The organism is Paracoccus sp. PAMC 22219 (genome assembly GCF_000787695.1).
Classification (GTDB): Bacteria; Pseudomonadota; Alphaproteobacteria; order Rhodobacterales; family Rhodobacteraceae; genus Paracoccus.
Genome location: NZ_BBPH01000084.1, coordinates 1 through 47297, shown reverse-complemented (window position 1 = coordinate 47297; position 47297 = coordinate 1). Strand labels below are relative to the sequence as shown.

Genomic DNA, 47297 nt, shown 5'->3' with positions numbered 1-47297 from the left:
CCCCGCCGTGCGGGCGGGACCGTGCGCAACGGTTGATCGCCGCGCTGATCGCCACGCGGCTGACAAAGTACAATCTGGGCGGTACCACGGACCTGCCGCCGCGTGACGGCCGCCGCCGCATTCTGGTGCCCGGACAGGTCGAGGATGACGCCTCGATCCTGAAAGGCGCGGGGGCTGAAAGGACCAACCTTGCGCTGCTGCAGCGGGTTCGGACGGACAATCCGGACGCCTGCCTGATCTACAAGCCCCACCCGGATGTCGAGGCCGGCCTGCGCCCCGGCACCATCAATGCCGCGTCACTGACGGCACTGGCCGATCATGTCGCCACTGACGCCGACCCCGTCACGCTGATCGATGCCGTGGACGAGGTCTGGACCATCACCTCGACCCTGGGGTTCGAAGCGCTGCTGCGCGGCAGGCCGGTCACGGTCCTGGGCGCGCCCTTCTATGCGGGCTGGGGGCTGACGCGCGATCTGGGGCCCCTGCCCGCCCGCCGTCAGGCGCGGCCCGATCTGGCGGCGCTGGTGCATGCCTGCCTGATCGCCTATCCGCGCTATCGCGATCCGGTGACGGGCCTGCCCTGCCCTGTCGAACTGGCACTGGAACGGCTGGCGGCGGGACAGGCGCACCCGCCCCCGGCGCTGCGGCTGCTGGCCAAGGCGCAAGGCGCGCTGGCCGGACATGCCTGGATCTGGCGCCGTTAGGCGCGGGTCCAGCGGTGGAACAGGTCGCCGCCGATGGCACGCGTTTCGACCAAGCGGAACCGCGGCGCCTCGGCCAGGCGGGTCCAGCCGGTGGGCCCCAGAAACGGCCGCGCCTCGGCCCCAAGCGCCAGACCGGCGGTATAGCCGACCAGCTGATCGACCAGCCCCGCCGACAGCAGACTGGCCGCCAGCCGCCCGCCCCCCTCGCAGAAAACCCGCGTGATACCGCGTGCGCCCAGGTCCGACAGGATCTGCGCCGGCGCACCCTCGACCCGCCACAGCGGCCCATGATCGGCGTCCTGCGGCGGCAATGGCGGCAGCGCCTGCGCCGACACGACGATGCGCACCGGCTGCTGGGGCGTGCGGATGCCGCGGACGTTCAACTGCGGCAGATCGGTGCGGGCGGTCGCGCCGCCGACCATGATCGCGTCATGCTGGGCGCGCAGCGCGTGGACATGCGCCCGCGCGGCGGGGCCGGTGATCCAGCGGCTTTCCCCGCTGGCCATCGCGATGCGACCGTCCAGGCTGCTGGCAAGCTTCAGCGTCACGAAGGGGCGGCCCGAGGTGATGCGCAGCAGGAACCCCGCCTGCAGATCAGCTGCCTGATCCGCAAGCACGCCCTCGGTCAAGGGAATGCCCGCATCGCGCAGCATCTGGTGGCCGCGACCGGCCACTCGCGGGTCGGGGTCGGTCAGCGCGGTGACGACACGGGCCACACCTGCGCTTGCCAGCCCCTCGGCACAGGGGGGCGTACGGCCGTGATGGGCGCAGGGCTCCAGCGTGACATAGGCAGTGGCGCCCGCCGCCAGCGGACCCGCCTGGTCCAGCGCCATGCGTTCGGCATGCGGCCTGCCACCGGGCTGGGTCCAGCCGCGCCCGACCACACGCCCGTCGCGCAGCAGCACGCAGCCCACCGCGGGGTTCGGCCAGACATTGCCCAGACCGCGCCGCGCCAGGCGCAGGGCATGGGCCATGTGCCGGGCGTCGTCTGTCGGATCGGGGGTCAATCGTTGGCGGCGCCGGGGCGCAGCTCGGACACGAACTTGTCGAAATCGTCCGCGTCCTGAAAGTTCTTGTAGACGCTGGCAAAGCGGACATAGCCGACATTGTCGATGCGCGACAAAGCCTCCATCACGATCTCTCCGATCGCCTTGGATGGGATGTCGGTCTCTCCAGTGCTTTCCAGCCGCCGGACGATGCCGCTGATCATCTGTTCGATCCGCTCGGGCTCGACCGGGCGCTTCTGCATGGCGATCCGGATCGAGCGGGCCATCTTGTCGCGATCGAAATCCTCGCGCTTGCCGTTGGTCTTGACCACGACCAGATCGCGCAGCTGCACGCGTTCATACGTGGTAAAGCGGCCATTGCAGGACGGGCAGAAGCGACGGCGGCGGATGGCCACGTTATCCTCGGCCGGGCGCGAGTCCTTGACCTGGGTATCGGCATTTCCGCAAAACGGGCAGCGCATTCCGTTGTCCCTGTGCTGAGGCGATCCACCGTGACTATAGGCAGCTTGGCAGGGATTGGGTAGCGTTATCCACAGCCCACAAGATAGGCCCCCCGGAACCTGTGGCCCGAATGCCGCGTTGCCGGACGTAATTTCCTGCGGGATTCAACCGATTGAGGCATCCATGACCCAGACCCTGTTCATCACCGGCGCCTCCTCCGGCATCGGTGCGGCAACCGCCCGCGCCGCAGTCGCGGCGGGCTGGAACGTCGCCCTGTTCGCCCGGTCCGCGGACAAGCTGTCCGCCCTGGCGGACGAGCTTGGCGACAAGGCGATGGTCGTCGGCGGCGACGCGACCGACATCGACTCGCTGACGGCTGCCGCGGCGCAGGTTGCCGACCATTTCGGTGGCATCGACGCGGCCTATGCCAATGCCGGGCGCGGCCTGTCCAAGCCGGGGACCGAGGCCGGCGACCTGGACGACATCCGCGGGATGATCGATCTGAACGTGATGGGCGTCGTTCTGACCGCCCGCGCGCTGCTGCCGCATCTGCGCAAGACGCGCGGCACGCTGGTCCTGACCGGGTCGGCTGCGGGACGCCAGCACATCAAGGGCTCGATCTATGGGGCGACCAAGTGGTTCGTGCACGGCTATGCCGGCAACCTGGCCGAAGAGATGCGCGAATGGGGCGGACGCTGCTGCGTCGTGGCGCCGGGCATGGTCGACACCGCCTTCTTCGATGACGGCGCGCCCGACAAGCTGCAGCCGGACGATGTCGCCGCGGCCGTCCTGCACATGATCACCGCACCCGAACGTGCCGCGATCCGCGAGGTCTATCTGATGCCTCAGGCCTGAGGCGCAAACATCGCCACGACCTGACGCCGATGCGGGGCGCGGCGATGTTCGACCAGATAGATCCCCTGCCAGCGGCCCAGCATCATCCGACCCCGATCGACCGGGATCTGCAGGGTCGTGGGCAGGACCGCAGCCTTGAGATGCGCGGGCATGTCGTCCGGCCCTTCATAGCGATGGGTGATCCAGCCCATCGACGGATCGTCGGCGGGCGGGGCCAGACGATCCAGCCAAGCCAGAAGGTCGGTTTGCACCTCGGGGTCGGCATTCTCCTGGATCAGCAGCGACGCCGACGTGTGCTGCACGATCAGCGTCAGCACCCCCTGCGCGGCACCCGTTGCGCGCAACCAATCGGCCAGATCGGCGGTGATCTCGTGGCAGGCGGGGCCATGGGTGGCGACAGTCAGGATGTGCATCATTCGGCGGCCTCCGGACCCAGCAGGGCATCATCGCGGTCATGATCAAGGTCGATCTGCTTGCTGGCCCGCGCGCCCAGGGACCGCAGCATCTCGACCTGGCGGATGACGTTGCCGGACCCGCGCGTCAGCCGGTCCATGGCCTGCCCATGCGCGCGGTTGGCTTGATCCAGCGCGCGACCGACCCCGTCCATCGCCTCGACGAAACCCGCGACCTTGTCGTACAGCTGCCCCGCCCGGCGCGCGATCTCCAACGCATTGCTTTCGCGACGCTCGACCGCCCAGATGTGATCGACGGTGCGCAGGGTCAGCATCAACGTGGTGGGCGTCGTCAGCCCCACGCGCCGTTCCATCGCAAACGCCGCCAGCGCCGGGTCGGCCCGCAGCGCGTCCGAAAACGCCCCCTCGATCGGAATGAACATCAGCACGTAATCGACCGAATTGTCGTCCATCCGCTGATAGCCCTTGCCCGACAGCGTGGCGATATGCGTGCGGATCGCGGCCACATGCCGGCGCAGGGCCGCGGCGGCAGCAACCGGGTCGTCCAGCGTCACCGAGGCCTCGTAGTCGTTCAGCGACACCTTGCTGTCGATCACCATCACCTTGCCGCGCGGCATCTTCACGACCACGTCGGGGCGCCACAGCTTGCCGTCGTCATCGCGCCAGCTGGACTGCATGTCGTAATGCGTCCCGGCCATCAGGCCGGAATCCTCCAGGATGCGTTCCAGCACCATCTCGCCCCAGGCACCCTGCTGCTGCTTGTCGCCCTTCAGCGCGCGGGTCAGGTTCACGGCCTCGCGGCTGATCTGCTCGCTGCGATTGTGCAACGACAGGATCTGTTCGCGCAGGCGGGCCGATTCCTCGTCCAGCACCTTGTTGCGGGTCTGCAGCTCGGTCTGGAACCGGCCGACCTGGTCGCGGAACGGAGTCAGCAGGGCCGACAACTGGTCGTTCTGCAGCCGCTGCAGATCGTCCTGTTGGACGCGCAGGGTCTCGGCCGACAGCAGCTTGAACTGCTGGGTCATCTCGGCCCGCAGCTCTCGCAGGGTGGCCACCTCGCGGGCGCTGGCTTCCGCGTCCTTTTCGGCACGCAGGCGGGTCTCGGCCAGACGGGTCTCCAGCTGCGCCGCCTGCTGGCGCGCAAGGTGCAGCGCGTCTGTCAGGCCGTCACGCTCCTCCGTCAGGTCGGCAAGGCGGGCATCCTGCGCCTCGGCCCGGGTCTTCGCGCGGGTCTGGTCCAGGTTCGCAGCATGCACCTGATCCTCGGCACGCGTCGCGCGGTCACGCATCTGTGCCAGCGCCCGCTGTCCGCGCCACAACAGCAGCAGCGTCAGCGCGCCGGCCAGCGCCGGCCCGATCACCGTCATGTCGGAAAGCCAGGCCCCGGCATCGTCGAACTGCATCCTGCTGTCACCCCGTCGTTTTGGGGGCAGTGTTCACAGTTTGTGCCGCAAGCGCAAGGCGCTGTCAGATATCCAGGCCCATCATGAAGGCCACCACGCCGCCGGCGTAATCGCCGCGATGCACGGTTGAACTGTCCGACCGCGCGAACCAGTCCATCAGCGACGCCCGGTCCCGGTCCGAAAACCGCATGCGCCAGTCCTGAAACCGGCGGTGGTCCAGCGCACCTTGGTCCAAGATCTCGAAATCGCGATGCCGGTCGTCGTGCACCAAAGAGGACACCACCTGCCGCAAGCCGTCTGCAGGCCCCTCCAGCCACTGGAAGAACAGGCCGTCCTCGTGGTGCAGACAGCCGGTCAGGCCAAGCGACTGGTTGCGGTGCCGCGCAGTGCGCAGGATGTCCTGCATGGCCGACCCGTCCAGACCGGCACGCGCGGTGCTGCGGTACAGGACAAAGCCAAGGCCATGCAGATCGTCCAGATCACTGGTCAAGGAACGACCGCAGCTTTCTGCTCCGCGAAGGATGCTTCAGCTTGCGCAGCGCCTTGGCCTCGATCTGGCGGATGCGCTCGCGGGTCACGCTGAACTGCTGGCCGACCTCCTCGAGGGTGTGGTCGGTGTTCATGCCGATGCCAAAGCGCATGCGCAGAACGCGCTCTTCCCGCGGGGTCAGGCTGGCCAGGACGCGGGTCGTGGTTTCCTTGAGGTTTTCCTGGATGGCGCTGTCCAGCGGCAGGACGGCGTTCTTGTCCTCGATGAAATCGCCAAGCTGGCTGTCCTCCTCGTCCCCGATCGGGGTCTCGAGGCTGATCGGCTCCTTGGCGATCTTCATCACCTTGCGGACCTTCTCCAGCGGCATCTGGAGCTTCTCGGCCAGTTCCTCCGGGGTCGGTTCGCGGCCAATCTCGTGCAGCATCTGGCGGCCGGTGCGGACCAGCTTGTTGATCGTCTCGATCATGTGGACCGGGATGCGGATCGTGCGCGCCTGATCCGCGATGGACCGGGTGATCGCCTGGCGGATCCACCAGGTCGCGTAGGTCGAGAACTTGTAGCCGCGGCGGTATTCGAACTTGTCCACGGCCTTCATCAGGCCGATGTTGCCCTCCTGGATCAGGTCCAGGAACTGCAGGCCGCGGTTCGTGTATTTCTTGGCGATCGAGATCACCAGGCGCAGGTTGGCCTCGACCATCTCCTTTTTCGCCTGGCGGGCTTCCTTTTCGCCGCGCTGGACCTGGCTGACGATCCGGCGGAATTCCTCGATGTCGACACCGACATACTGCCCGACCTCGGCCATGTCGCCGCGCAGACGCTCGACCTGGTCGCGCGACCGGTCGAACAGCGCCTGCCAGCCGCGCCCGGCCTGGGCGGACATGCGGTCGACCCAGTTCGGGTCCAGTTCCGACCCGCGATAGGCGTCGATGAACTCGCGACGGTTGATGCGGGCCGCGTCGGCCAGCTTGACCATGCCGCTGTCGATGGTGACGATCCGGCGGTTGATGCCGTACAGCTGGTCGACCAACGCCTCGATCCGGCCGCTGTTCAGGTGCAGCGAGTTCACCAACACGACGATTTCGGACCGCAGGGTCTGATAGTCGCTCTCGGCGCTGGCCGAGAAGCTGTTGTCCTCGTTCAGGGTCGCGGACATGCGCTGGTCCTGCATGTCGGCCAGCCCCTCGTAGTGATGGGCGATGGCTTCCAGCGTCTCCAGGACCTTGGGCTTGAGGCTTGCTTCCATCGCGGCCAGCGACAGGTTGGCGCCCTCGTCCTCGTCCTCGTCGTCCTCGACGCGCAGCGGGTTGCCGTCGGCGTCGAATTCCTCGCGCTTGGTGGCGGTGGTGCTGGCCTCGCCCTCGACGGTCAGTTCGACCTCCTCGGCCTCCTCGTCGTCCATGGACTGGCCGAAGGTGGTCTCAAGGTCGATGACGTCGCGCAGCAGGATCTCTTCGTCCAGCAGCTCTTCGCGCCACAGCGTGATGGCCTTGAAGGTCAGCGGGCTTTCGCACAGGCCCGCGATCATCGTGTTGCGGCCGGCCTCGATCCGCTTGGCGATGGCGATCTCGCCCTCGCGCGACAGCAGTTCGACCGATCCCATCTCGCGCAGGTACATGCGGACCGGGTCGTCGGTACGATCGAGCTTTTCGGTTTCGGTGGTCGAGACCGCCAGATCGCGCGACCCGGCGCCGGTGGTGACGATGGCCCCGCCCTCCGATTCCTCGGCGGCGTCGTCGTCCTCGATCACGTTGATGCCCATCTCGGACAGCATCGACATGACGTCCTCGATCTGCTCGCTGCTGACCTGCTCGGGGGGCAGGACGGCGTTCAGCTGGTCGTAGGTGATGTAGCCACGCTCGCGTGCCTCGGCGATCATCTTCTTGACCGCCGCCTGGCTCATGTCCAGCGTATGGGCATTGTCGTCCTTGTCGGTCTTGTCGTGGTCATCGTCCTTGGCGGCCATCCAGGGCTCCTTCTCGGCGAGATCGTGGGCGGGTGATTCGCATGTGCGGGCGAATCGTCGCAAAGTTGCTTCGTTTCTAGCGCGCTTCCCGGCCGAATCAAAGGCCGGGCGCGCTGATGATTCGCAACCCCGGAGGGATGCGATTCGGGGTCATCGCCGGGGCGGCTTGCGCCAGATCTGGCCCGACAGCCAGTCCGACAATTGCGCCGACATGGCGTCGCGATCCTCGTTCATGTCGCCCGATGTCTCCATCTCGGGGTTCTCGGCCCGGTGGCGGGCACGGGTGATCTGGCTGATGCGCCAGGTCAGGCCCTCGTCGGCCTCGCCCTGGATCTCCGATTCGGCTCGGGGCAGTTCGTGCGTCGTGGCGCGCGCGACCTCGATGCGGTCCAGAAGGTCCAGCAGCATCGTCACGGCGCCGTCGTCGTCCTTCCGTTCGATGATGGCGGGCGTCAGGCCCAGATGGGCGTCGCGGCGCAGGGTTTCAAGGCCGCGCCGTCCAGCCGGGCTGTCGGTGCGGGTCAGCAGGTCATGGAGCAGGGCCGCACGGTCGGGGTCGCGCGGCAGCACGCGTTCCAGCCGCGATTCGACCTGCGCCACCACCGACGGGCGCAGCGCGCAGATCAGCAGGGCCGCGCCTTCCAGCGTGCCCTCTCCCTGTTCCGGGACGTTCAGACCGACCGGCAGGGACGGCGCCCGCGGGGCCATCGAGGCCCCTTGGCGCCGGGCCGGGCCGCGCCCGGCCGCGCCCCCCCGCGGGGTGGTCTTGCGGGCGCGCCGCCGAACAGGTCCCACTGCTTGCGCCGGATATCCTCGGAATACAGCGCACGGGTGCGTTCGTCGGGGATGCGGGCCACGGCCTCGGCCAGCCGGCGATCCAGGGCCGCCTTGCGTTCGGGGCTGTCGAAGACCTGCCCCTGCGTCTCGCGGGCCCACAAGAGATCCAGCATGGGACGCGCCTGATCCAGCAGCGCCCCCATCGCACCTGGGCCGGACGCCTTGATCAGATCGTCTGGATCCTGCCCCGCGGGCAGGATGACAAAGCGCAGGGCCTGTCCCGGCCCGGTCAGCGGCAGCGCCAGGTCGATCAGCCGCTGCGCCGCGCGCTGGCCCGCCGGGTCGCCGTCAAGCGCGATCACAGGCTCCGGAGAGACGCGCCACATCAGGCGCAGCTGCTCCTCGGTGATGGCGGTCCCCAGGGGGGCCACCGCGCCCTCGAACCCCGCACGGGCCAAGGCGATGACGTCCATGTAGCCCTCGGCCACGACCAGCCGCTGACCCTTGGCAACGGCACTGCGCGCAGGGCCCAGATTGTAGAGGTTGCGCCCCTTGTCGAACAGCGGGGTTTCCGGGCTGTTGAGGTATTTCGCCCGCGCGTTCGGGTCCATCGCCCGCCCGCCGAAGCCGATGCAGCGGCCCTGCCCGTCGCGGATCGGAAAGACGATGCGCCCCCGGAACCGGTCATAGGCCGCGCCGCCGCCCTCGGGGCGGGCGGACATGCCGGCCTCGACGATCTGATCCTCGGCAAAGCCCTTGTCGCGCAGGGCCGCGGTCAGCGCAGTGCGGTTGTCGGGGGCAAAGCCGATCTCGAACCGGTCAAGCGCGGCGGTGTCCAGGCCGCGGCGGTCCAGGTAATCGCGCGCATCCGCCGCGGCACCGGTCTGCAATTGCAGGCGGAACCAGCGGCAGGCGGCCTCTGTCACCTCCAGCAGCTTGGTGCGCTTGTCGGTCTTTTCGCGGGCGCGGGGGTCGGGTTCGGGCATGGTCAGCCCGGCCTCTGCGGCCAGCAGCTTGACGGCCTCGATGAACTCCATCCCGTCATGGTCGCGCAGGAAGCCGATGGCATCGCCCTTGGCCTGACAGCCGAAGCAGTAATAATACCCCTTCTGGTCGTCGCAGTGGAAACTGGCGGATTTTTCCTGATGGAACGGGCATGGCGCCCACCAGTCGCCGCGCGCCTGGTTCGACTTGCGCAGATCCCACACGACCTTTTTGCCGATCACCCGGCTGATCGGGACGCGGTTGCGAATCTCGTCAAGGAAACCGGGGGGCAAGGACATGGGCGCGATTATCCGGCATGGCGCGGGGGGCAGCAAGCGGGTTCAGGCCCCCACGGCCCCGCGGGCAAGCCCCCAATAGATCTGGGCGATGCGGGCGCGGTCCAGGCGGCCCCCCTCGCGGTACCAGTTCGTCACCCCGGTCAGCATGGCGATCAGGGCCAGGGTGGTCAGCTTGGGGTCCTCGATCCGCATGGCGCGGGCGGCGACCCCGTCGCGCAGGATCGATTCCAGCGCGGCCTCGTACCGACCCCGCAGTGCTGCGATGCGGGCAAAGTTGTCGGGGGTCAGGTTGCGCAATTCCATATAGGACAGGAACACCGCGTCGCTGTGATCCAGGCTGAAGCCGATGTGGAACCGCACGAAGCGCTCCAGCCGCGCCAGCGGATCGGCGGCAGGGTCGTCGGACCAGGCGTCCAACAGGTCCTGCATGTGGCTTTCCAGCAGGTCGGCCAGCAACGCCTGTTTGTCGGACGTATAGGCGTAGAGCGCGCCTGCCTGCACGCCCACCGCGGCCGCGATCTGGCGCATCGACACGGCGGCATAGCCTTGCCGCGCGAACAGGCGGCGGGCCTTGTCGCGGATCAGGGGGCCGGTGATTTCGGCGCGGGAACCGGTGGTGCGAGCCATGGCGCCGTGTCTAGCGCGCAGCCGTGGCCGAGGGAAGGCGTTGCCGGGCGCCCAAGGCCCGCGTATCGTCGCCGCCATGAAGCACGCCCTGATCCTTGCGCTGACGCTGGCCGCCTGCACCGCCGACGGGGATTATCCCCGCCTGCTGCCGACGGAACAGGCCTTGGCCGAACCCGCCCTGCCCGCCCATGCGACCGCAGCCCGCACCGACCCCGCGCCCCTGGAGGACGCGACCGCCGCCCGTGCCGCGGCCCTGCGGGCGCGGGCCGATGCGTTGCGCGGGCCGGTCGTCGATCCCGGCCTGCAGGGACGCGCGGGCGGGTGATTGCCAGAGGCCCGCGCCACTGGTAATAAGTTTTGACCAGTTCGCGAAAGGCCATGCCATGCCCGTCATCACCTGCATCGACGATCTCAAGCGGATGCACCGCGCCCGCACGCCCAAGATGTTCTACGATTACGCGGAATCGGGCAGCTATACCGAACAGACCTTTCGCGACAACACGACCGATTTCGCGCGGCTGAAGCTGCGCCAGAAGGTGGCCGTGGACATGTCCGACCGCCGCCTGTCGCGCCAGATGGCGGGTCAGGCCGTGACCATGCCGGTGGCACTGGCCCCGGTCGGCATGACCGGCATGCAGCACGCCGACGGAGAGATCCACGCCGCCCGCGCGGCGGAAAAGTTCGGTGTGCCGTTCTGCCTGTCCACCATGTCCATCTGTTCGATCGAGGACGTGGCCGCGCACACCACCGCGCCCTTCATGTTCCAGCTGTACGTGATGAAGGACCAGGATTTCGTGGCCGCAATCATCGACCGCGCCAAGGCCGCGAATTGCAGCGCGCTGGTGCTGACGCTGGATCTGCAGATCCTGGGCCAGCGGCACAAGGACCTGAAGAACGGCCTGTCGGCGCCGCCCAAGATGACCCTGCCCACGGTGCTGGACCTGGCCACCCGCTGGCGGTGGGGCATGGGCATGCTGAAGACCAAGCGCCGCTTTTTCGGCAACATCGTGGGCCATGCCAAGGGCGTCGGCGACACCTCCAGCTTGATGAGCTGGACGGCGGAACAGTTCGACGAACGCCTTGACTGGGACAAGATCGCCAAGATCCGCGACATGTGGGGCGGCAAGCTGATCCTGAAGGGCATCCTGGACCCCGACGACGCGCGCATGGCCGCCGATTTCGGCGCCGACGCGATCATCGTCAGCAACCATGGCGGGCGCCAGCTGGACGGCGCGCTGTCGTCGATCAGGATGCTGCCCCATATCGTCAAGGCGGTGGGCGACCGGGTCGAGGTGCACATGGACAGCGGCATCCGGTCGGGCCAGGACGTGCTCAAGGCGCTGGCGCTTGGTGCGCATGGCACCTGGATCGGACGGGCCTGGCTGCACGGGCTGGGCGCGATGGGCGAGGCCGGAGTGACCCGCGCGCTGGAGATCATCCGCAAGGAGCTGGACACCAGCATGGCGCTGTGCGGCGAACGCGACCTGGACAATATCGGGCCCGAGCATCTGCTGATCCCGCGCGATTTCCTGGACGAATACCAGATCGGCCAGCCCGCCTAGAACAGGCGCGACATCCAGCGGTGGCGTCGGCCCGCAAGGCTGACGCCCCAGACCAGCAGGAACGGCAGCACGATGCCCAGGATCGCGGTAATGCCCGGATGCTCGACCCCCAGTTTCGGCAGGCCCTGCAGCACGATCACGTGCAGCACATAGATCCCCGCCGCCGCCCGCCCCAAGGGCAGCGCGGTGTCGGGCACGCGCAGCCGCATGACCAGCAGCAGGAGCGCCGGGCACAGGATCAGGTGGCCGACCGGGATCTCCAGCAGCGGCTCCTCTCCGATGCGGCGCAGCCAGTAGAGGCTTTCGCCGATTGTCAGGGCCAGCCCCGCCATAACCATCGCCCACAGCACGGCCGTCGACACACGCGGCGGATGCGCGGCCATCAGCCAGCCCATCGCCAGATAGGGATACAGATAGAACGGCCCGTTGCGGTAATGTTCGACCGGCACCTCGGCCAGGCCGGCCATCCGCGCGTATTGCAGCGCGATGCCCACCAGCCCCAGAACCACCGCCGACGCGACCACCGCCCCCGATCCCAGCAGGCGCACCGCGCCCAGGATCACGCCCGAGATCGCCAGCCCCTCCAGAAACCACAGGTGCATGAAGCCAAGCGTCAGTTCGGTCGCCGTCAGGCCGACGGGGCGGTTGGCGTAATAGGGCCACAGGAACAGCAGATAGACCACCGACCACGCCGCATACAGCACCAGCAGATGCCCCGCCCAGTCCGACAGCCGACCACGCCGCAGCACGGATGCCAGGAAATACCCGGCGATCAGGGTAAAGACCGGCACCGCGACGCGCAGGACGCTGTTGCCCGTGGCCAGCGCCACCAAGCCCGCATCGCCCCAGCCCCGGAACGTCTCTCGGGCCAGGCCCGAATGCGCGACGACCACGAAGGCGGCCAGCACCACCCGCAGATAGTCCACCGACATCAGCCGCGCCTGCGTCTTGTCCACCGCTGCCCCCCAGCCCCGCCGCGCCTTGCGCGCATGCCCTTCGGGCCATAGGGCCGGGGGGCCGGGCAAGTCAATTCACCTGCGCGCGTGCGTCGCGCGGCGTGGTATTTCTGACTTCACATCCGGGCCCGTCTGCGCTAAGGGCACCGCTTGGCGCCACGCACCCTTGGAGGGTGGCGTCTTCAATCATGGTTAAGGATTAAGAAAATGGCCAAAGAGATTCCGAATCTGGTGGCCGAGGCACGCGCGGGGTCAGGCAAGGGGGCCGCCCGCCAGACCCGCCGCGATGGCAAGGTGCCCGGTATCGTGTATGGCGACGGCAAAGAGCCCGTCTCGATCGCGTTCGACTTCAACAAGCTTCTGACCACGCTGCGCGCTGGCCGGTTCATGTCCACGCTGTGGAACCTGCAGGTCGAGGGCCAGGACGATGTCCGCGTCATCTGCCGCGGCGTTCAGCGCGACGTCGTCAAGGATCTGCCGATCCACATCGACTTCATGCGCCTGCGCCGCACGTCGAAGGTGAACCTGTTCATCCCCGTCGAGTTCATCAACGAGGACAAGTGCCCCGGTCTCAAGCGCGGCGGCACCCTGGTCACCGTGCGCCCCGAGGTCGAGCTGGTCGTGACCGCGGGTGACATCCCCGATCACCTGACCGTGGACCTGGAAGGCCGCGAGATCGGCGACACCATCCACATCAGCGACGTCAAGCTGCCCTCGGGCGCAAAGGCCACGATCGACCGCGACTTCGTCATCGCGAATCTGGCCGCCCCGTCGGCCCTGCGCGCCGAGGACGATGCTGCCGAAGACGACGCCGCCGAGGCACCTGCCGAGGCCTGATCCCGCGCGGATCGGTCGCATGACCTTGGGGGCGGTGCCGATGGCGCCGCCCCTTTCCATTCCGCCACCGCCTTGCTAGCCCACCCGTCAAGGAGACACGCATGGAACCCGTCCACATCATCGGTGCCGGCCTTGCCGGATCGGAAGCCGCCTGGCAGATCACCCGCATGGGCGTGCCCGTCGTGCTGCACGAAATGCGCCCGCAGGTCGGGACGTTCGCTCACAAGACCGGCGATTGCGCGGAAATGGTCTGCTCCAACAGCTTCCGGTCCGATGACGACGTGATGAACGCGGTGGGCCAGCTGCATTGGGAAATGCGCGCTGCCGGCGGGCTGATCATGGAGATGGCGGGCCTGCACCGCCTGCCCGCGGGCGGCGCGCTGGCCGTCGACCGCGCAGCGTTCTCAGCCGCCGTGACCGCCCGGTTGCAGGCCGAACCGCTGATCACCATCGTGCCCGGAGAGATCACCGACCTGCCCGACACCGGCAACTGGATCGTGGCCACGGGGCCGCTGACCTCGGACGCGCTGGCGGGGGCGATCCGGGGCGTCACGGGGACAGACGCGCTTGCCTTCTTTGACGCCATCGCGCCGATCGTTCATGCCGACACCATCGACATGTCGATCGCCTGGGAGCAGTCGCGCTATGACAAGGGCGAGACGCTGGCCGAGCAAAAGGCCTATATCAACTGCCCGATGACCAAGCCCGAATACGAAGCCTTCATCGACGCCCTGATGGACGCTGAAAAGGCCGAGTTCCACGAGGGAGAGACGGCGGGCTATTTCGACGGCTGCCTGCCGATCGAGGTGATGGCCGAACGCGGTCGGGAAACCCTGCGCCACGGCCCCATGAAGCCGGTGGGCCTGACGAATGCCCACAAGCCCGAGGAAAAGGCCTATGCCGTGGTCCAGCTGCGCCGCGACAACGCGTTGGGCACGCTGTACAATATCGTCGGCTTCCAGACCAAGATGAAATACGGCGCGCAGACCCAGGTGTTCCGCATGATCCCGGGGCTGCAGAACGCCGGCTTTGCGCGGCTTGGCGGCATCCACAGGAACAGCTTTCTGAACTCTCCGACGCTGCTGGATGACCGCATGCGCCTGCGGCTGCGCCCGAACCTGCGCTTTGCGGGCCAGGTCACCGGGGTCGAGGGCTATGTCGAAAGCGCCGCGATGGGACTGCTGGCGGGCCGGATGGCCGCCGCCCAGGCCTTGGGGCGCGATCTGGCGCCGCCGCCCTTCACCACCGCGATGGGCGCGCTGATCCATCACATCACCGGCGGGGCCGAGGCCAAGACCTTTCAGCCGATGAACGTGAATTTCGGCCTGTTCCCGCCGCTGCCCGACAGCCGGTCGGGCCGTCGCGGCCGCAAGGACCGCTATCCCGCCTACACGCAGCGGGCCAAGGACGATTACACCGCATGGCTGGCGGCGCAGTAACGCGGTTCGCCCCGTCGCCCACGGGGCTGCTGCATCAGGGGCATGCGTTTTCGGCGCTTACGGCGGCGGCGCAGGGCGATTTCCACCTGCGGATCGAGGATATCGACCGCGACCGCTGCCGCCCGGAATACGAAGCCGCGATCTTCGAGGACCTTGCGTGGCTGGGTCTGGAATGGCCGCAGCCGGTCATGCGCCAGTCGGACCGGATGCCGGCCTACAGGGACGCGCTGGCGCGGCTTGCGCCGCTGACCTATCCCTGCCGCTGCCGCCGGGGCGACATCCGCGCCGCCCTGTCTGCCCCGCAGGAGGGCGCCCTGCCCGCCGGGCCCGATGGGCTGATCTATCCCGGCACCTGCCGCCATCGCAGCGACGCGGATGCCGGGCCCGACGACGTGATCCGGCTGGACGCGGGCCGTGCATTCGACACGCTTGGGCTGGATTCCCTGGGGTTCACCGACCAAGGTATCGACCATGTGCTGACCCGGCAGCAGTTCCTAGACTGCATCGGCGATGTCGTCCTGTCGCGCCGGGGGATGGGCACGTCCTATCACCTGGCGGTGGTGGTGGACGACGCGGCGCAGGGCATCACGCTGGTGACGCGGGGGATGGACCTGTTCGCCTCGACCCATATCCATGTGCTGCTGCAGCGGCTTCTGGACCTGCCGACGCCGGCCTATCTGCACCACCGCCTGATCCGCGACACGGCGGGGCGGCGACTGGCGAAACGCGACGACGCCCGCGCCATCCGCCAGTATCGGGCCGAAGGCGCGACCCCCGCAGACATCCGCCGGATGGTGGGGCTTTAGACCATCGGTTCGGTCAGAACGACCTCGGCCCCATCGCGGATGCCGGTGTAAAAGCAGCTGCGCCGGTTCGTATGGCAGGCGGGCCCGGTCTGGTCGACCAGCACCAGCAGGCAGTCGCGGTCGCAATCGACCCGCATCTCGACCAGCGTCTGCACGTGGCCCGAACTTTCACCCTTGATCCAGAACGACGACCGCGACCGCGACCAATAGGTGACGCGCCCGGTCGACAGCGTGCGGGCGACGGCGTCGGCGTTCATCCAGGCCATCATCAGCACCTCGCCCGATGCGGCATCCTGCGCGATGGCGGGGATCAGGCCGGCCGCGTCATATTTCAGGCTGAGGGGGTCGAACATCGGGTTTCCTTTCGGCATGGCCGTCCCTATCTAATCCCCGACCCGCGCTGATGAAACCCCAAGGGATACGCATGGCCGAAACCGATCTGATGCAGCTTTATTCGCGACGCATCCTGGCGCTGACGACCGCCATTCCCCATCAGGGCCGTCTTGACGGCGCGCAAGCCAGCGTCCAGCGCCGGTCGCCGCAATGCGGATCGTCCGTGACGGTCCACCTGTCGATGGCCGATGGCCGCATAAGCGATTTCGCGCAGGAGGTTCGCGCCTGTGCCCTGGGGCAGGCGTCGGCCTCGGTGCTGGGACAGGCGGTGATCGGCATGGACCGGGCGGGGATCAACCAGGCGCGCGACCAGTTGCGCGCGATGCTGACCCAGGACGCCCCTGCGCCCGACGCGCCCTTTGCCGACCTGGAGGCGCTGACGCCTGCGCGCGCCTATCCCAACCGCCATCCGTCGATCCTGCTGGCGTGGGACGCCACGCTGGAGGCGTTGGACAAGGCATCGGCATGAAAAGGGCCGGCCCCCTGCGGGGCCGGCCAGGTGCGCGAGCTTTGGGGACGGATGGCGCACAGGCGGGGCGCCATCCCTGCGTCGCGGGGCAGTCGGTCAGACCTGCAGCATGGCGGGCAGCCACAGCAGGACAATGGTGGTCAGGCTGAGCGCGGCAGCCCCGATCAGGTCGATGGCAGTGTCTTTGGTCATGGCGGCAACTCCTCTCTGTTGCCTCTTTGTTCTCATGTTCTCTCGATTCGGTAAAGAACTTTTTAAGAACATTTGGCTTGGTCAGCCGACCTGGATCAGTCGAATCGCCTGATCCTGCTGCATCAGCCACATCAGCAGCCGCAGCGCCTGACCGCGCGGGGCCTCCAGCACCGGGTCGCGTTCCAGTAGCGCGCGGGCATCCTGACGCGCCACGGCCATCAGCCCGGCCTGATGTTCCAAGTCTGCGATGCGGAACCGCGGCAGGCCCGATTGCGCGGTGCCGATCACGTCGCCCGCGCCCCGCATCTCCAGGTCGACCTCGGCGATGCGGAACCCGTCCTCGGTGTCGCGCAGGGTGGTCAGGCGGCGGGCGCCGGTCTCGTTCAGGGGGCCGTGATACATCAAAAGGCAGGTCGAGGCCCCTGCCCCGCGCCCCACCCGCCCCCGCAACTGATGCAGCTGCGCCAGGCCAAAGCTTTCGGCGCGTTCGATCACCATGATCGTGGCCTGCGGCACGTCCACGCCCACCTCGATCACCGTGGTGGCGACCAGCAGCTGTGCGGTGCCATCGGCGAAATCGGCCATCGCGGCGTCGCGTTGGTCGGGGGGCATCTGTCCGTGGATCAGCCGCACCCGGTCGCCGAAAATCGCGCGCAGATGGGTGAACCGCGCCTCGGCCGCGGTCAGGTCGGTGACCTCGCTCTCCTCGACCAGGGGGCAGACCCAATAGGCGCGCGCGCCCTGCGCCATCGCGGCGCGCAGGCGTTCGGTCACCTGGTCCAGCCGCGTGTCCGCGATCATCACCGTGGTGATGGGCTGGCGTCCGGGCGGCTTTTCGTCCAGCACCGACAGGTCCAGATCGCCGTATTGCGACAGGGCCAGCGACCGCGGAATGGGCGTCGCGGTCATGATCAGCATGTCGGGCGGCACGTCGCCCTTGGCCGACAGCTCCAGCCGCTGCGCGACGCCAAAGCGATGCTGTTCGTCGATGATGGCCAGCCGCAGGTCATGGAAGGCCACGTCCTTCTGGAACACCGCATGGGTGCCGACCAGGATGTCGATCGTGCCGTCCGCCAGGTCGGTCAGGATCTGGCCGCGCAGGTCGCGCTTGTCGCGTCCGGTCAGCGCGGCCAGCCGCACCCCCGCCGCCCGCGCCAGCGGCTCCAGCGCGCGGGCGTGCTGGCGGGCCAGGATCTCGGTCGGGGCCATCAGCACGGCCTGGCCCCCGGCCTCGACCGCGACCAGGGCCGCCATCAGCGCCACCAGCGTCTTGCCCGCGCCGACATCGCCCTGCAGCAGGCGGTTCATGCGGCGGTCGCTGGCCATGTCGTCGGCGATCTCGCGCACGGCGCGGGCCTGCGCGCCCGTGGGCGGCCAAGGCAGGCTGTCCAGCACGCGTGCGCGCAGGGCGCCATCCCCCGCGCTGGCCCGCCCCTTCAGCCGCCGCTTGTCGCGGCGCACCAGCGCCAGCGTCATCTGATGGGCCAGGAATTCGTCATAGGCCAGCCGCGCCCGCGCCGGGCTGTCGGGCGACAGCGCGCCCGGCGATTGCGGCGCGTGCGCCTGGTGCAACGCATCCGCGAAGGACGGCCAGCCGCGGGTCGCGATCAGCTGCGGGTCGATCCATTCGTCAACCTCGGGCAGACGGGTCAGCGCGGCATCGATCGCCTTGGTCATGCCCTTTTGCGTCAACCCCGCCGACAGGGGATAGACGGGCTCGAAGGCGGGCGGCAGCGCCTCGTCCTCGGCCAGGATATGGTCGGGGTGGACCATCTGCGCCAACCCGTCGAACAGTTCCAGCTTGCCGCTGATGATGCGGCGTCCGCCCACGGGCAGCTGACTTTCGATCCAGTTATCGCGCGGGCGGAAGAACACTAGCGTCAGGTCGCCGTCGCCGTCTGAGCAATGGACCCGAAACGGCCGGCCGCGGACCTGGGGCGGGTGGTGGCGCGTCACGGTGACGGTGATCGTCACGATCTCGGGGGCGCGGGCGTCGGCGATGCGGGCGATCCGTCGGCGGGTGATGCCACTGGCGGGCAGCGTCAGGATCAGGTCGCGCGGCTTGTCGATGCCCATCTGTTCCAGTGCGGCGCGGCCCTTGGGGCCGATGCCGGGCAACGTGTCGATGCCCGCGAACAGCGGGAACAGCGCGGGTGGGCGACCCTTGGGCGCGGTCATCCGGCCCCCGCGATGCGCAGCCATTCGTCCTCGTCGATGACGGTCACACCCAGGACTTCGGCCTTGGTGGCCTTGGACCCGGCCCCCGGACCCGCGATCAGCAGGTCGGTCTTGGCGCTGACGGACCCCGCGACCTTGGCGCCCATCGCCTCGGCCCGCGCCTTGGCCTCGGCGCGCGTCATGCGTTCCAGCGTGCCGGTAAAGACCAGCGTCTTGCCCGAAATCTGCGTCTGCACCGCGTTGGCGGTACCCGAGGGCCGGATGTCCAGCAGGGCCGCGAGGCGGTCGATGCTGGCGCGTTCGGTCGGTTGCGCGAATGTCGTGACCAGCGAATCGACCAGCACCGCGCCGATGCCGTCGATGCCGGTCAGTTCGGCCCAGTTCGGGCTGTCGGCCAACGCCGCGCGGCGGGACTTGTCGTCGGCGGCGGCAAAGGCGGGCTCTGTCGCGGCCCCGTCGATGGCGGCGATCAGGGCGGGCCAGTCGTGGAAATGGCGCGCCAGGGTCGCGGCCGCGACCTCTCCGACATGGCGGATGCCAAGGGCAAAGATCAGCCGGGCCATGGGGATCGCGCGGCGGTCCTCGATCGCGGCGAACAGCTTGTCGGCAGAACGTTCGCCGAACCCCTCGCGGTTCTTCAGCTTGGTGAAGTTCCGGGCGTCGCACTCGGCCAGGGTGAAGATGTCGGCAGGCTCGCGGATGGGCAGCTGGTCGTCGGCAAAGAACATCTCGATCTGCTTGGCGCCCAGCCCGTCGATGTCGAAGGCGGCGCGGCTGACGAAATGCTTCAGCTTTTCGACCGCCTGCGCGGGGCAGATCAGGCCCCCGGTGCAGCGGCGTACGCTGTCGCCCGGTTCGCGGATCGCGTCGGATCCGCATTCGGGGCACTGCGCCGGAAAGACATAGGGCGCGCTGTCGGCGGGCCTGCGCGACAGGTCGACATCGGCGATCTTGGGGATCACGTCGCCCGCGCGATAGATCTTGACCCAGTCCCCCTCGCGGATGTCCCGGCCATCGCGGATCGCAGTGCCAGTGTTGTCGCGCCCGGCGATGTAATCCTCATTATGCAGGGTCGCGTTGGACACGACGACACCGCCCACGGTCACCGGCTCCAGCCGCGCGACGGGGGACAGGGCGCCGGTGCGGCCCACCTGGATCTCGATCCGGTCAAGCCGGGTCCAGGCGGTCTCGGCCGGGAACTTGTGCGCCAGCGCCCATCGCGGGGTGGTTGACCGAAAGCCAAGCCGCCCTTGGAACGCAAGGTCGTTCACCTTGTAGACGACGCCATCGATGTCATAGCCCAGGGTCGCACGCTGCTGTTCGATATCGGCCCAGGTGGCGATCATCTGCGCCGTGTCCGTGCACAGGCGTGTCAGCGGATTGCTGCGAAACCCAAGGGCAGCAAGCCGTTCCACGGCCTGCATCTGCGTCGGCGCCAACGGCTGCGACAGCTGCCCCCAGCCATAGGCAAAGAACCGCAGCGGGCGGCGGGCGGTCACGGCCGGGTCGATCTGGCGCAGGGATCCTGCGGCCGCGTTGCGCGGATTGGCAAAGACCCGGCCCGCATTGTTCAGGACCGCAAAGTCGTCATGGCCCATGTAGACCTCTCCGCGCACCTCCAGGATGGCGGGAACGTCGCCCGCCAGACGGTGGGGAATGTCGGCGATCGTGCGGGCGTTGGCGGTCACGTTCTCGCCCACCACGCCGTCGCCGCGGGTCGCGGCATGGACCAGCACCCCGTCCTCATAGCGCAACGACAGGGACAGGCCGTCGATCTTGGGTTCCGCCGTTACCTCCAGCGGCAGGTCCGCAGGCAGGGACAGAAAGCTGCGCACGCGGGCGGTGAAATCGGCGACGTCGCCTTCGGTAAAGGCGTTGCCCAACGACATCATGCGTTGGGCGTGGACGATCTTGCCGAACCCCTCGGCCGGGGCGGCGCCGACCTGGCCGGTCGGGCTGTCCGGCAGCGCCAAATCGGGAAACTCCCGTTCCAGCGCCGCCAGCTGCGCCTTGAGCGCGTCATACTCCGCGTCCGATATCCGCGGCGCATCCTCTGCATGATAGGCCTGGTTCGCGGCGGCGACCTGCGCCGCCAGATCCGCGATGCGGTCCGCGGCCTGATCGCGGTCCATTTTTCGTCCGGCTGCCCCACCGACTTGTCCTGCGCCATCGCTGCCCCCATCATCCGCATCCGGCCGGAACGAGCGACCGTCTCAGATGCGGGTATCGCCCAAGGGCAGGCAATCGTCCAGAAGCTGCGTCAGGCGCCGATCGCCAGACGTTCCGCCTGACCCGGACCCGGATCGCGCAGCACATAGCCGCGGCCCCAGACCGTCTCGATATGGCTTTCGCCACCCAAGGCCTCGGACAGCTTCTTGCGCAGCTTGCAGATGAAGACGTCGATGATCTTCAGTTCGGGTTCGTCCATGCCGCCGTACAGGTGGTTCAGGAACATCTCCTTGGTCAGGGTCGTGCCCTTGCGCAGGCTCAGCAGTTCCAGGATCTGGTACTCCTTGCCGGTCAGGTTCACCGGCTTGCCCTTCACCTCGACCGAACGGGCGTCCAGGTTCACGGTGATCTCTCCGGTCCGGATCAGCGCCTGGCTGTGCCCCTTGGAGCGGCGGATGATCGCCTGGATGCGGGCCTGCAGCTCCTCGCGGTTGAAGGGCTTGGTCATGTAGTCGTCGGCGCCGAAGCCGAAACCGCGCAGCTTGCTTTCGGTGTCGTCCGACCCTGTCAGGATCAGGATCGGCGTGTCGATGCGGGCGAGGCGCAGATGCCGCAGCACCTCCATCCCGTGCATGTCGGGCAGGTCCAGATCCAGCAGGATCAGATCGTAATCGTACAGCTTGGCAAGATCGATCCCCTCCTCGCCCATGTCGGTCAGGAACACGTTGTAGCTGGCCGCCGTCAGCATCAGTTCGATCGCCCGTGCAGTGCTTGGGTCGTCTTCTACCAGAAGGATTCGCATGGCTTGGTCTTTCCCCGATTCGCCGAAGGTCATGTCCCGACAATCTGACGAACAGGTTAATATGTGGTTACCACTTGAATGTCTTGTGCGCGACGCACCCTAGGGTTGTCTATATTTTTGCAGCGCCGTCACCTTCAGCGCGGCCTTGCCATGGCGGGCGACCGCCGTGCACCAGCCATCGAACTCCTCCTCGGACAGGCCATAGCGGCGCAGCGCGTCATCGCGGCTGATCAGCCCGTGCGATACCGCCAGCACCACCGTCTGCTTGCGGCTGGCCACCCACCTTGTGTCGGCCATCGGCAGATCCGCCACGCTGAGGATGCGGCCATCCGCCAGTGTCACGATCCGCGGGCCTGTGGTCTTTTTCACGAACATTGCAGCGTCCTTCCGTCACGTTCTGCAAGTTCTGGTCGAAACCACTTAAGGTGCGGTTAGCCTGATCGGGATTTCGGCCCCGCACGGGGTTGAGAATTCGGCCAATTTGCCTATATTTTGACGCAAATCCCTCTGCCGCCCGACAAGCACCGCCTTTGGCGGGCCGAAAGATCATCCATGACCCTGACCACCGCTCTGCGCGCCGATGCGCATGCACCCGAATTGAACAGCCTTGGTTTCGCCAAATCGCCCGCACAGACGCGCGTCGTGGTGGCGATGTCAGGGGGCGTGGACAGTTCGGTGGTTGCCGCACAGCTGAAATCCGAAGGCTATGACGTGATCGGCGTCACGCTGCAGTTGTACGATCACGGCGCGGCGCTGGCGAAAAAGGGTGCCTGCTGCGCGGGTCAGGACATCCACGACGCGCGTCGCGTGGCCGAACGCATGGGCTTTCCGCATTATGTCCTGGATTACGAAAACAAGTTCCGCGAATCGGTGATCGACGAATTCGCCGATGCTTATCTGGCCGGCGCGACCCCCGTCCCGTGCATCCGCTGCAACGAACGGGTCAAGTTCCGCGATCTGCTGGAAACCGCCCGCGATCTGGATGCCGACTGCATGGCGACAGGCCATTACATCCAGCGCAAGGACGGGTCGCATCGCGCCGAACTGCACATGGCGGCCGATCCGAACCGCGACCAAAGCTATTTCCTGTTCTCGACCACGCAGGAACAGCTGGATTTCCTGCGCTTTCCCCTGGGCCATCTGGTCAGCAAGGCGGAAACGCGGGCCCTGGCTGCCGATTACGGCCTGTCGGTGGCGGACAAGCCCGACAGCCAGGACATCTGTTTCGTCCCCAACGGCGACTATGCCGCGGTGATCGAAAAGCTGCGCCCCGGCGCCGCCGATCCCGGAGAGATCGTGGATCAGCAGGGCACCGTCCTGGGCACGCATCGCGGGGTGATCCACTATACGATCGGGCAGCGGCGCGGCCTGGGCATCGGCGGCGGCGACCCGCTCTATGTCCTGCGGCTGGAGCCGGAGACGCGGCGCGTCGTCGTCGGCCCGCGCGAGGCGCTGTCGACGCGCACCATCGCCGTGACCGAGGTCAACTGGCTGGGCGACCAGGCCTTCGAGGGCGAGATCGCCTGCCTGGTCCGCATCCGGTCCACCCGTCCGCCGCGCCCCGCGATCCTGCGCCCCCTGCCCGGCCGCCGTGCCGAGATCGAGCTGCTGGACCCCGAAGACGGCGTCAGCCCCGGCCAGGCCTGCGTCTTCTACGAGGCCGAGGGGACGCGCGTGCTGGGCGGCGGCTGGATCAGCCTGCGTCGCCGGCCAGCTGCCTGATCCGACCGATCATCGCACGCACGCCGTTCGACCGCTGCGCCGACAGATGTTCGTCCAGGCCAAGCGCGCCAGCGCGGCCTGGGCGTCCACCGCCTCCACCTGATCCACCGGCAGGCCCGCGTACAGCGCGTGCAGCACAGCGATCAGACCGCGCACGATCAGCGCGTCGCTGTCGCCTTGGAAATCGAAGCTGCGCCCCTCGATCCGCGGCAGGATCCAGACCTGGCTGGCGCAACCGTCGACCTTGGTGGCGGGCACCTGCACCGCAGGCTCCATCGGCGGCAGGGCCTTGCCCATCTCGATCAGGTGGCGATAGCGGTCTTCCCAATCGTCCAGAAAGTCGAAGGTTTCGGCGATGTCCTCGAAGGCGGGGGTGGCCATGGGTCTCTCCTGATATCAGGGGTCATGGCCTAGCGCGCCGCGGCGGTCAGGTCAAAGAGGCTTTTCGGCGCGGCCCGGATCGCCTATCACGGGGCCAAGGACCGCCAAGGGGACACGCCATGACCAGACTTACCCTGCCACTGCTGATCGGCGCCCTGATCCTGTCCGGGTGCGGGCGGCTTGGCGACAGCGGCTGGAACCCCCTTGGCTGGCGCGGCCAGACCGTCACGACCGCTGAAACGCTCGACCCCGAGGGTGGCTATCCCCAGGCCCAGGACCCCCGCCCCGCAGTGCCGCAGATCCTGGGCGCCGAATGGCAACCGCTCAGCGACGGTCGGCTGCTGGTACTGCGCGGCTTTGCACCCGTGAAGGGCTATCACTCGGCCGCCTTGGTCAGGTCGGTGCCGCGGTCCGGCGACCAGCTCCAGCCCGACCCGGACGGCGTCCTGCGCCTGCGCTTCGTGGCGTCCCCGCCACCTGCCGACAACCCCGTGGCGGCCTTGCCTGCAAACCCCGCGACGGACGCGATCACGGTGGCCCTGCCGATCAGCTTCCTGCGCCTGTCGCGCCTGTCCGCGATCCAGATCGAGGGCGGCGACCGCGTGGTCACCCTGACCCGCTGAAGGCTTGCGCAAACGTCCGCGCCGCGCTAGTCCGCAGCGGTCGGAGGCGTGGCAGAGTGGTTAAATGCACCGGTCTTGAAAACCGACGTGGGTGAAAGTCCACCGTGGGTTCGAATCCCACCGCCTCCGCCATTTCCGATCCATCGCAAGTTACAACGCTCCGACTGATCGGCACCTGCATCGATATGTCCGCCGGAAAATAGCGCTTGCCATGCCGGCCCCCCGTTGCGTTATATCCACCCGGACATATCACCGACGGAGATCGCCATGCCCGGTCCGCATCGCCTTGCCCTTGCCGCCTGCTTGGCGCTGACCACGTCGCCGTCGCTTGCGGACGATGTCACCGTCTTTGCCGCCGCCAGCCTGACCGACGCGCTGGACCGCATCGCCACCCAATGGAGCCAAGAAACGGGCCACAGCGCGGTGATGTCCTATGCCGGCTCGTCCGCTCTGGCCCGCCAGATCCAGCAGGGCGCGCCGGCGGACATCTTCATCTCGGCCAGTGCGGATTGGATGGACGCGGTCCAAGAGTCCGGCGACATCCGGCCGGATACGCGCCGCGACCTGCTGGGCAATAGCCTGGTGCTGATCGCGCATGGCGATGCGGCACCCGTGATCATCGACGACACGCTGGTCCTGGCCGCGATGCTGGGCGGGGGGCGACTGTCGATGGCGATGGTCGATTCAGTCCCGGCGGGCATCTATGGCAAGGCCGCGCTGACCCATCTGGGCCTGTGGGACGCGGTCGCGTCCTTGGTCGCGCAATCGGACAACGTGCGCAGCGCCCTGACCTTTGTCGCACGCGGAGAGGCGCCCCTGGGCATCGTCTATGCCACCGACGCCGCAGCCCAGGACGACGTGACCATCGTGGGTATCTTTCCCGCCGACAGCCACGACCCGATCATCTATCCCGCCGCCGTCACCGCGCAATCGGACAGCGATCAGGCGCAGGCCTTCCTGGACTATCTGTCGTCGGACGCGGCGCGGACGGTCTGGACCGACTTCGGCTTCACGATCCCGGAATGATCGATGCCGTCACATCCTGGCTTGGTCCGGCCGAATGGCAGGCGGTGCGCCTGTCGCTGCGGGTCGGGCTGATCGCCACGCTGGTCAGCCTGCCACTGGGCATATTGACCGCCTATGCGTTGGCGCGCTGGTCCTTTCCGGGCAAGCAGGTCCTGAACGGCATCGTCCATCTGCCGCTGATCCTGCCGCCCGTGGTCACGGGCTATCTGCTGCTGGTCACCTTTGGGCGACGCGGCAGCGTGGGGCAATGGCTGGAAACCGTGGGCATCGTCTTTTCCTTCCGCTGGACCGGGGCGGCGCTGGCCGCGGCGATCATGGCGTTCCCGCTGATGGTACGGGCCATCCGCCTGGCGATCGAGACGGTGGACCCCCGGCTGGAGGCCGCGGCGGGCACGCTTGGCGCCAGCCCACCTTGGGTGTTCGCGACCGTGACCCTGCCCCTGATCCTGCCCGGCGTGCTGGCCGGGTCGATCCTGGCCTTTGCCAAGGCCATCGGCGAATTCGGGGCGACGATCACCTTCGTCTCGAACATCCCCGGCCAGACCCAGACCGTTCCATCGGCGATCTATGCCCTGCTGCAGGCGCCCGGCGGAGAGGCGGCGGCAGGGCGTCTGGTGCTGGTGTCGATCGTCATCGCCATGTCCGCGCTGCTGCTGTCAGAGGTGCTGGCCCGGCGCGTCGCCCGCCGGGTGGCGGGGGCATGACGCTGCAGGTCCGCCTGGCGCACCGCTTTGCGGGGTTCGATCTGGACGTGGATTTCACCGCGCCACAGGGGCTGACGGTCCTGTTCGGTCCGTCGGGGTCGGGCAAGACCACGGTCGTGAATGCGGTCGCCGGTCTGCTGCGCACCGACGCGGGCCGGATCGCGGTCAATGACTGGGTACTGACCGACAGCGCTGCGCGCCGCCACCTGGCCCCCCATCGCCGCCGTCTGGGCTATATCTTCCAGGAGGGGCGGCTGTTCCCGCATCTGTCGGTGCGCCAAAACCTCCTGTACGGGCGCTGGTTCGCGCCCCGCGGCGCTGTCGCACCGGACCTTGACCGCGTGGTGCAGATGCTGGGCATCGGCCCGCTGCTGGCGCGCCGCCCCGGTGCCTGTCGGGCGGAGAGAAAAGCCGCGTCGCCATCGGCCGCGCGCTGCTGGCCGCCCCGCGCCTGATCCTGGCGGATGAGCCGCTGGCCGCCTTGGACGAGGCCCGCAAGGCCGAGATCCTGCCCTATTTCGAACGCCTGCGCGATGAGGGCGGCGTCCCGATCCTCTATGTCAGCCATTCCAGCGCAGAGGTCGCGCGCTTGGCCACAACCGTCGTGGCGCTGCGGGCGGGCCGGGTCGCGGCCATCGGACCGCCTGCGCAGGTCCTGGGCGACGCTGGCGCGGTCGGGTCGGACACGGCATCGGTCCTGACCGCCCGGGTCGCGGGCCATGACGTGGACGGGCTGACCCGGCTGGACACGGCGGCGGGGCCGGTCTTCGTGGCCCGACTGGACGCCCCGCCGGGTGCGCGCGTGCGTCTGCGCGTGGGGGCACGCGACGTGATCCTATCGCGCGACCGTCCACAGGGGCTGTCGGCGCTGAACATTCTGTCCGGCACCATCGCCGCGATCACGCCAGAGGACGGGCCGAACGCCCAGGTTGTCCTGACGGTCGGTCCCGACCTGCTGACCGCGCGGGTGACGCGCCGTTCGGTCGCGGCCATGGGCCTTGTACTGGGACAGCCTTGTCATGCGATTTTGAAGACGGTGGCGGTGGCCCCGGGCGATATCGGCGCATCGCACGGCGCCCCCGCCTGATTACATAAACAAACACGACCGAAAGCGGGTTCGGTCGTGCTGCTGTCTATCGGGATCGGAATGCCGACGGTGCTGGCGTCAGCAGACCAGCATCTTGCCGTTGCGGCGATGGCGCTGCGCCATCTGCTGGCCCTTGCCGCCGGGAACGAAGGGCCGTGCGGGTTCCGCCGGACCGGCACGCAGTTCCGGGAACAGCGTAAAGATCTCGTCCTGTGCGGCCTGGCCCAGGGACTTCAGCGCCTGCGGGCCGGTATACAGCGACTCGGTCTGGGCATCGTTCGAAAAGACGATCTCATGCCGGGCGAACAGGATGTGGTAATATTCCACCGATTCCACCGCCACCTCGTCGATGCCTTCCAGCGAGGTCAGCTGACGCGCGGCGACCAGAACCTCGGTCGTGCCGAACATGCGCTGCGCGATGGCGGACCGGACCAGCACGCGGTGCTGCGGGGACACCATCAGGTCGTGGCTTGGCAGCCCCTGCCCCAACGCACCCGCACGAATGCGGATCGGGCGCAGCTTGGGAACCATGGCCAGATCGACGCGGTCCAGCGCGCGCCCCCCGATCCAGCGGATCGGACGGGCACCGTTGTCGCGGGTCTCGACTAGGTCACCGACGCGCAGATCCTCGACCGCGACGTCGCCGCCGGGGGTGCGGATCATCGTGCCCGCGCAGAAACAGGGGATGCCCATCCCATTCAGGCGCGCGGGGGTCAGGCTTTCGGGATCGACGCCCTGGAACCACAGCTCTTCGCCGTTGGGGAAGGAGATCACTGCGAAATTGTTGCCGTACTGGTCGACATCAGAGCGGATCGTGACGTCGGACATGTCGATCGGGTTGCCATCGGCATCCTGCAGGCCGCTGAGATCCAGCACATCCGCCGCGGCGGGGTTGCCGTCGCTGTCCAGCTCGTCCCCGAAACCGAAACCGCGGATCGTGTCTTGGCCAAAGCCGTTGCCCAGAACCAGCGTGTCGACCTCGCCGTCGGGGCGGCTGACGGCTGCGAAGATGTCGCCGTTCAGCGAGATCTGGTCGTTGCCAAGGCCCCCGATGATCGTGTCGGCACCCCACCCGCCTTCCAGCGTGTCGTTGCCGTCACTGCCGATGATCCTGTCGTCGCCCGCATCGGCAAAGACGCGGTATCCGTTCACGCCCGACGCCGATCCGTCGATGACATCGTTGCCGCCACCGGTGCGCAGGTTCTCCATGTTCAGGAACCGCAGGTGCCCGTCCACGCCGCCCAAGGCGTCGATATCGCCCGAAGCCGAGCTGTCCAGGACCACATGCACGCCCTCTGCGGATCCGTCCGCGTCGGCGGGGGCCGATTGCCAGGCGTTCAGGGTGTTGAACCCCTCTCCGCCATCGTACAGGTCGTTCCCGATGGCGGCGTCGCTGCCCCCGTTGCCCCACCGGAAACCGTCATCGCCGGCCTCGCCATAGGCGAAATCGTCGCCGCCGCCGGTCTCGATCACGTCATTACCGTCGCCGCCATGGACGGTGTCGTTGCCGCCGCCGCTCTGGATGTAGTCGGTGCCAGCGCTGCCGATGATCGAGTCGTTGCCGTTGCCGGAATAGAGGCGCATCCCGACCTCGTGGTCCGGGCCGTCGACATACAGGATGTCGGCGTTCGATGCATCGACACTGTGATTGCCGTCGCCCAGGAACACCCGCTCGATCCCCTGGAATTCGATGGTATTGCCGTTCGAATCGGTGGCCGTCCCCGCCTCGGTCGAGGAGTAGGTGACCGTCATGTCGGCATCGCTGCCCATGTTCAGGGAAAGCGTGTCGCCGCCGTTGTGGTTGTAGGGGTCGAAGGTATAGTTCTCGGACCCCGTCATGCCGACGACATAGGGTCCGTCGAAGACCGGCACATGCCCGTCGCCGCCGATATAGACGTCGCGATCGCCGCCTTCGGTCGATCCGTTCCACAGCAGGCTGTCGGCGCCCTCGCCCCCCTCGACCGTGTCGCTGCCGGGGCCGCCGTCGAGGGTGTCATTGCCATCCATGCCGCGGATGATGTCGTTGCCGGCGCCGCCAGCAGCCAGGTCGCCGTCGCCGGTGCCCACGATCGTGTCGTCACCCGAAGTTCCGGGAAAATCTGCGGCCATCGAACGTCCTCACAATGTCACTGGTTACATCACGCACCGCATGTCGCTGAGGGCTTCTGCCCGGTGATTCGCGCGCGTTCACTTATGTCGGTTTAGTCCAAAACCCTGCCCAATTGAGAGTTGTCCTTTTCTACAGGCCAGCGGCATGGCGCGGCCGTCCGCGCCATGCCGCGCCGGTCAATAGATCAGCACCAGCCCGCCCATGACCACGCCGAACCCCACGGCGAAGATCGCCCAGTGCAGCAGCACGTTGTGGGGTGTCGTCGGGGGTTGCACCGTCCTCCAATCCTCGGCCCGACCGGCTTGCAGGTCGATGTCGTCGGATGCCGGGGGCATGGCCGCCCGGTCTTGGTTCACATCTGTCATCTGGGTGTCCTGAAGAATGAGGGTCGCGACGAACCGCCCGCCGGGGGCGGTGTCCGTTCAGATCGTCATCGGCTCAGGACAGGGGCGGCGCGCGGGGCCTGCACGCGCGGCGCAGGGGCCGCACCGGGCGGGCACGGCGCGCCCGGTGCAGGGCCAACCTGCCGGGTGCGCGCGGCGGTGGCGGGGTGATCGCCGCGGACCCCCCAGCGTTCCGGGCGCGGGGGTGACCAACACGCCCTGTCGGTCGGTCAGCACGACCGTCACCGGCAGGCCGATCTCGGACAACCGGTCGCCGGATAGATGCGGCACCTGCCGCAACCATGCCGGATGCGACAGCGCCACCGCCGCGATCAGCAGCAGGACCGCGCCCATCGCCCACAGGCGCAGGGCAAACGCCCTGGCGCGGTTTTGTGGGGCGAAGATGGGCGCGACAGACATCCGGTGCGTGGCTTTCGTCAGTCGATGGGTGCGACCAGCAGCTTGTCGATGCGGCGGCCGTCAAGGTCCACGACCTCGATCCTCCACGTCGACAAGGTGACATGCGCCCCAACCTCGGGCAGCACGCCGGCAAGGTCAAGGACCAGCCCCGCCACCGATTCATAGTCCCGATCTTCGGGTATCGGGACGCCCAGCAGGGCCGAGAACTCGTCCACCGGCATCCAGCCCGCGATCAGCCAGCTGCCGTCGTCGCGCTGCACGGCCTTGGGCTCGTCCACTCCGGGGTCGGGGAAATCGCCGGCGATGGCCTCCAGCACGTCCATGGCGGTGATCACGCCCTCGAAATGGCCGTATTCGTCAAAGACCAGCAGCATGTGGGCGGGCGATGATTTCAGCTGCTCGATCACGTTCAGCGCCGGCAGGCCGTCGCGCACGACGGGCACAGTTTGGATCAGCGTGCGCGGATCAGCAGCGGGGTCGGCCTGCAGGCGGATCAGGTCGCGCGCATGGATGACGCCAAGGATGTCGTCGTCGGCCCCGTCCCGCAGCAGGATGCGCGACCGGTGGCCGGTGCGGAACAGATGCGCCAGTTCGTCGGGGGTGGATTGAGCATCCGCGATCAGCACCTCGTGGCGCGGGGTCATCAGGCCGCGCGCGGTGCGGTCGGCGATGCGCATGACGCCGGCGATCATCTCGTTCTCGGCCGGGGCGATGACACCTGCGCTGTGCGCCTCGGCCAGCATCACCTTGATCTCCTCGTCGGACATGCTGCTTTCGGCCTTGCCGGACTGGCCCAGCAGGGCCAGCAGGACGCGTCCCGACCGGTCCAGAACCCAGACCACCGGCGCCGCGATGCGCGAGATCGCCCGGATCAGCGGCGCGATGCGCGCGGCCACGGCCTCGGGGGCGCGCAGGGCGATCTGCTTGGGGACCAACTCTCCGACGATCAGCGACAGATAGGTGATGGCGACGACCACGCCGCCGACGGCCAGCGTGTGGGCCAGCGCGGGCTGCATGCCCCCGGCGACCAAGGCGCCGGCCAGGCGCGCGCCCAAGGTGGCGCCGGAAAACGCGCCCGACAGCACACCCACCAAGGTGATGCCGATCTGGACGCTGGACAGGAAACGGCCCGGATCGGCTGCCAGGTCCAGCGCGATCGCGGCCCCCCGGCTGCCCTGTTGGGCCATGGTCTTGAGCCGGGCGGGCCGGGCGGACACGATGGCAAGTTCGGACATGGCAAGAACGCCGTTGAACAGGGTCAACAGCAGGACGATGGCGATTTCGAGGAACATGGGACTTTCGTCAGGTGATGAAAGGCGGCGTCATCGCCGTCCTGGACCGCCAGGATAAGCGATGGGGGACCATCGGACCAGCGCCTTTCCACAGGCGTTCACGCAATCGTCGGTTTTCCGCCGCCGTGTTGCACAAACACAAAGACGCGCCGCAAGGGGCGGCGCGCCGGGTGGCGGATCGGGCTTTGGCCGCGATCAGATATGCGTCGGAAAGCTTTCGCGGCGGATGCCCAGCTGCTTGAGGCTGGCATCGGCGGGGCGACGATGGGCCCGGACGGCACGGGCGGCCTCGAGGCTGGCGCCCAGCGTGTCCATGGCGGACAGGATGCGGTTCCATACGTTGCGCAGGGTGGTCATTTCGGTCTCTCTTTCTGTCATCAGGTGACTTGAGAGATATCGGGTCCGACCACCCTTTCTGCAACGCAGCATTTGGGAAACCCAGCCTTGCGCCGGGTGCATGACCCCGGCCCGTCACCGGGCCGGGGGTCGTCGTCAATCCTCGTCCGATGCCATCTGGCTGAGGACCTCGCCCTTGCCGCGGGCGCGCATGATCATCGGCACGATCAGCGCGAACGCCGCCACCGCGATCAGTCCTGCCGATACCGGGGTGGATACCAGCGTCATCACATCGCCCTGGCTGATCGACAGCGCGCGGCGCAGCTGCTGTTCGGCCATCGGCCCAAGGATCAGGCCCACGACGACCGGCGCGATGGGATAGCCGTAAAGCCGCATCAGATAGCCCATGATGCCAAAGATAAGCAGCATCGACAGCTCGATCGGCGACGGGTTGGCCCCGATCGTGCCCAGCGTCGCAAAGCACAGGATGCCCGCATACAGCCACGGCCGCGGGATCGTCAGCAGCCGCACCCACAGCCCGATCAGCGGCAGGTTCAGGATCACCAGCATGACGTTGGCGATCAGCAGCGACGCGATCAGGCCCCAGACCAGGTCCGGGTTGGTCGCGAACAGCAGCGGGCCGGGCTGCAGGCCGAACTGCTGGAACCCGGCCAGCATGATCGCCGCGGTGGCCGTCGTGGGCAGGCCCAGCGTCAGCAGCGGGACCAGCGTGCCCGCGGCGCTGGCGTTGTTCGCGGCCTCGGGTCCGGCGACGCCCTCGATGGCGCCGTGACCGAACTCCTCGGGGTGCTTGGCGGCGCGTTTCTCGGCGGCATAGGACAGGAAGGTGGCGATGTCGGCACCGCCCGCCGGCATGGCGCCGATCGGAAAGCCGATGAAGGTGCCGCGCAGCCAGGGCTTCCACGAACGTTTCCAGTCCTCGCGCGTCATCCAGACCGATCCCTTGACCGCCGTCACCTTGTCCGCCACGCCATAGCGATTGGCGGCGACGATCATCGCCTCGCCCACGGCGAACAGCGCCACGGCCAGGGTGGTGACCTCTATCCCGTCCAGCAATTGCGGGACGCCGAAATCAAGACGCGCCTGGCCGGTCAGCTGGTCGATGCCGACCAAGGCCAGCGCCAGGCCGATGAACAGCGATATCAGTCCCTTGCGCGCGCTGTCGCCAAAGGCCGACGACACGGTGACAAAGGCCAGCACCATCAGTGCGAAATACTCGCGCGGCCCAAAGGTCAGGGCCAGCTTGACCACGGTCGGCGCGACAAAGGCCAGCAGCAGCGTGGCGATCAGTCCCGCGACAAAGGACCCGATGGCGGCGGTGGCCAGTGCCGGCCCGCCGCGTCCGGCGCGGGCCATCTTGTTGCCCTCCAGCGCGGTCACGATGGAGGCGCTTTCGCCAGGCGTGTTCAGCAGGATCGACGTGGTCGAGCCGCCATACATGCCGCCGTAGTAGATGCCCGCGAACATGACCAGCGACCCGGCCGGGTCCAGGCCATAGGTCACGGGCAGCAGCAGCGCCACGGTCAGCGCCGGCCCGATGCCGGGCAGCACGCCCACGGCGGTGCCCACGGTCACGCCGATCAGCGCATACATCAGGATCATCGGGTCGGTGGCGACCATCAGGCCCTGGAACAGGTATCCGAACGTGTCCATGCCCCTAGCCCCCCGTGATCAGGCGTTCCAGCGGACCTGCCGGAAGGCTGAGGTTCAAAAGCTGGGAAAAGACCAGATAGATCGTCCCGGTGAAGATCAGCCCGATGGGCAGGGTCAGCGCCAGGTTGCGCTTGCCAAAGGCCCGCGCGGTGGCCGCGAACAGCAGCGCGGTCGAGATGACGAACCCCGCCACGTTCAGCAGCGCCAGCTGTGCCGCCAGGCCGCCGATGATCCACGCGATGGGCGCGGGGTCCTGGGCGGGGCGTTCCGCCGGCGGATCGCGGAACGCCGAGACGACCGTCCAGGCGGACAGCGCCAGCAGCGCCCATGCGATCCAGCGCGGCACGTCGGCAGGGCCGACGCCGGAATAGCCCCGGTTCTGCGGCAGCGTGGCCACGTCGCGGAAGATGATGACCGCGATCAGCGCCAGCACGGCCGCCACGGTCAGCGCCGCCCCGTCGGGGCGGCGTCTCGTGTCCGGGGCAGTCGTCATTCGACCAGCCCGATGTCCTTGAGGACCGATGCGGTCGTGGTGACATCCTCGTCCAGCTGGGCGCGGAACGCGTCGCCTGCCAGATAGGTGTCGGCCCAGCCCTTGGTGACCAGCGCTTCCTGCCAGGCGGCCGATTTCGCCATCGTCTCGATGTCGGCGGCAATCGCGGCCTCGTCCTCGGGGGACAGACCGGCGGGGGCGGCGACCATGCGCCAGTTCTGCAGCACGACGTCCAGACCGGCCTCGGTCAGGGTCGGGGCATCGACGCCCTCGATCCGCTCATCGGAGGTGACGGCCAGAATGCGCAGCGTGCCGGCATCGGCCTGCGGCTTGAACTCGCCAAGGCTGGAGATGCCCGCCGTCACCTGGTTGCCCAGGATCGCGGCCAGCGCCTCGCCGCCGCCCGAATAGGCGATGTAGTTGATGGCGGTCGGGTCGACCTCGGCGGCGTTGGCCAGCAGGCCCACCGCGATGTGGTCGGCGCCGCCCGCCGAACCGCCGGCCCAGCTGACCGAACCGGGATCGGCCTTCAGCATCTCGACCAGCTGGTTGATGTCCGTGATCTCGGACGCGGTGGGCACCACGATCGCCTCGTATTCGCCGGTCAGGCGGGCGATGGGCGTCACGTCGGCCAGCGACACGGGCGAGGCGTTGGTCAGGATCGCGCCGACCATGACATAGCCGCCCACGATCAGCTGATCCGCCTGCCCGGAGGTCGAGGACGCGAACTGCGCCAGACCCACGGTGCCGCCTGCGCCCGGAACGTTCTGGACCTGCACGGAATCAGAGATGCCCTCGGCCTGCAGGACTTCCTGCATGGTGCGGGCGGTCTGGTCCCAGCCGCCGCCGGGTGCGGCAGGCGCCAGGATGGTGTAATCGTTGGCCAGCGCCGGAACGGCCAGCGCCGCGGTGAACAGGCCCGCAAGAATCGCGTGTTTCAAGATAGTCCTCCCCATTGGCCGGGCCTCCACCCGGCGACGGGCATCCTGACACGCCAACCTGACGCAAAGCTGACATCGGCGTGATTATTCGGTGGGCAGGTCCGGCGGGGACAGCGCCTGCTGCCAGCGCGCGATCAGGCGGGCGCGGCGCGACTGGTCCAGATAGGCCAGCAGGCCGGGGCTGATCGCCACCGGGCGCAGCTGCGCGCCAAGCGCCGGGGGCATGCCGCCCGCGCCCGACGACACCTCCAGGCTGACGGCGGGCAGGCGCAGTTCCTCGGCCAGGATGGTCTGCCCCTCGCGCGACATTAGGAAGGCCAGAAAGGCCGCGCCGAGGTCCGGCCGCGCCGCCGCGCGCGGCACCAGCGCCACGCGCGACACGACCACGGTGAAATCGCGCGGCAGCAGCAGGCCCACGTCCGGCTCCTGCCGCGCCCAGTCCGCGGCATAGGAGCCGAGGATGTTGTATCCCACCGCCAGCCGCCCGTCGGCCACCCGCTCCAGGATCTCGCGCGAGGTCGCGAATTGCTGGACGCCCGCGCGGCCCATCGCCTGCCCCAGGTTCCAGATGTCAAAGAAATGCTCCTGGTCGCGGGCCAGGAACAGATAGCCCACTCCCGACAGCGCGATGTCATAGGTGCCGATGCGCCCCTGCACCGCCGCCCCGCCATGGTCCAGCCAGTCCAGCAGCTCGAACCGGGTCGCGGGCGGCTGGCGGTCGCGGAAGCTGGGCTTGTGATAGACAAGGACCGCGGGCTCGAACGTGATGGCATAGGCGGTGTCGCGCCAGTTCGCCCATCGGGGCCAGTCCTCGGATGACGGGGTGGGCACCGCCTGCGCATAACCGTCATTGGCCAGCTTGATCTGCAGGTCCATCGCCGACGAGAACGCCAGATCCGCCGTGGTGGTGCCCGCATCCGTCTCATCGGTGATGCGCGAAAAGATCTGGCCGGTCAGCAGGTCCTGATATTCGACGGCAATATCGGGGTTCAGCGCCTGGAACCCCTCGATCAGGGGGCGGGCCAGATCCTCGTCCAGCGACATGTAGAGGCGCAGCGGCTGGTCCTGCGCTCCGGACGGCGCGGGAAAGCGCACGGTGTCCGCGCGCGCGGCCCCTGCCGCGACCGTCAGGATCAGCGCAAGGCGCAACAGGCGGGGAATCATGCGCGGCAGCATGGCGCATCGTGGCACCCCCCGCCCCGCCGGACAAGCGGCCCGCGCGCCCTTGCCTGCCCGGCCCGCGCCGCCCTAAGATCGGCGCTGGGGGGACGGTCAATGCGCATTCTGCTGGTCGAGGACAACGCGGCGCTGGCCGACGGGCTGGTGCAGCTGCTGGCCGGGGCCGGGCACGCGGTCGATCACGTCGACGATGGCGCCTCGGCCGAGGCGCTGATCGCGGCGGAACGGTTCGACCTGGTGATCCTGGACCTGAACCTGCCGCAGATGGACGGGCTGGAGGTGCTGAAACGCATGCGCACCCGCCGCGACCCGGCCGCGGTGATGATCCTGACCGCCCGCGGCACCCCTGAGGAACGCGTCCGCGGCCTGGACCTGGGCGCCGACGACTATATGGTCAAGCCGTTCGAGATCACCGAGTTCGAGGCCCGCGTCCGGTCCCTGCTGCGCCGCCAGGCGGGCCTGCGCGCGGCCGAGGTGACGATCGGCGGCGTCATGCTGGACCTGACCGCCCGACGCTTCCTGGCCGAGGGGCAGCCGATGGACCTGCCCGCCCGCGAACATGCGCTGCTGGAACTGCTGTTCATGCGCGCCGGCAAGGTCGTTCCCAAGGAGACCATCATGCAATCCATGACCTCGCTGGAGGACACGCTGTCGGACAATGCGATCGAACAATATGCCAGCCGCCTGCGCCGCAGGCTGGCGCCCCACGGGGTGCATCTGCGCACCGCGCGGGGCATCGGCTATTACATCGACAAGGGCGTGTAGGGGCGATGGGATCGCTGCGCCGCCGCCTGCTGGCCTGGCTGCTGGCGGCCACGGCGGCCCTGGGCACGCTGGCCCTGGCCGACACCTGGTCCGAGGCCGTGTCCACCGCCCGTGCCGTGTCCGACCGCGTGCTGGCCGGATCGGCGCTGGCCATCGCCGAACGGGTGACGGTGGGGGACGGCGCGGCCTTGCAGGCCGACATCCCCTACTCCGCGCTGGAGATGCTGACCTCGACCGCGCAGGACAGCGTGTTCTATCGCGTGGACGGGCCGGGCGGGTTCATGACCGGATACGCGGACCTGCCGCTGGCCGAACCGGGCGCGGACGGCGCGGGCTATGCGGATGCCGATTTCGCGGGCGCACCGATCCGGGTCATCACGCTGGCCCGCACCGTGTCGACGGGCATCGAATCGATCCCCTTCCGGGTGACGGTCGCGGAATCCAAGCTGGCGCGGAACCAGCTGTCGCAGGCGATCCTGCTGCGGTCGGCCGCCAGGCTGGCGCTGATGATCTGCGGGGCGGCGGCGATCATCTGGATCGCGGTGCCGCTGGCGCTGCGTCCGCTGAACAGGCTGGGCGATGCGATCAGCGCGCGGCGCGCGGACGACCTGTCCCCCCTGCCCGCCGATGTCCCGCAAGAGGTCCAGGGCCTGGTCGAGGCGATGAATTCGTTCATGGCGCGGCTGGACACGGCGCTGTCGGCGCTGCGCAACTTCACCGGCAACGCAAGCCATCAGCTGCGCACGCCCCTGGCGGTGATCCGCACCCAGCTGACGCTGGCGCAGCGGGCAGGTGACACGCAGGCCACGCAATCGGCAGTGGCCAAGGGCGACGCGGCGCTGGCCGATGCCGAACGCATCCTGGCGCAACTGCTGCTGCTGGCGCGCGTCGATGCGGCGGCTGGCCATCCGATGGTCGCGCCGCTGGACGCCCACGAACTGGCCCGCGATCTGACCGGAGAGATGATTCCGCGCGCCGCCGGTGCCGGGATCGACCTGGGATACGACGGACAGCCCGTGACCATCCGCGCCGAACCCGTCCTGCTGGCCGAGGCGCTGAAGAACCTGATCGACAATGCGCTGGCCTATGCCGGCCAGGGGGCCGAGGTCACGGTCCGCGTGCAGCCGCAGGACGGCGTCGCGGTGATCTCGGTCGAGGATGACGGCCCCGGCATCGCGGCCCCGGCGATGGACCAGCTGACATCGCGCTTTACCCGCGGCGCGTCGGCCGAGGCGCGACCGGGCGGCAGCGGCCTGGGCCTGTCCATCGTGACAGAGATCGCGCAGCTGTTCGGCGGCACGCTGCGGCTGCGCGCGGGCGCGGACGGGCGCGGCCTGCGGGCCGAGCTGCACGTGCCCGTCGCGTGACAAACCGCGCGTCTTGCGCCCGCCCGGCCTTGCATCGCCCCGGCCCCGTCTGCAATATCCGCGCCATGGACGAACAGCGGATCCCCTTGGCGCGCATCATGCGCGTCCTGGTCCTGATGGCCAGCATCGTGCAGCTTTCGCTGTACGGGGCCACCGCACCTGCCTCGGTCGAGCTGGGGCCGCAATTCCTGCGCCTGACCGAGGAACAGCGGCTGTATTCCGACAGCCCCGCCCAGGTCGCCGTCCTGTCCTCCAAGGCGCATCCGGGCCCGCTGGCGAAATCGCCGCTGCCCGATGCCGATCCCTGGTTTCGCGCCACGACGGGTCCGGCCCCGGCGCAGACGGCGTCGCTGATCGCCGCGACCGATACCACGGTGCCCCTGGCGCAGGACAAGACCCGCCCTGCCCGCGCGCGCGGTCCCCCTTGGCGTGATGCGCCGCGACCGGCAGCCACGGCTGTCTGGTCCGACGGCCCCGTTCCGCCCGCCCCCGGCACCTGCCGTGCAGGCCGGGGCGTCACCAAAGGACCGCCGCCCGTCCGCGTCACGAACGCCACGGGACCGGCATGGATGAAAAGATCCTCACCATGACCTCACCGACCGTGAAATACGTCATCATGACCCTTGTCGCCGGCACCATGCTGCTGGGCGCGCTTGCTGCCGGGCTTGCCGGCTAGCCAGCGCCTTGCCGCTGTCACGCGGCCCCGGCATGATCCCCGACGGGGGGTCATGCCGTCACCTGACCCTGCCCAACCAGAGGACCACCCTTGATGACCAGCACCACCGCCATCGCGCAGCAGAACCTTCTTGTGCTGCTGGCGGTCCTGCCGTTTCTGGCGTCGCTTCTGCTGATCAGCGTGTCGGGCCGTGCGGCGGGTATTCTGGCGGGCGTCGCGATGCTGGCCGGGATCGCACTGCTGGCCGGGCTGGCCGGACCCGTGATGTCGGGCGACGTGCTGCGCGCATCCGTCGATTGGGTGCCGTCGGCGGGGCTGTCGCTGTCGCTGCGGATGGACGGGTTCGCCTGGATGTTCGCGACGCTGGTCATGGCCATCGGCCTGCTGGTCGTCGTCTATGCGCATGTCTACATGGCCGGCAAGGACCGCCTGCCGCGGTTCTTCGCGCTGATGATGGCATTCACCGGCGCGATGCAGGGCATCCTTCTGTCCGGCAACATCCTGATGCTGGTGGTGTTCTGGGAGCTGACATCCGTCGTGTCCTTCCTGCTGATCGGGTTCTGGCATCAGGGCCAGGCGGCCCGCGACGGGGCGCGCACCGCGCTGTTGATCACCGCGATGGGCGGGCTGTGCCTGCTGCTGGCGATGCTGATGCTGGGCCATGTCGTGGGTAGCCACGATCTGGACGTGGTGCTGGCCGCTGGGCCGCAGGTGCGCGACCACCCGCTGTATGGTGCGATCCTGGCGCTGTTCCTGCTGGGCGCGTTCACCAAGTCGGCGCAGGTGCCGTTCCATTTCTGGCTGCCCGGCGCGATGTCGGCGCCGACACCCGTGTCGGCCTTCCTGCACAGCGCCACGATGGTCAAGGCCGGGGTGTTCCTGCTGATCCGCTTTTCGCCCGTGCTGGGCGGGACCGAGGCGTGGTTCCTGGCCGTGACCGGCATCGGCATGGCCACCTTCCTGACCGGCGGGGTGATCGCGCTGTTCCGCCACGACCTGAAGGGTCTGCTGGCCTATTCCACGATCAGCCACCTGGGCCTGATCACCGCGCTGGCGGGCATCGGCAGCCAGGGCGCGATCCTGGCCGCGATCTTTCACATCTGCAACCATGCGGTCTTCAAGGCGTCGCTGTTCATGACCGCGGGCATCATCGACCACCAGACCGGCACCCGCGACATGCGCAAGCTGGGCGGCCTGTTCCGCCTGATGCCCTTTACCGGCGCGCTGGCGATCACCGCATCCGCGGCGATGGCGGGCGTGCCGCTGCTGAACGGGTTCCTCTCCAAGGAGATGTTCCTGGCCGAGGCCGTCGCCTGGCACAACGGCACCTGGCTGGATGACAGCCTGCCCTATCTGGCGGTCGTGGCCAGCGCGTTTTCGGCGGCCTATGCGATCCGCTTCATCGCGTCGGTATTCTTCGGCCCTATCCCAGACGCGCTCAAGGACCGCGTGTCCGAGGCGCCGGCCCTGCTGCGCCTGCCCGTCAGCCTGCTGGTCGGGGTGTGCCTGGCGGTGGGTATCCTGCCGGCGCTGGTCATCGGCCCGGTGATCAACGTGGCCGCCCGCGCCGTGCTGGGACAGGACGTGCCCTATTACGACATCGCCATCTGGCACGGGGTCAACGCGGCGCTGATGCTCAGCCTGATCTCGTTCGGGGTGGGCGCGCTGATCCATGCGATGACCCGGACCCGCATTCCCCTGGGCCCCGAGGCCCGCCCCTGCTGCACCGCCTGCGCGGACAGCGGGTCTTTGACCGCGTGATGCTGAAGGGGACATGGGTCCTGCCCCGCCGCGCGCTTGGACGGCTGGCGACCGAACGTCTGCAGCCGCAGCTGCGCCTGCTGGTCGCGCTGTCGCTGGTGCTGGCCATCGCGGCCATCGGCGCGCGCTTCCCTTGGGCGCCGCCCGCGCGGGTGACCGATTTCAGCCCGGCATTCGCGCTGATGTGGCTGATCGGCGGGGCCTGCGCGGTGGGTGCCGCGTGGCAGGCCAAGTACCACCGCTTTGCCGCCCTGGCGATGCTGGGCGGTGCGGGTCTGGTGACCTGCCTGACCTTCGCCTGGCTGTCCGCCCCCGACCTGGCCGTTACCCAGCTGCTGGTCGAGGTGGTGACCACGGTCCTGCTGCTGCTGGGCCTGCGCTGGCTGCCCCAACGCCGGGCGGGTCTGCCCGAGGACAACCTGGCATCCGCCCGCAGGCGCAGGATCCGCGACCTGGTAATGGCCGTCGCGGGCGGGTCGGGCATCGCGCTGGTCGCGCATTCGGTAATGACCCGGCCGCTGGTCCCGAACGTGGGCGACTGGTTCCTGGCCAACGCCTATTACGAAGGCGGCGGCACCAATGTCGTGAACGTCATTCTGGTCGATTTCCGCGCGTTCGACACCTTCGGCGAAATCGCCGTTCTGGCGATCGTGGGGCTGACCGTCTATTCGCTGCTGCGCCGGTTCCGCCCCGCCCCCGAAAGCGTCGACCAACCCAACCAGCAGCAGGCCACCAGCCAGCAGGCGCTGGACGATTACCTGATGGTGCCGTCGGTCATCATGCTGTGGATGTTCCCGGTGCTGATCATGGTCGCGGCCTATTTCTTCTTCCGCGGCCATGACCTGCCGGGCGGGGGCTTTGCCGCGGGCGTGACCATGGCCATTGCATTCCTGCTGCAATACCTGGCCACCAATGTCCGTTGGGTCGAGGCGCGGCTGACCATCCTGCCGATCCGCTGGATGGGCATCGGCCTGCTGATCGCGGCGGGCACCGGGATGGGGTCGTGGATCTTCGGCTATCCGTTCCTGTCGGCCCATGCGCGCTATGTCTCCATCCCGCTGATCGGCGACGTGCCGGCGGCCACCGCGATGCTGTTCGACCTGGGGGTGTTCGCGCTGGTCGTGGGCGCGACCGTGCTGATGCTGATCGCCATCGCCCACCAGTCGCTGCGCGCCGCCCGCCTGCGCGAACAGGACGACGCCGCCCCCGCCGCAAAGGAGATCCGCTGATGGAGATCGTACTGTCCCTGGCCATCGGCGTGCTGTCGGCATCGGGCATCTGGCTGATCCTGCGCCCGCGCAGCTTCCAGGTCATCGTGGGCCTGTGCCTGCTGTCCTATGCCGTGAACCTGTTCATCTTTTCCATGGGCCGCCTGACGCTGTCGGCACCCGCGATCATGCCCAAGGGAGGCTTCGTCGACCCGACCCGCTATGCGGACCCGCTGCCGCAGGCGCTGGTCCTGACCGCCATCGTCATCAGCTTTGCCACGACGGCGCTGTTCCTGGTCGTCATGATCGCCTCGCGCGGGTTCACCGGCACCGACCATGTCGATGGCCGCGAAAGAGAGCAGCCATGAGCCAGCACCTGATCATCGCCCCGATCCTGATCCCCTTTGTCGCGGGCGCGCTGATGCTGCTCTATGACGACCGCCAGCGGGCGGCGAAATTCTGGCTCAGCCTGATGTCGACCGCGCTGACGCTGGTGGTGGCGGTCGCCCTGCTGCTGCGCGCCAAGGCGGGGGCCGCCGAAGGGGCGGAGAACATCGGCTTTTACCTGCTGGGGGACTGGGCCGCGCCGATGGCGATCGTGCTGGTGCTGGACCACCTGGCGGCGATGATGCTGTTGCTGACATCGGTGCTGGCGCTGGCGTCGCTGGTCTATGCGCGCGCGTCCTGGCACCGGCAGGGGCAGCATTACTTCTCGCTGTTCCAGTTCCTGCTGGTGGGCCTGAACGGCGCGTTCCTGACCGGTGATCTGTTCAACCTGTTCGTGTTCTTCGAGGTGCTGCTGGCCGCGTCCTATGGCCTGCTGCTGCACGGGTCGGGGCAGGTGCGGGTCCGCGCGGGCCTGCATTACATTGCGATCAACCTGGCGGCCTCGCTGCTGCTGCTGCTAGGGATCAGCCTGATCTATGGCGTGACCGGCACGCTGAACATGGCGCATCTGGCCAGCATGATGCCCGACATCGACGCCGCCAACCGGCCCCTGCTGCAGATGGGGCTGGCGCTGATGGGGGTGGCCTTTCTGGTCAAGGCGGGCATCTGGCCTCTGTCCTTCTGGCTGCCCAACGCCTACATGGCCGCCGCCGCACCGGTGGGCGCGATGTTCGCGATCATGACCAAGGTCGGCATCTATGTGATCCTGCGCCTGACGATGCTGTTGTTCGCGGCGGGGTCCGGCGCATCGGCGGGTCTGGGCGCGGGCCTGCTGATCGGGCTGGGCATGGCCACTGTGGTCTTTGGCGTGCTGGGCGTGCTGGCGTCGCAAAGCCTGGGGCGGATCGCGGCGCATGCGGTGATCCTGTCGTCGGGCACGATGCTGGCCGTGATCGGGCTGGCGCTGGCGGGGGGCGGCGAATGGATGCTGGCGGGCGCCCTGCATTACATGGTCGCATCGACGCTGGCCGCCGGCGCGCTGTTCCTGATGGTCGAACCGATGTCGCGCGACGACGGCGGCATCGCCGCGATGCTGGCCCTGACGGCCGAAATCTATGGCGCCAAGGCCAACCCGCCGGTCGAGGACGAGGGCCCCGACGGCCCCGCCATCGCCGCGGGTCCGGCCCTGCTGGCGGCATGCTTTGCGCTGTGCCTTCTGGCGCTGGCGGGGCTGCCGCCGATGCCCGGCTTCATCGGCAAGCTGACGATGATCCAGGGCGTGTTCGACACCGCCGCCACCAGCCCCTGGCTGAGCTGGAGCTTTGTCGCCCTGCTGCTGGTGTCGGGTTTCGCCACGCTGATCGGGCTGGCACGGATCGGCATCCAGACCTTCTGGGCCAATGACGACCGCGATTCCCCCGTCATGGCGATGGAGATCGCCCCGATCATGGCCCTGATTGCAGTGCTGGCCGTCATCAGCATCGAATCAGAGGCGGTGCTGCGCTATACCGACCGCACGGCGCAGGCGCTGCACCAGACCTCGCGCTATGCCCAGGGCGTGCTGGCAGCCCCCCGCGCCGATGAACAGCCGACCCCCCCCGAGGATGACCGATGATGACCCGGCTTGTACCCTATCCCGTTCAGTCCGGCCTGCTGACGATCCTGTGGATGGTGATGACGCGGTTCTCGCTTGGTCACCTGCTGCTGGGGGGCGCGCTGGCGTTGCTGGCGGGGTGGGCGATGTCGTCGCTGCATCCCGAACGGGCCACGCCGCGCAACTGGCGCGTGGTGCCGCGGCTGATCGCCACGCTGTTCGGCGACATCGTCCGGTCGAACATCCGCGTGGCCCGGCTGATCCTGACCGAAGGGCGGTCAGACCGCCGGTCGGCGTTCCTGGAGGTGCCGCTACAACTGCGCAGCCCGACGGGGCTTGCGGTGCTGGCGATCATCCTGACCGCCACGCCGGGGACCGCCTGGATCGAATATTCCCACGACCGCCAGTCGCTTGTCCTGCATGTCTTCGACGGGGCAGAGACCGACCATTACCTGGGTGTCATCCGCGACGTGTATGAGCCCATGCTGCAGGAGATCTTTGAATGAGCGGCACGATCCTGACATTCGCCATCGGCTATGCCCAGGTCGTCCTGGGGCTGGCGGGCTGCCTGGCGGGCGTGCGCATCCTGCGCGGGCCGCGCGCCCAGGACAGGGTGCTGGCCCTTGACACGCTGTACATCGCGGTGATGCTGCTGTTCCTTGTCACCGGGATGCGGCTTGGATCACTGTACCTGTTCGAAGCCGCGATGGTCATCGCCGTGATGGGGTTCGTAGCCTCCATCGCGCTGGCCAAGTTCCTGTTCCGAGGAGAAGTGATCGAATGAGCCCGCTTGACGATGTTCCCCTGTGGCTGGCCCTGCCGGTGGCGGGGCTGGTGATGCTGGGCTCGACGCTGACCCTGATCGGGGCCTGGGGGTTCTTGCGGCTGGACAGCTTTTACGACCGGCTGCACGCGCCGACCCTGGCCTCCAGCTGGGGCACGGGCGGGGTGATCCTGGCATCCGCCCTGCTGGCCAGCTTTCAGCAGGGACGCCCGATCCTGCACGAACTGATGGTGGGCCTGGGGATCATGACCACGGTTCCCGTCACGCTGATGCTGCTGGGCCGCGCCGCCCTGCACCGCGACCGGGCCGAGGGCAAGCTGCCCCCGGCCCCAGACCGCGACGACGGACCGGGTAAAGACGAATGACCCAGATCCCCGACCGCAACGTCGCGCCGCGCCCTGCGCCGCGCCCGCTGGTCACCGACCTGTCGGCGGCGCGGTGGCTGCTGCTGGCGATTCTTGCGGCATCGATCTATTTCTTTCACGGCTTCCTGATCCCGGTCCTGGCCGCGACGATCATCTGCGTGGCCAGCTGGCGCATCCGCGAACGCATCGCGCAACGGACCGGCCCGACCTGGGCCGCGACGCTGCTTGTGCTGGCGATCCTGTGCATCCTAGTCGTGCCGCTGCTGATGGCGCTGACCTATGCGGCGGCCGAACTGCGCGTCTGGATCCTGTGGGCGGGCAACGTGAACGCCATGGGCGAGGCCACGCCCCCCTGGATCGCCGACATTCCCCGCGTGGGGCCGTGGCTGGACCAGCAATGGGGCACCTATATCGGCCAGCCCGGCGCGATCAGCCAGCTGGTCCAGGCGGTCACAGGGTCAAACATCTATTCCGTCTATCGCGGCATCCTGACGGCGGGATCAACCGCGTTCCACGTCATGCTGAACCTGCTGTTCACGCTGATCGCGCTGTTCGTGTTCTATCGCGACGGCGAACGCATCGTGGCCCAGCTGGACCGCGTGGGCGCGCGCATCCTGCCGGGACGCTGGTCGCACATGTCGCGCGTGGTCCCCGCCACGATCAGCGCCACGGTCACCGGCATGACCCTGATCGCCATCGGCGAAGGGGTGATCCTGGGCACCGCCTATTGGCTGGCGGGGGTGCCGTCGCCGGTGTTCTTCGGTGTCGTGACCGGGTTCATGGCACTGATCCCGGGCGGGGCGCCGCTGTCCTTCACGCTGATCTCGGCCTATCTGGTGTTCAGCGGATCGCCGGTCGCGGGGGCGGCGCTGTTCGTCTGGGGCACGGTCGAACTGTTCGTCGTCGACAAGACCATCCGCCCCGTACTGATCGGCGGCCCGGTCAAGCTGCCGTTCCTGGCGACGTTCTTCGGGTTGATCGGCGGGATCAAGACGATGGGCCTGGTGGGCCTGTTCGTGGGCCCGGTGCTGATGGCGCTCTTGATGTCGATCTGGCGGGAATGGCAGCGCGACGTGTCGCTGCCCACCGTTCCCGCCCCCGGTCCCGTCGACCCCTAGTCCTGCGCCCGCAGGACCTGCGCGGGTCGCGCGGCCAGCGGGCGCCACGCAAAGGCCAGACCCGCGACGACGGTGGCCAGGATGCCGCCCGCCACGATGGGCAGGGCGGAACCCAGGTCGAACCGATAGGGCACGTCCATCACGAACCGGCTGACCGCCCAGCCCGCCAGCCCGCCGCCCAACAGCGCGACCAGCCCCGCCGCGGCCCCCATCAGCGCCGACCGCAAGGCGAAGCTGCCCAGGATCAGCGCCCGCGACGCGCCAAGCGTCTTGAGGACCGCGGCCTCGTACACGCGCGCCCGTTCGCCCGCCGCTGCCGCCCCGATCAGCACGACGAACCCCGTGACCAGCGTGGCCCCCGCGGCCCAGGCCACCGCCGCCGCGATCCCCGCCAGCGCGTCGGACGCGCGCGCGATCGCCTCGGCCACGGGGACGGCGGTGATGTTCGGGAAACGGTTGCCCAGATCGCGCAGAATCTGCGCCTCGGCCGCCGGATCGGCGTGGACGGTGGCGATATGGGTGTGCGGCGCCCCCGCCAGCGCGGTGGAGTTCAGTGCCATGACGAAACCGATGCCCGCATCGCTGAAATCGACCACGCGCAGGTTGGCGATGGTCGCGGTGATGTCGCGGCCCAGGATGTTGACGGTGACCGTGTCGCCCAGGTCCAGGCCGATCTCTGTCGCGATCTCGTCGGACAGGCTGACCAGCGGGGGGCCTGCATAATCCTCGGGCCACCATTCGCCGCGGGTGATCTGCGTACCGGGCGGCGGGGTGGCGGCATAGGTGATGCCCCGGTCGCCGCGCAGCACCCAGTGATCGCCCGCGACATCTCGCGCGGGGCGGCCGTTCAGACCGGTGACGATGCCGCGCAGCATCGGCGCGGTCTGGACGTCGCCCACCAACGGATCGTCCCGCAAGCGGGTCAGGAACGGGTCCAGCTGATCGGGCTGGATGTCCAGAAAGAAATAGCTGGGCGCCCGTTCGGGCAGTTCGGTCGCGATGGCCTGACGCAGGTTCGACGACACCTGCCCCACCGCCGCCAGCACCGTCAGGCCAAGACCCAGGGACAGGATCACCGACAGCGCCTCGGTCCGCGGCCCGCCGATGGCCGCCAAGGCCAGCCGCAACGCGGGCC

General features: G+C 68.4%; 45 protein-coding genes, 1 tRNA gene and 4 pseudogenes. 24 read left to right on the top strand and 26 right to left on the bottom strand.

The genetic code is table 11. The features are described from left to right. A pseudogene (locus TY51_RS10430) lies at nt 1-704 on the top strand (capsular polysaccharide biosynthesis protein); the annotation flags it as partial. Here TY51_RS10430 and ribD read toward each other — a convergent pair. Together ribD and nrdR are read right to left on the bottom strand one after the other, a co-directional pair. Continuing rightward, nucleotides 701-1711 carry a bifunctional diaminohydroxyphosphoribosylaminopyrimidine deaminase/5-amino-6-(5-phosphoribosylamino)uracil reductase RibD gene (gene ribD / locus TY51_RS10425; protein WP_255351400.1) on the bottom strand — a complete coding sequence of 337 codons (1011 nt, stop codon included), beginning with the start codon at nt 1709-1711 and terminating at the stop codon, nt 701-703. The pseudogene TY51_RS10430 and the gene ribD overlap by 4 nt on opposite strands. After that, the gene (gene nrdR, locus TY51_RS10420) at nt 1708-2172 is read right to left on the bottom strand and encodes a transcriptional regulator NrdR (RefSeq protein ID WP_042249280.1); all 465 of its coding nucleotides are present in this window, start codon (nt 2170-2172) and stop codon (nt 1708-1710) included. Before nrdR ends, ribD begins: the two co-directional genes overlap by 4 nt. A 163-nt stretch (nt 2173-2335) precedes the next feature. Here nrdR and TY51_RS10415 point away from each other — a divergent pair, with 163 nt between their 5' ends. Next, complete coding sequence (locus TY51_RS10415) at nt 2336-3007, top strand: SDR family oxidoreductase (protein ID WP_042249277.1); 672 nt, start codon at nt 2336-2338, stop codon at nt 3005-3007. Here the strand turns inward: TY51_RS10415 and TY51_RS10410 are convergent. The 7 genes from TY51_RS10410 to TY51_RS10385 form a co-directional block, all read right to left on the bottom strand. Continuing rightward, complete coding sequence (locus TY51_RS10410) at nt 2998-3423, bottom strand: secondary thiamine-phosphate synthase enzyme YjbQ (protein ID WP_042249274.1); 426 nt, start codon at nt 3421-3423, stop codon at nt 2998-3000. The two genes, TY51_RS10415 and TY51_RS10410, sit on opposite strands and share 10 nt — an antisense overlap. Beyond that, nucleotides 3420-4823 carry a DNA recombination protein RmuC gene (gene rmuC, locus TY51_RS10405; protein ID WP_042249272.1) on the bottom strand — a complete coding sequence of 468 codons (1404 nt, stop codon included), beginning with the start codon at nt 4821-4823 and terminating at the stop codon, nt 3420-3422. Before rmuC ends, TY51_RS10410 begins: the two co-directional genes overlap by 4 nt. 64 nt (nt 4824-4887) lie before the next feature. Continuing rightward, nucleotides 4888-5313 carry a BLUF domain-containing protein gene (locus TY51_RS10400; protein ID WP_052650020.1) on the bottom strand — a complete coding sequence of 142 codons (426 nt, stop codon included), beginning with the start codon at nt 5311-5313 and terminating at the stop codon, nt 4888-4890. Continuing rightward, complete coding sequence (gene rpoD / locus TY51_RS10395; RefSeq protein WP_042249270.1) at nt 5303-7276, bottom strand: RNA polymerase sigma factor RpoD; 1974 nt, start codon at nt 7274-7276, stop codon at nt 5303-5305. The genes TY51_RS10400 and rpoD overlap by 11 nt, the downstream gene beginning before the upstream one ends. Before the next feature lie 150 nt (nt 7277-7426). Then, nucleotides 7427-7984 (bottom strand): hypothetical protein, encoded by a 558-nt coding sequence (locus tag TY51_RS23400; RefSeq protein WP_231559001.1) that lies wholly within the window; start codon nt 7982-7984, stop codon nt 7427-7429. Further along, nucleotides 7948-9336 (bottom strand): DNA primase, encoded by a 1389-nt coding sequence (gene dnaG / locus TY51_RS10390; protein ID WP_231559000.1) that lies wholly within the window; start codon nt 9334-9336, stop codon nt 7948-7950. Before dnaG ends, TY51_RS23400 begins: the two co-directional genes overlap by 37 nt. A 42-nt stretch (nt 9337-9378) precedes the next feature. Next, a complete protein-coding gene (locus TY51_RS10385; protein ID WP_042249266.1) occupies nt 9379-9963 on the bottom strand; it encodes a TetR/AcrR family transcriptional regulator in 585 nt (194 codons plus the stop codon). 40 nt (nt 9964-10003) lie between these two features. Between TY51_RS10385 and TY51_RS10380 the strand changes: the two genes are divergently transcribed. Both TY51_RS10380 and TY51_RS10375 read left to right on the top strand, forming a co-directional pair. Further along, entirely contained in the window at nt 10004-10288 is a 285-nt protein-coding gene (locus TY51_RS10380) for a hypothetical protein (protein ID WP_197054718.1), read from the top strand. Between the two features lie 58 nt (nt 10289-10346). Continuing rightward, a complete protein-coding gene (locus tag TY51_RS10375; RefSeq protein WP_042249263.1) occupies nt 10347-11525 on the top strand; it encodes an alpha-hydroxy acid oxidase in 1179 nt (392 codons plus the stop codon). On the opposite strand, the gene TY51_RS10370 is transcribed toward TY51_RS10375, so the two are convergent. Beyond that, nucleotides 11522-12550, bottom strand: a complete 1029-nt coding sequence (locus TY51_RS10370; protein ID WP_197054717.1) for an acyltransferase family protein — start codon at nt 12548-12550, stop codon at nt 11522-11524. The two genes, TY51_RS10375 and TY51_RS10370, sit on opposite strands and share 4 nt — an antisense overlap. 138 nt (nt 12551-12688) lie before the next feature. On the opposite strand from TY51_RS10370, the gene TY51_RS10365 reads away from it, so the two are divergent. The 3 genes from TY51_RS10365 to gluQRS all read left to right on the top strand — a co-directional run bounded on the left by TY51_RS10365 (nt 12689) and on the right by gluQRS (nt 15563). Further along, complete coding sequence (locus TY51_RS10365) at nt 12689-13318, top strand: 50S ribosomal protein L25/general stress protein Ctc (protein ID WP_042249258.1); 630 nt, start codon at nt 12689-12691, stop codon at nt 13316-13318. 101 nt (nt 13319-13419) lie between these two features. Then, nucleotides 13420-14757 (top strand): methylenetetrahydrofolate--tRNA-(uracil(54)-C(5))-methyltransferase (FADH(2)-oxidizing) TrmFO, encoded by a 1338-nt coding sequence (gene trmFO, locus TY51_RS10360; protein ID WP_042249251.1) that lies wholly within the window; start codon nt 13420-13422, stop codon nt 14755-14757. Further along, complete coding sequence (gene gluQRS, locus TY51_RS10355) at nt 14739-15563, top strand: tRNA glutamyl-Q(34) synthetase GluQRS (protein ID WP_042249248.1); 825 nt, start codon at nt 14739-14741, stop codon at nt 15561-15563. Before trmFO ends, gluQRS begins: the two co-directional genes overlap by 19 nt. On the opposite strand, the gene hisI is transcribed toward gluQRS, so the two are convergent. Next, entirely contained in the window at nt 15560-15916 is a 357-nt protein-coding gene (hisI, locus tag TY51_RS10350) for a phosphoribosyl-AMP cyclohydrolase (protein ID WP_156117974.1), read from the bottom strand. The two genes, gluQRS and hisI, sit on opposite strands and share 4 nt — an antisense overlap. 71 nt (nt 15917-15987) lie before the next feature. Between hisI and TY51_RS10345 the strand changes: the two genes are divergently transcribed. Then, complete coding sequence (locus TY51_RS10345; RefSeq protein WP_042249243.1) at nt 15988-16425, top strand: iron-sulfur cluster assembly scaffold protein; 438 nt, start codon at nt 15988-15990, stop codon at nt 16423-16425. Nucleotides 16426-16698: 273 nt separating this feature from the next. Here TY51_RS10345 and recG read toward each other — a convergent pair whose 3' ends face one another. The 4 genes from recG to TY51_RS10325 all read right to left on the bottom strand — a co-directional run bounded on the left by recG (nt 16699) and on the right by TY51_RS10325 (nt 22141). Continuing rightward, on the bottom strand, nt 16699-18819 hold the full coding sequence (gene recG / locus TY51_RS10340) for an ATP-dependent DNA helicase RecG (protein ID WP_231558999.1): 2121 nt from the start codon (nt 18817-18819) through the stop codon (nt 16699-16701). Next, nucleotides 18792-20927 (bottom strand): NAD-dependent DNA ligase LigA, encoded by a 2136-nt coding sequence (gene ligA / locus TY51_RS10335; RefSeq protein ID WP_042249239.1) that lies wholly within the window; start codon nt 20925-20927, stop codon nt 18792-18794. The genes recG and ligA overlap by 28 nt, the downstream gene beginning before the upstream one ends. Nucleotides 20928-21055: 128 nt before the next feature. Then, complete coding sequence (ctrA, locus tag TY51_RS10330; RefSeq protein WP_042249236.1) at nt 21056-21766, bottom strand: response regulator transcription factor CtrA; 711 nt, start codon at nt 21764-21766, stop codon at nt 21056-21058. Nucleotides 21767-21865: 99 nt separating this feature from the next. Next, nucleotides 21866-22141, bottom strand: a complete 276-nt coding sequence (locus tag TY51_RS10325; RefSeq protein ID WP_042249233.1) for a DUF1153 domain-containing protein — start codon at nt 22139-22141, stop codon at nt 21866-21868. Nucleotides 22142-22318: 177 nt separating this feature from the next. Between TY51_RS10325 and mnmA the strand changes: the two genes are divergently transcribed. After that, on the top strand, nt 22319-23488 hold the full coding sequence (gene mnmA, locus TY51_RS10320) for a tRNA 2-thiouridine(34) synthase MnmA (RefSeq protein WP_042249230.1): 1170 nt from the start codon (nt 22319-22321) through the stop codon (nt 23486-23488). Here the strand turns inward: mnmA and TY51_RS10315 are convergent. After that, nucleotides 23460-23869: pseudogene (locus TY51_RS10315) on the bottom strand (SufE family protein). The gene mnmA and the pseudogene TY51_RS10315 overlap by 29 nt on opposite strands. Nucleotides 23870-23988: 119 nt before the next feature. Between TY51_RS10315 and TY51_RS10310 the strand changes: the two are divergent. The 5 genes and pseudogenes from TY51_RS10310 (at nt 23989) to modC (ending at nt 27309) form a co-directional block, all read left to right on the top strand. Continuing rightward, nucleotides 23989-24492 (top strand): hypothetical protein, encoded by a 504-nt coding sequence (locus TY51_RS10310; RefSeq protein WP_052650016.1) that lies wholly within the window; start codon nt 23989-23991, stop codon nt 24490-24492. 42 nt (nt 24493-24534) lie between these two features. After that, nucleotides 24535-24624: transfer RNA gene (locus tag TY51_RS10305), tRNA-Ser, on the top strand. A gap of 135 nt (nt 24625-24759) precedes the next feature. Then, entirely contained in the window at nt 24760-25518 is a 759-nt protein-coding gene (gene modA, locus TY51_RS10300; RefSeq protein WP_042249227.1) for a molybdate ABC transporter substrate-binding protein, read from the top strand. After that, nucleotides 25515-26222 (top strand): molybdate ABC transporter permease subunit, encoded by a 708-nt coding sequence (gene modB, locus TY51_RS10295; RefSeq protein WP_042249224.1) that lies wholly within the window; start codon nt 25515-25517, stop codon nt 26220-26222. Before modA ends, modB begins: the two co-directional genes overlap by 4 nt. After that, nucleotides 26219-27309 (top strand): annotated as a pseudogene (modC, locus tag TY51_RS10290) (molybdenum ABC transporter ATP-binding protein). Before modB ends, modC begins: the two are co-directional and overlap by 4 nt. A 78-nt stretch (nt 27310-27387) precedes the next feature. Here modC and TY51_RS10285 read toward each other — a convergent pair. The 9 genes from TY51_RS10285 to TY51_RS10250 form a co-directional block, all read right to left on the bottom strand. Beyond that, nucleotides 27388-29418: a Hint domain-containing protein gene (locus TY51_RS10285; RefSeq protein ID WP_042249221.1), complete on the bottom strand. Its 2031-nt coding sequence runs from the start codon at nt 29416-29418 to the stop codon at nt 27388-27390. A gap of 177 nt (nt 29419-29595) precedes the next feature. Then, the gene (locus TY51_RS10280) at nt 29596-29784 is read right to left on the bottom strand and encodes a hypothetical protein (RefSeq protein WP_042249218.1); all 189 of its coding nucleotides are present in this window, start codon (nt 29782-29784) and stop codon (nt 29596-29598) included. A 57-nt stretch (nt 29785-29841) separates the two neighbouring features. Then, nucleotides 29842-30222: a hypothetical protein gene (locus TY51_RS10275; RefSeq protein WP_042249215.1), complete on the bottom strand. Its 381-nt coding sequence runs from the start codon at nt 30220-30222 to the stop codon at nt 29842-29844. Between the two features lie 17 nt (nt 30223-30239). Next, on the bottom strand, nt 30240-31514 hold the full coding sequence (locus TY51_RS10270; RefSeq protein WP_042249212.1) for a hemolysin family protein: 1275 nt from the start codon (nt 31512-31514) through the stop codon (nt 30240-30242). Between the two features lie 195 nt (nt 31515-31709). Continuing rightward, nucleotides 31710-31871: a hypothetical protein gene (locus TY51_RS22665; RefSeq protein WP_197054716.1), complete on the bottom strand. Its 162-nt coding sequence runs from the start codon at nt 31869-31871 to the stop codon at nt 31710-31712. Between the two features lie 135 nt (nt 31872-32006). Next, nucleotides 32007-33524, bottom strand: a complete 1518-nt coding sequence (locus TY51_RS10265; protein WP_042249209.1) for a tripartite tricarboxylate transporter permease — start codon at nt 33522-33524, stop codon at nt 32007-32009. A 4-nt stretch (nt 33525-33528) separates the two neighbouring features. After that, nucleotides 33529-34017 carry a tripartite tricarboxylate transporter TctB family protein gene (locus tag TY51_RS10260; protein WP_042249207.1) on the bottom strand — a complete coding sequence of 163 codons (489 nt, stop codon included), beginning with the start codon at nt 34015-34017 and terminating at the stop codon, nt 33529-33531. Next, complete coding sequence (locus TY51_RS10255) at nt 34014-34958, bottom strand: tripartite tricarboxylate transporter substrate binding protein (protein ID WP_042249203.1); 945 nt, start codon at nt 34956-34958, stop codon at nt 34014-34016. The genes TY51_RS10260 and TY51_RS10255 overlap by 4 nt, the downstream gene beginning before the upstream one ends. An 84-nt stretch (nt 34959-35042) precedes the next feature. After that, nucleotides 35043-36134 (bottom strand): ABC transporter substrate-binding protein, encoded by a 1092-nt coding sequence (locus tag TY51_RS10250; RefSeq protein WP_156117973.1) that lies wholly within the window; start codon nt 36132-36134, stop codon nt 35043-35045. A gap of 99 nt (nt 36135-36233) precedes the next feature. On the opposite strand from TY51_RS10250, the gene TY51_RS10245 reads away from it, so the two are divergent. The 10 genes and pseudogenes from TY51_RS10245 to TY51_RS10200 all read left to right on the top strand — a co-directional run bounded on the left by TY51_RS10245 (nt 36234) and on the right by TY51_RS10200 (nt 46162). Further along, complete coding sequence (locus TY51_RS10245; RefSeq protein WP_042249201.1) at nt 36234-36902, top strand: response regulator transcription factor; 669 nt, start codon at nt 36234-36236, stop codon at nt 36900-36902. 5 nt (nt 36903-36907) lie between these two features. Then, nucleotides 36908-38269 carry a sensor histidine kinase gene (locus tag TY51_RS10240; protein WP_042249198.1) on the top strand — a complete coding sequence of 454 codons (1362 nt, stop codon included), beginning with the start codon at nt 36908-36910 and terminating at the stop codon, nt 38267-38269. 65 nt (nt 38270-38334) lie between these two features. Then, nucleotides 38335-38859 (top strand): hypothetical protein, encoded by a 525-nt coding sequence (locus tag TY51_RS10235; protein WP_042249196.1) that lies wholly within the window; start codon nt 38335-38337, stop codon nt 38857-38859. Between the two features lie 197 nt (nt 38860-39056). Continuing rightward, nucleotides 39057-41935 (top strand): annotated as a pseudogene (locus tag TY51_RS10230) (monovalent cation/H+ antiporter subunit A). Then, nucleotides 41935-42282 (top strand): Na+/H+ antiporter subunit C, encoded by a 348-nt coding sequence (locus tag TY51_RS10225; protein ID WP_042249193.1) that lies wholly within the window; start codon nt 41935-41937, stop codon nt 42280-42282. The pseudogene TY51_RS10230 and the gene TY51_RS10225 overlap by 1 nt, the downstream one beginning before the upstream one ends. Continuing rightward, nucleotides 42279-43916 carry a monovalent cation/H+ antiporter subunit D gene (locus TY51_RS10220; RefSeq protein ID WP_042249191.1) on the top strand — a complete coding sequence of 546 codons (1638 nt, stop codon included), beginning with the start codon at nt 42279-42281 and terminating at the stop codon, nt 43914-43916. The genes TY51_RS10225 and TY51_RS10220 overlap by 4 nt, the downstream gene beginning before the upstream one ends. Then, nucleotides 43913-44401 (top strand): Na+/H+ antiporter subunit E, encoded by a 489-nt coding sequence (locus TY51_RS10215; RefSeq protein WP_231558998.1) that lies wholly within the window; start codon nt 43913-43915, stop codon nt 44399-44401. Before TY51_RS10220 ends, TY51_RS10215 begins: the two co-directional genes overlap by 4 nt. Beyond that, nucleotides 44398-44679: a K+/H+ antiporter subunit F gene (locus tag TY51_RS10210; RefSeq protein ID WP_042249189.1), complete on the top strand. Its 282-nt coding sequence runs from the start codon at nt 44398-44400 to the stop codon at nt 44677-44679. The genes TY51_RS10215 and TY51_RS10210 overlap by 4 nt, the downstream gene beginning before the upstream one ends. Beyond that, nucleotides 44676-45044 carry a monovalent cation/H(+) antiporter subunit G gene (mnhG, locus tag TY51_RS10205; protein ID WP_042249187.1) on the top strand — a complete coding sequence of 123 codons (369 nt, stop codon included), beginning with the start codon at nt 44676-44678 and terminating at the stop codon, nt 45042-45044. The genes TY51_RS10210 and mnhG overlap by 4 nt, the downstream gene beginning before the upstream one ends. Further along, on the top strand, nt 45041-46162 hold the full coding sequence (locus tag TY51_RS10200; protein ID WP_042249184.1) for an AI-2E family transporter: 1122 nt from the start codon (nt 45041-45043) through the stop codon (nt 46160-46162). Before mnhG ends, TY51_RS10200 begins: the two co-directional genes overlap by 4 nt. Here TY51_RS10200 and TY51_RS10195 read toward each other — a convergent pair. Continuing rightward, a partial coding sequence (locus TY51_RS10195; RefSeq protein ID WP_042249181.1) for an ABC transporter permease occupies nt 46159-47297 on the bottom strand: 1139 nt, incomplete at its 5' end. The genes TY51_RS10200 and TY51_RS10195 overlap by 4 nt on opposite strands.

Bases quoted from the DNA above. Each gene is read 5' to 3' on its own strand.
- TY51_RS10225 (WP_042249193.1), top strand. From the start codon at position 41,935: ATGGAGATCGTACTGTCCCTGGCCATCGGCGTGCTGTCGGCATCGGGC.
- recG (WP_231558999.1), bottom strand. From the start codon at position 18,819: ATGGCTGCGCATCGCGGGGGCCGGATGACCGCGCCCAAGGGTCGCCCA.
- TY51_RS23400 (WP_231559001.1), bottom strand. From the start codon at position 7,984: ATGGCCCCGCGGGCGCCGTCCCTGCCGGTCGGTCTGAACGTCCCGGAA.
- TY51_RS10200 (WP_042249184.1), top strand. From the start codon at position 45,041: ATGACCCAGATCCCCGACCGCAACGTCGCGCCGCGCCCTGCGCCGCGC.
- TY51_RS10325 (WP_042249233.1), bottom strand. From the start codon at position 22,141: ATGTTCGTGAAAAAGACCACAGGCCCGCGGATCGTGACACTGGCGGAT.
- TY51_RS10270 (WP_042249212.1), bottom strand. From the start codon at position 31,514: ATGTTCCTCGAAATCGCCATCGTCCTGCTGTTGACCCTGTTCAACGGC.
- TY51_RS10385 (WP_042249266.1), bottom strand. From the start codon at position 9,963: ATGGCTCGCACCACCGGTTCCCGCGCCGAAATCACCGGCCCCCTGATC.
- hisI (WP_156117974.1), bottom strand. From the start codon at position 15,916: ATGTTCGACCCCCTCAGCCTGAAATATGACGCGGCCGGCCTGATCCCC.
- TY51_RS10240 (WP_042249198.1), top strand. From the start codon at position 36,908: ATGGGATCGCTGCGCCGCCGCCTGCTGGCCTGGCTGCTGGCGGCCACG.
- mnmA (WP_042249230.1), top strand. From the start codon at position 22,319: ATGACCCTGACCACCGCTCTGCGCGCCGATGCGCATGCACCCGAATTG.
- ctrA (WP_042249236.1), bottom strand. From the start codon at position 21,766: ATGCGAATCCTTCTGGTAGAAGACGACCCAAGCACTGCACGGGCGATC.
- TY51_RS10250 (WP_156117973.1), bottom strand. From the start codon at position 36,134: ATGCTGCCGCGCATGATTCCCCGCCTGTTGCGCCTTGCGCTGATCCTG.
- TY51_RS10285 (WP_042249221.1), bottom strand. From the start codon at position 29,418: ATGGCCGCAGATTTTCCCGGAACTTCGGGTGACGACACGATCGTGGGC.
- modB (WP_042249224.1), top strand. From the start codon at position 25,515: ATGATCGATGCCGTCACATCCTGGCTTGGTCCGGCCGAATGGCAGGCG.
- TY51_RS10280 (WP_042249218.1), bottom strand. From the start codon at position 29,784: ATGACAGATGTGAACCAAGACCGGGCGGCCATGCCCCCGGCATCCGAC.
- TY51_RS10235 (WP_042249196.1), top strand. From the start codon at position 38,335: ATGGACGAACAGCGGATCCCCTTGGCGCGCATCATGCGCGTCCTGGTC.
- TY51_RS10245 (WP_042249201.1), top strand. From the start codon at position 36,234: ATGCGCATTCTGCTGGTCGAGGACAACGCGGCGCTGGCCGACGGGCTG.
- TY51_RS10410 (WP_042249274.1), bottom strand. From the start codon at position 3,423: ATGATGCACATCCTGACTGTCGCCACCCATGGCCCCGCCTGCCACGAG.
- TY51_RS10220 (WP_042249191.1), top strand. From the start codon at position 42,279: ATGAGCCAGCACCTGATCATCGCCCCGATCCTGATCCCCTTTGTCGCG.
- rmuC (WP_042249272.1), bottom strand. From the start codon at position 4,823: ATGCAGTTCGACGATGCCGGGGCCTGGCTTTCCGACATGACGGTGATC.
- mnhG (WP_042249187.1), top strand. From the start codon at position 44,676: ATGAGCCCGCTTGACGATGTTCCCCTGTGGCTGGCCCTGCCGGTGGCG.
- dnaG (WP_231559000.1), bottom strand. From the start codon at position 9,336: ATGTCCTTGCCCCCCGGTTTCCTTGACGAGATTCGCAACCGCGTCCCG.
- TY51_RS10210 (WP_042249189.1), top strand. From the start codon at position 44,398: ATGAGCGGCACGATCCTGACATTCGCCATCGGCTATGCCCAGGTCGTC.
- TY51_RS10275 (WP_042249215.1), bottom strand. From the start codon at position 30,222: ATGTCTGTCGCGCCCATCTTCGCCCCACAAAACCGCGCCAGGGCGTTT.
- TY51_RS22665 (WP_197054716.1), bottom strand. From the start codon at position 31,871: ATGACCACCCTGCGCAACGTATGGAACCGCATCCTGTCCGCCATGGAC.
- gluQRS (WP_042249248.1), top strand. From the start codon at position 14,739: ATGGCTGGCGGCGCAGTAACGCGGTTCGCCCCGTCGCCCACGGGGCTG.
- TY51_RS10375 (WP_042249263.1), top strand. From the start codon at position 10,347: ATGCCCGTCATCACCTGCATCGACGATCTCAAGCGGATGCACCGCGCC.
- TY51_RS10265 (WP_042249209.1), bottom strand. From the start codon at position 33,524: ATGGACACGTTCGGATACCTGTTCCAGGGCCTGATGGTCGCCACCGAC.
- TY51_RS10260 (WP_042249207.1), bottom strand. From the start codon at position 34,017: ATGACGACTGCCCCGGACACGAGACGCCGCCCCGACGGGGCGGCGCTG.
- TY51_RS10415 (WP_042249277.1), top strand. From the start codon at position 2,336: ATGACCCAGACCCTGTTCATCACCGGCGCCTCCTCCGGCATCGGTGCG.
- ligA (WP_042249239.1), bottom strand. From the start codon at position 20,927: ATGGACCGCGATCAGGCCGCGGACCGCATCGCGGATCTGGCGGCGCAG.
- modA (WP_042249227.1), top strand. From the start codon at position 24,760: ATGCCCGGTCCGCATCGCCTTGCCCTTGCCGCCTGCTTGGCGCTGACC.
- rpoD (WP_042249270.1), bottom strand. From the start codon at position 7,276: ATGGCCGCCAAGGACGATGACCACGACAAGACCGACAAGGACGACAAT.
- TY51_RS10215 (WP_231558998.1), top strand. From the start codon at position 43,913: ATGATGACCCGGCTTGTACCCTATCCCGTTCAGTCCGGCCTGCTGACG.
- trmFO (WP_042249251.1), top strand. From the start codon at position 13,420: ATGGAACCCGTCCACATCATCGGTGCCGGCCTTGCCGGATCGGAAGCC.
- TY51_RS10365 (WP_042249258.1), top strand. From the start codon at position 12,689: ATGGCCAAAGAGATTCCGAATCTGGTGGCCGAGGCACGCGCGGGGTCA.
- TY51_RS10345 (WP_042249243.1), top strand. From the start codon at position 15,988: ATGGCCGAAACCGATCTGATGCAGCTTTATTCGCGACGCATCCTGGCG.
- nrdR (WP_042249280.1), bottom strand. From the start codon at position 2,172: ATGCGCTGCCCGTTTTGCGGAAATGCCGATACCCAGGTCAAGGACTCG.
- TY51_RS10310 (WP_052650016.1), top strand. From the start codon at position 23,989: ATGACCAGACTTACCCTGCCACTGCTGATCGGCGCCCTGATCCTGTCC.